57 protein-coding genes, 1 tRNA gene and 1 riboswitch (1 of these 59 running past the window's edge) are annotated in these 56,477 nt (G+C 57.2%); of the genes, 29 read left to right on the forward strand and 29 right to left on the reverse strand.

What is annotated here, in order from left to right; all coding sequences use genetic code 11:
* Nucleotides 1-233: 233 nt before the first annotated feature.
* The 10 genes from CKW31_RS21495 to CKW31_RS21540 form a co-directional block, all read right to left on the reverse strand.
* Nucleotides 234-2,678 (reverse strand): TonB-dependent siderophore receptor, encoded by a 2,445-nt coding sequence (locus CKW31_RS21495; protein ID WP_095099784.1) that lies wholly within the window; start codon nt 2,676-2,678, stop codon nt 234-236.
* 92 nt (nt 2,679-2,770) lie between these two features.
* Nucleotides 2,771-3,694 (reverse strand): FecR domain-containing protein, encoded by a 924-nt coding sequence (locus CKW31_RS21500; protein WP_176469942.1) that lies wholly within the window; start codon nt 3,692-3,694, stop codon nt 2,771-2,773.
* Nucleotides 3,691-4,203 carry an RNA polymerase sigma factor gene (locus CKW31_RS21505; protein WP_095099793.1) on the reverse strand — a complete coding sequence of 171 codons (513 nt, stop codon included), beginning with the start codon at nt 4,201-4,203 and terminating at the stop codon, nt 3,691-3,693. The genes CKW31_RS21500 and CKW31_RS21505 overlap by 4 nt, the downstream gene beginning before the upstream one ends.
* Nucleotides 4,204-4,356: 153 nt before the next feature.
* On the reverse strand, nt 4,357-5,061 hold the full coding sequence (locus CKW31_RS21510; protein WP_095099796.1) for an OmpA family protein: 705 nt from the start codon (nt 5,059-5,061) through the stop codon (nt 4,357-4,359).
* A 100-nt stretch (nt 5,062-5,161) separates the two neighbouring features.
* A complete protein-coding gene (locus CKW31_RS21515) occupies nt 5,162-5,806 on the reverse strand; it encodes an MBL fold metallo-hydrolase (protein WP_095099799.1) in 645 nt (214 codons plus the stop codon).
* 172 nt (nt 5,807-5,978) lie between these two features.
* Entirely contained in the window at nt 5,979-8,720 is a 2,742-nt protein-coding gene (locus CKW31_RS21520; RefSeq protein WP_095099801.1) for a LuxR C-terminal-related transcriptional regulator, read from the reverse strand.
* Between the two features lie 332 nt (nt 8,721-9,052).
* A complete protein-coding gene (locus tag CKW31_RS21525) occupies nt 9,053-10,417 on the reverse strand; it encodes a DUF1329 domain-containing protein (RefSeq protein WP_176469943.1) in 1,365 nt (454 codons plus the stop codon).
* 29 nt (nt 10,418-10,446) lie between these two features.
* Nucleotides 10,447-12,384, reverse strand: coding sequence for a DUF1302 domain-containing protein (locus CKW31_RS21530; protein WP_095099807.1), 1,938 nt, complete (start codon nt 12,382-12,384; stop codon nt 10,447-10,449).
* A 382-nt stretch (nt 12,385-12,766) separates the two neighbouring features.
* Nucleotides 12,767-14,443 (reverse strand): fatty acid--CoA ligase, encoded by a 1,677-nt coding sequence (locus CKW31_RS21535; protein WP_095099810.1) that lies wholly within the window; start codon nt 14,441-14,443, stop codon nt 12,767-12,769.
* Between the two features lie 270 nt (nt 14,444-14,713).
* Nucleotides 14,714-15,343, reverse strand: a complete 630-nt coding sequence (locus tag CKW31_RS21540; protein ID WP_095099813.1) for a LysE family transporter — start codon at nt 15,341-15,343, stop codon at nt 14,714-14,716.
* 119 nt (nt 15,344-15,462) lie between these two features.
* On the opposite strand from CKW31_RS21540, the gene CKW31_RS21545 reads away from it, so the two are divergent.
* From CKW31_RS21545 to CKW31_RS21555, 3 genes are all read left to right on the forward strand, one after another.
* A complete protein-coding gene (locus CKW31_RS21545) occupies nt 15,463-16,428 on the forward strand; it encodes a 2-hydroxyacid dehydrogenase (protein ID WP_095099815.1) in 966 nt (321 codons plus the stop codon).
* A gap of 223 nt (nt 16,429-16,651) precedes the next feature.
* Nucleotides 16,652-17,650 (forward strand): class I SAM-dependent methyltransferase, encoded by a 999-nt coding sequence (locus CKW31_RS21550; protein ID WP_095099817.1) that lies wholly within the window; start codon nt 16,652-16,654, stop codon nt 17,648-17,650.
* A gap of 40 nt (nt 17,651-17,690) precedes the next feature.
* Nucleotides 17,691-17,810, forward strand: a riboswitch (yybP-ykoY riboswitch).
* A gap of 87 nt (nt 17,811-17,897) precedes the next feature.
* Nucleotides 17,898-18,482, forward strand: coding sequence for a TMEM165/GDT1 family protein (locus tag CKW31_RS21555; RefSeq protein ID WP_095099820.1), 585 nt, complete (start codon nt 17,898-17,900; stop codon nt 18,480-18,482).
* Nucleotides 18,483-18,622: 140 nt separating this feature from the next.
* Here CKW31_RS21555 and CKW31_RS21560 read toward each other — a convergent pair whose 3' ends face one another.
* From CKW31_RS21560 to CKW31_RS21575, 4 genes are all read right to left on the reverse strand, one after another.
* On the reverse strand, nt 18,623-19,441 hold the full coding sequence (locus CKW31_RS21560) for a M48 family metallopeptidase (RefSeq protein WP_095099823.1): 819 nt from the start codon (nt 19,439-19,441) through the stop codon (nt 18,623-18,625).
* A gap of 233 nt (nt 19,442-19,674) precedes the next feature.
* On the reverse strand, nt 19,675-20,304 hold the full coding sequence (locus CKW31_RS21565) for an SOS response-associated peptidase (RefSeq protein WP_095099826.1): 630 nt from the start codon (nt 20,302-20,304) through the stop codon (nt 19,675-19,677).
* A 57-nt stretch (nt 20,305-20,361) separates the two neighbouring features.
* A complete protein-coding gene (locus CKW31_RS21570) occupies nt 20,362-20,634 on the reverse strand; it encodes a putative signal transducing protein (protein WP_095100294.1) in 273 nt (90 codons plus the stop codon).
* Entirely contained in the window at nt 20,634-20,816 is a 183-nt protein-coding gene (locus tag CKW31_RS21575; protein WP_027899532.1) for a CPXCG motif-containing cysteine-rich protein, read from the reverse strand. The genes CKW31_RS21570 and CKW31_RS21575 overlap by 1 nt, the downstream gene beginning before the upstream one ends.
* 118 nt (nt 20,817-20,934) lie before the next feature.
* Here CKW31_RS21575 and CKW31_RS21580 point away from each other — a divergent pair, with 118 nt between their 5' ends.
* Together CKW31_RS21580 and CKW31_RS21585 are read left to right on the forward strand one after the other, a co-directional pair.
* Nucleotides 20,935-22,098 (forward strand): 1-acyl-sn-glycerol-3-phosphate acyltransferase, encoded by a 1,164-nt coding sequence (locus CKW31_RS21580; protein WP_095099829.1) that lies wholly within the window; start codon nt 20,935-20,937, stop codon nt 22,096-22,098.
* Between the two features lie 152 nt (nt 22,099-22,250).
* A complete protein-coding gene (locus CKW31_RS21585) occupies nt 22,251-22,457 on the forward strand; it encodes a hypothetical protein (protein ID WP_095099832.1) in 207 nt (68 codons plus the stop codon).
* A 235-nt stretch (nt 22,458-22,692) separates the two neighbouring features.
* Here the strand turns inward: CKW31_RS21585 and CKW31_RS21590 are convergent, their stop codons facing one another.
* Nucleotides 22,693-23,274, reverse strand: a complete 582-nt coding sequence (locus tag CKW31_RS21590; protein ID WP_095100296.1) for a YajG family lipoprotein — start codon at nt 23,272-23,274, stop codon at nt 22,693-22,695.
* A gap of 177 nt (nt 23,275-23,451) precedes the next feature.
* Here CKW31_RS21590 and CKW31_RS21595 point away from each other — a divergent pair, with 177 nt between their 5' ends.
* Together CKW31_RS21595 and mqo are read left to right on the forward strand one after the other, a co-directional pair.
* The gene (locus tag CKW31_RS21595) at nt 23,452-23,685 is read left to right on the forward strand and encodes a hypothetical protein (protein ID WP_095099835.1); all 234 of its coding nucleotides are present in this window, start codon (nt 23,452-23,454) and stop codon (nt 23,683-23,685) included.
* 734 nt (nt 23,686-24,419) lie between these two features.
* Nucleotides 24,420-25,928, forward strand: coding sequence for a malate dehydrogenase (quinone) (gene mqo / locus CKW31_RS21600; RefSeq protein ID WP_095099838.1), 1,509 nt, complete (start codon nt 24,420-24,422; stop codon nt 25,926-25,928).
* Between the two features lie 105 nt (nt 25,929-26,033).
* Here mqo and CKW31_RS21605 read toward each other — a convergent pair whose 3' ends face one another.
* From CKW31_RS21605 to CKW31_RS21630, 6 genes are all read right to left on the reverse strand, one after another.
* Nucleotides 26,034-26,504: a hypothetical protein gene (locus CKW31_RS21605; RefSeq protein WP_141230173.1), complete on the reverse strand. Its 471-nt coding sequence runs from the start codon at nt 26,502-26,504 to the stop codon at nt 26,034-26,036.
* Nucleotides 26,505-26,540: 36 nt separating this feature from the next.
* Nucleotides 26,541-26,981: a hypothetical protein gene (locus tag CKW31_RS21610; RefSeq protein WP_095099844.1), complete on the reverse strand. Its 441-nt coding sequence runs from the start codon at nt 26,979-26,981 to the stop codon at nt 26,541-26,543.
* An 80-nt stretch (nt 26,982-27,061) separates the two neighbouring features.
* Nucleotides 27,062-27,508: a hypothetical protein gene (locus tag CKW31_RS21615; protein WP_095099847.1), complete on the reverse strand. Its 447-nt coding sequence runs from the start codon at nt 27,506-27,508 to the stop codon at nt 27,062-27,064.
* Nucleotides 27,509-27,705: 197 nt separating this feature from the next.
* The gene (locus tag CKW31_RS21620; protein WP_095099849.1) at nt 27,706-27,993 is read right to left on the reverse strand and encodes a PA4642 family protein; all 288 of its coding nucleotides are present in this window, start codon (nt 27,991-27,993) and stop codon (nt 27,706-27,708) included.
* A gap of 67 nt (nt 27,994-28,060) precedes the next feature.
* Nucleotides 28,061-28,549 (reverse strand): hypothetical protein, encoded by a 489-nt coding sequence (locus tag CKW31_RS21625; RefSeq protein ID WP_095099852.1) that lies wholly within the window; start codon nt 28,547-28,549, stop codon nt 28,061-28,063.
* Nucleotides 28,550-28,766: 217 nt separating this feature from the next.
* Nucleotides 28,767-29,324, reverse strand: a complete 558-nt coding sequence (locus tag CKW31_RS21630) for a hypoxanthine-guanine phosphoribosyltransferase (RefSeq protein WP_087272989.1) — start codon at nt 29,322-29,324, stop codon at nt 28,767-28,769.
* 182 nt (nt 29,325-29,506) lie between these two features.
* On the opposite strand from CKW31_RS21630, the gene upp reads away from it, so the two are divergent.
* Complete coding sequence (gene upp / locus CKW31_RS21635) at nt 29,507-30,145, forward strand: uracil phosphoribosyltransferase (RefSeq protein WP_095099854.1); 639 nt, start codon at nt 29,507-29,509, stop codon at nt 30,143-30,145.
* Nucleotides 30,145-31,422 carry a uracil-xanthine permease family protein gene (locus CKW31_RS21640; RefSeq protein WP_095099857.1) on the forward strand — a complete coding sequence of 426 codons (1,278 nt, stop codon included), beginning with the start codon at nt 30,145-30,147 and terminating at the stop codon, nt 31,420-31,422. Before upp ends, CKW31_RS21640 begins: the two co-directional genes overlap by 1 nt.
* Before the next feature lie 116 nt (nt 31,423-31,538).
* Here CKW31_RS21640 and hemH read toward each other — a convergent pair whose 3' ends face one another.
* Together hemH and CKW31_RS21650 are read right to left on the reverse strand one after the other, a co-directional pair.
* Nucleotides 31,539-32,564: a ferrochelatase gene (gene hemH / locus CKW31_RS21645; RefSeq protein WP_095099860.1), complete on the reverse strand. Its 1,026-nt coding sequence runs from the start codon at nt 32,562-32,564 to the stop codon at nt 31,539-31,541.
* A gap of 13 nt (nt 32,565-32,577) precedes the next feature.
* Nucleotides 32,578-33,480, reverse strand: a complete 903-nt coding sequence (locus tag CKW31_RS21650) for a TIGR01777 family oxidoreductase (RefSeq protein WP_095099863.1) — start codon at nt 33,478-33,480, stop codon at nt 32,578-32,580.
* Between the two features lie 281 nt (nt 33,481-33,761).
* On the opposite strand from CKW31_RS21650, the gene CKW31_RS21655 reads away from it, so the two are divergent.
* The 12 genes from CKW31_RS21655 to CKW31_RS21710 all read left to right on the forward strand — a co-directional run bounded on the left by CKW31_RS21655 (nt 33,762) and on the right by CKW31_RS21710 (nt 43,900).
* A complete protein-coding gene (locus tag CKW31_RS21655; RefSeq protein ID WP_095099866.1) occupies nt 33,762-34,748 on the forward strand; it encodes an NAD(P)/FAD-dependent oxidoreductase in 987 nt (328 codons plus the stop codon).
* Nucleotides 34,745-34,960 carry a TIGR02450 family Trp-rich protein gene (locus CKW31_RS21660; protein WP_095099869.1) on the forward strand — a complete coding sequence of 72 codons (216 nt, stop codon included), beginning with the start codon at nt 34,745-34,747 and terminating at the stop codon, nt 34,958-34,960. Before CKW31_RS21655 ends, CKW31_RS21660 begins: the two co-directional genes overlap by 4 nt.
* A 243-nt stretch (nt 34,961-35,203) precedes the next feature.
* Entirely contained in the window at nt 35,204-36,166 is a 963-nt protein-coding gene (locus tag CKW31_RS21665) for a DUF523 and DUF1722 domain-containing protein (protein WP_095099872.1), read from the forward strand.
* A gap of 2 nt (nt 36,167-36,168) precedes the next feature.
* Complete coding sequence (locus tag CKW31_RS21670) at nt 36,169-37,107, forward strand: MerR family transcriptional regulator (protein WP_095099875.1); 939 nt, start codon at nt 36,169-36,171, stop codon at nt 37,105-37,107.
* A gap of 9 nt (nt 37,108-37,116) precedes the next feature.
* A complete protein-coding gene (phrB, locus tag CKW31_RS21675; protein ID WP_095099878.1) occupies nt 37,117-38,562 on the forward strand; it encodes a deoxyribodipyrimidine photo-lyase in 1,446 nt (481 codons plus the stop codon).
* On the forward strand, nt 38,555-38,977 hold the full coding sequence (locus tag CKW31_RS21680; RefSeq protein WP_095099881.1) for a nuclear transport factor 2 family protein: 423 nt from the start codon (nt 38,555-38,557) through the stop codon (nt 38,975-38,977). Before phrB ends, CKW31_RS21680 begins: the two co-directional genes overlap by 8 nt.
* Nucleotides 38,974-39,762 (forward strand): SDR family oxidoreductase, encoded by a 789-nt coding sequence (locus CKW31_RS21685; protein WP_095099884.1) that lies wholly within the window; start codon nt 38,974-38,976, stop codon nt 39,760-39,762. The genes CKW31_RS21680 and CKW31_RS21685 overlap by 4 nt, the downstream gene beginning before the upstream one ends.
* Nucleotides 39,759-41,006 carry an NAD(P)/FAD-dependent oxidoreductase gene (locus tag CKW31_RS21690; protein WP_095099887.1) on the forward strand — a complete coding sequence of 416 codons (1,248 nt, stop codon included), beginning with the start codon at nt 39,759-39,761 and terminating at the stop codon, nt 41,004-41,006. The genes CKW31_RS21685 and CKW31_RS21690 overlap by 4 nt, the downstream gene beginning before the upstream one ends.
* A complete protein-coding gene (locus CKW31_RS21695) occupies nt 41,003-41,803 on the forward strand; it encodes a DUF1365 domain-containing protein (protein ID WP_095099890.1) in 801 nt (266 codons plus the stop codon). The genes CKW31_RS21690 and CKW31_RS21695 overlap by 4 nt, the downstream gene beginning before the upstream one ends.
* Nucleotides 41,790-43,055 carry a cyclopropane-fatty-acyl-phospholipid synthase family protein gene (locus tag CKW31_RS21700; protein ID WP_095099893.1) on the forward strand — a complete coding sequence of 422 codons (1,266 nt, stop codon included), beginning with the start codon at nt 41,790-41,792 and terminating at the stop codon, nt 43,053-43,055. The genes CKW31_RS21695 and CKW31_RS21700 overlap by 14 nt, the downstream gene beginning before the upstream one ends.
* A complete protein-coding gene (locus CKW31_RS21705) occupies nt 43,048-43,569 on the forward strand; it encodes a DUF2878 domain-containing protein (RefSeq protein WP_095099896.1) in 522 nt (173 codons plus the stop codon). The genes CKW31_RS21700 and CKW31_RS21705 overlap by 8 nt, the downstream gene beginning before the upstream one ends.
* Nucleotides 43,570-43,585: 16 nt before the next feature.
* Complete coding sequence (locus CKW31_RS21710) at nt 43,586-43,900, forward strand: YkgJ family cysteine cluster protein (protein WP_095099899.1); 315 nt, start codon at nt 43,586-43,588, stop codon at nt 43,898-43,900.
* A gap of 120 nt (nt 43,901-44,020) precedes the next feature.
* Here the strand turns inward: CKW31_RS21710 and CKW31_RS21715 are convergent, their stop codons facing one another.
* The 6 genes from CKW31_RS21715 to hemA all read right to left on the reverse strand — a co-directional run bounded on the left by CKW31_RS21715 (nt 44,021) and on the right by hemA (nt 49,389).
* Nucleotides 44,021-44,539: an acyloxyacyl hydrolase gene (locus tag CKW31_RS21715; RefSeq protein WP_027902876.1), complete on the reverse strand. Its 519-nt coding sequence runs from the start codon at nt 44,537-44,539 to the stop codon at nt 44,021-44,023.
* Between the two features lie 114 nt (nt 44,540-44,653).
* Complete coding sequence (murI, locus tag CKW31_RS21720; RefSeq protein ID WP_095099901.1) at nt 44,654-45,454, reverse strand: glutamate racemase; 801 nt, start codon at nt 45,452-45,454, stop codon at nt 44,654-44,656.
* Nucleotides 45,447-46,205, reverse strand: coding sequence for a molybdopterin-synthase adenylyltransferase MoeB (locus CKW31_RS21725; protein ID WP_095099904.1), 759 nt, complete (start codon nt 46,203-46,205; stop codon nt 45,447-45,449). Before CKW31_RS21725 ends, murI begins: the two co-directional genes overlap by 8 nt.
* Nucleotides 46,199-47,032 (reverse strand): peptide chain release factor N(5)-glutamine methyltransferase, encoded by an 834-nt coding sequence (gene prmC, locus CKW31_RS21730; protein WP_095099907.1) that lies wholly within the window; start codon nt 47,030-47,032, stop codon nt 46,199-46,201. Before prmC ends, CKW31_RS21725 begins: the two co-directional genes overlap by 7 nt.
* Entirely contained in the window at nt 47,033-48,115 is a 1,083-nt protein-coding gene (gene prfA, locus CKW31_RS21735) for a peptide chain release factor 1 (protein ID WP_095099911.1), read from the reverse strand.
* Entirely contained in the window at nt 48,112-49,389 is a 1,278-nt protein-coding gene (hemA, locus tag CKW31_RS21740) for a glutamyl-tRNA reductase (protein WP_095099914.1), read from the reverse strand. Before hemA ends, prfA begins: the two co-directional genes overlap by 4 nt.
* A 226-nt stretch (nt 49,390-49,615) precedes the next feature.
* On the opposite strand from hemA, the gene CKW31_RS21745 reads away from it, so the two are divergent.
* From CKW31_RS21745 to ychF, 8 genes are all read left to right on the forward strand, one after another.
* Entirely contained in the window at nt 49,616-51,343 is a 1,728-nt protein-coding gene (locus tag CKW31_RS21745; protein ID WP_095099917.1) for a tetratricopeptide repeat protein, read from the forward strand.
* Nucleotides 51,344-51,347: 4 nt separating this feature from the next.
* Nucleotides 51,348-51,965, forward strand: coding sequence for a lipoprotein insertase outer membrane protein LolB (gene lolB, locus CKW31_RS21750; protein ID WP_095099921.1), 618 nt, complete (start codon nt 51,348-51,350; stop codon nt 51,963-51,965).
* Between the two features lie 2 nt (nt 51,966-51,967).
* Nucleotides 51,968-52,819, forward strand: a complete 852-nt coding sequence (gene ispE, locus CKW31_RS21755) for a 4-(cytidine 5'-diphospho)-2-C-methyl-D-erythritol kinase (protein ID WP_095099924.1) — start codon at nt 51,968-51,970, stop codon at nt 52,817-52,819.
* A 38-nt stretch (nt 52,820-52,857) separates the two neighbouring features.
* Nucleotides 52,858-52,932, forward strand: a tRNA-Gln gene (locus CKW31_RS21760).
* 46 nt (nt 52,933-52,978) lie between these two features.
* On the forward strand, nt 52,979-53,920 hold the full coding sequence (locus CKW31_RS21765; RefSeq protein ID WP_002552145.1) for a ribose-phosphate pyrophosphokinase: 942 nt from the start codon (nt 52,979-52,981) through the stop codon (nt 53,918-53,920).
* 138 nt (nt 53,921-54,058) lie between these two features.
* Nucleotides 54,059-54,667, forward strand: coding sequence for a 50S ribosomal protein L25/general stress protein Ctc (locus CKW31_RS21770; RefSeq protein ID WP_095099927.1), 609 nt, complete (start codon nt 54,059-54,061; stop codon nt 54,665-54,667).
* 162 nt (nt 54,668-54,829) lie between these two features.
* Entirely contained in the window at nt 54,830-55,414 is a 585-nt protein-coding gene (gene pth, locus CKW31_RS21775; RefSeq protein ID WP_027902866.1) for an aminoacyl-tRNA hydrolase, read from the forward strand.
* Nucleotides 55,415-55,435: 21 nt separating this feature from the next.
* Nucleotides 55,436-56,477: the 5' portion of a redox-regulated ATPase YchF gene (gene ychF / locus CKW31_RS21780; protein WP_095099930.1), read on the forward strand. It continues 59 nt past the right edge of the window; 1,042 of the gene's 1,101 nt are visible here — the first part of the coding sequence; it begins with the start codon at nt 55,436-55,438; its stop codon lies off the right edge, out of view.

Consider the following 56,477-nt stretch of genomic DNA (forward strand, 5'->3'; position numbering starts at 1 on the left):
GGGCAGGAGCACTATCTACAATAGAGGCTCTTGGCCTTAGGAGCTCAACAGCTTCCTGCTCTCCCTCGATGATCAGTCGAGAACTATGGCGCGGTGAGGCGCTAGAGTCGAGATACAAGGAGCTCACGAGCACCGCGAGGCAGCGATGGCGGTCTGTCTGATTCGCCGCTATCGCGGCCTCGCGGTGCTCGTGCGCTCCTACAGTGTCCGGCGACGACTGGACGAAGGGGACCTCACCAAAACGTTCCGCGCAATGTCAGCATGTGGTTACGCGGTTCGCCGTACCAGTTGGTGGCGGACGTCGATCCAACTGTCGCGTAGTAGTTTTTGTCGAAGATGTTGTTGGCGTTGTACGTGACGGTCCAATGCTCATCAACCCGATACTCAGCCAGCGCATTCCAGACTGCATAACCTGCCTGACTGAAATCGTAGGCATTGGTTGCGCCATTGGATGTCACCTGTCCGCGGAAGTAGTTAGAGCTTTGCAGATTCACACCGCCGCCGACTTTGAAGTCTGACAATACCCCCGACAAACGGTAGGTCGAGAACATCTTGAACAAGTGTTTAGGGGTCTGCGTACTTAACGGCGCATCGGCATTCTTGTTGCGGTTCATGTTGAAGGTGTAGCCCGCCATCAACATCCAGTCAGGCATGATTTCACCCGACACTTCCATATCCACACCCTTGCTCACCACTTCGCCATTGCCAATCCAGCAGCAACTTCCTGAGAAGTCAAAATCCCTGACAGGATAGCTCGGATCTCGCACCCCCTGATTTTCTCGTGTGGAGTAGTAGAGCGCGATGTTGGTGTTAACCAGCCCTCCAAACAACTCGCCTTTGAGGCCTGTTTCGTAGGTTTTGCCTTCCAGTGCATCAAGCGAAGTACCAGCACCAGAGAGCAAATTGACCTGAGGTTTGTAGATTTCCGAGTAGCTACCGTAGACCGACCACTCATCATTGAGGTCGTAAACCAGGCCGCCATACGGGGTGACCTTAGTCGGCTCGCGCCGACTGATGTCTGACTGGATCGCCCATACCGTCCCCACGCGAGTCTGGTAGGTCTGCTCGAATTTGTAGCGTTGAACCCGGGCACCCAGTATCAAGTGCAATGGCTCGGCCAACTGCAAACGCAGGCTGCCATACAGGCCATATTGAGTCTGGTTATTGGGGTTGTAATCGCGCGTATAGTCGCGATTGTTGGCTGGCTCAGGAAAGGGTGTCGTGGCAGGATCGAAAGGGTTCACCACGCCGACCGCCGTCGGGAATCTGGTTGTACCCAGCCAGCGGCTTTCGATTTCCTGATAGTCGCCCCCCAGCACCAGGTCATGTTGCAGGCCGAACATCTCGAATGTACCAGACAGATTGGTGTCCCACATCCGCTGCTGGTTTTCCTGCTTCACCGAGCTGCCGAACCAGGTCAAGCCCAGTCCGGTCGCTTGATTGACCCCTACGCCGCTCACCGTAGAGGATTTGAAGTAACCCACGTCCCAGAGATCGGTGTAAGACACGTTGAGCTTCCAGTCATCGGACAGCTTATGGTCAATCTTGGCGAATACCTCGCGGCCGGTGGCATCGGTGTAGGACCAGTTCTGCCCCAGGCCTGTGCTGCGAGGCAGGCCAATATCTGAACCATCGAGATAGCGAGGTACTGAACTCTGAGTGCCGTTTTCATGAGACTTGTTGTAGCGGATACCGGCAGTCAGCATGGTGTCGTCAGTGACGTCTGCTTCCAGCACACCGTAGACAAAAGGCTTTTCAGTGCTGCGGTTATCGACGAAGTACTGTCGATCGGTGTTGGCGACCACCATGCGCCCACGCAACTTGCCGTCGAACGCGATAGGCCCGGTGACATCCAGCTCCTGACGGTAGTTGTCCCAACTGCCTGCTGATGCGGTGAACTTCAACTGAAACGTATCCATCGGGCGCTTGCGCACCATGTTGACAATGCCACCTGGATCGCCTGTTCCCCCGAACAGCGCTGCCGAACCACGCAGGACTTCAATATGGTCAAACTCCGCCAGATCGTAGACGTTTGAAGAATAGAAGCTGCCCAGCGAACTACCCTGCGCCATTGGCGCCGCACCATCGAGCTGAAAGTTCTGGATCGTGAAGCCACGCGACAGGATGTCGAAAGTCCGGTAGGTATTGTTTTGTACCGAAATGCCCGGCGTCGCCCGCATTGCATCGTTGATATCCGTCATCTGCTGATCGGCCATCAACTGCTGGCTGACAATCGAGATCGACTGCGGTGTTTGACGCAGGCTGGTTGGCGTCTTGGAGCCAACACTGGTCAGGCCGGTGGTGTATGAGCCTGAGTTCTCAGTGGCCTGGCCCATGCCCTGCCCCTGAATGCTGGTAGCTCCCAGTTCAACAATTGCATCGTTGCGCCGTGAAATTATCAGCGTCGAGCCTTGTTGCTGATAAATCAGGCCACTGCCATCAAGCAGGCGCTGAAGTGCATCCAGAGGTTCAAGGTTGCCCTTTATGGCAGGTGCATTGCGCTGGGCGACAATGCTGTCATCTACCGCAATCGTCAGGCTGGCGGTTTCGCCCAATTGCCGCAGTGAAGTGGCCAAGGGTTGCGAGGGCAAATCAAGGGCAACGGGCGCAGCCAAGGCATGACCCGTAAGGGCCAGAGACATGGCAACCACAAGATTCTTCAGCGGATGAAAGAGCATTGGGTCTTCTCGTTATAGGTAGCAGATACCTAATGACGCGCTAGCTGGAAAAAACCCTGATGTGCAAACAAGAATTATTTTCGTCGTGGCGCTCAACGTGCGCGTAGGTGAGTAACGCCTTTGCTCTGCTCGACTTCTACTGCGGCGATTTTTGGCAAAGCCGACAAGAAACTGTCGATGTCGGAAAGCTGCACCACCGCCGTGATCAGTGGCGATTTCTTTCCTGCAATGCTGCGGACCGGCTGCTCACGATGACGAGACAGACTGTCAGCTATCTCGGCCAGATCCGCTTGGGTAAAGATCAACCGGCCATGTTCGAACGCAAACGCATTGGTGGCAGGAATAGTCAGCCGTTGCAGAGGCTGGTCGCGACGAATCTCAGCCACCTGCTCCTGAATGAGTTGCAGGCTCGAAGCATCACTGTCAACCTGAACCTTGCCCCTCTCCACGCTGACCCGCAGCCGGTCATCAAGCCTGTTGACCACGAATCGCGTGCCTAACACCGTCACCCGCGCCAACCCGGCGTCCACCACAAACGGACGATCGGCAGCGTGTGCAACGTCAAAAATCACCTCCCCCTGCAACACAAAAACCTGACGCTGCAACCCTTCGTATCGCACCTGCACACGCGTATTGGCACCCAGAATAATCTCGCTGCCGTCGGGTAAGCGCTGCGTTTGTTTCTCGCCCCAGCGGGTATAAAACTGCTGCTCGTAAACCCCGGTTCGGCTCCAGTAGCGCCATGCGAGACCGCCGACCAGCAACCCTCCCAGACCCAGCAAGCTGTTACGCATAAAGGTGCGGCGACTGCTACGTATCTCCATTGATTGGGCAAGGGCCTGGGTTTTGCGGGTCGAGGTGAAGTCGCCCCATAGTTCGCAGAAGGCCTGGTACTCGACACGATGCTGGGCGTCGGCGCGAAGCCAGATATCAAACCGCGCTCGATCAGGGTGATCGTCAGGAACGTCGAGCAAACGAGTAAACCACCGTGCAGCTTGCTCTCTTGGCGAACTCACGAGCAAAGCGTCTCACGAGCCGCCCGCAGGTCGAGTAAGGCACGCATCAGATGACGCTCAACCATGCTCAGGCTGATATTAAGCATGCGGGCGATATGCACCTGGCGATGACCTTCAATTCTCGCCAGCCAAAACACCTCGCGGCAACGTGGCGGCAGGCAATCCAGAATACGTTGCAGGGCTTCAAGACGCTGCTGCAGATCAGCAAGATGCTCTGCTGAGGGCGCGAACTCTTCGTTCACGTTTTCATGCGTCAGGTATGCACCGTCATCATCGGTCAGGGGCTGGTAGCGGGAGGCGTCGCGGTAGTGGTCGATCAACACGGAATGAGCAACGCGCCGCAAATAGGCGTTGGGCTGTTCGATGGTGATTCGCTGGCTGGCCAGCATGTAGCGAATAAACGCGTCGTGGAGAATATCGTAAGCGCTGTGAACGCAACGCGTCTGCCGGCTCAGACTGAGCAACAGATCAGTGTAAGCCCACCGCAGGTTGATACCGTTCCAGTTCATCCGTTCTATCCATGCTGGCGGTTGGACTTACCTGTCAGCAACAGGCGTCAGCCACTCGGATCGCAAGGATAAAAGCTTTAATGAAATAGCGCAAATAGGAAGCATTACTATTTGCGCTATCAGGTTCAGACGGGTAGACGGTTCAGCACAGAATTACTGCTGATATTGCTCGTACTGTTGACCCGGAATCGGTTTGAGGTTGACCTCAACCCGACGGTTCTGAGCGCGGCCATTCACATCAGCGTTACTGGCAATCGGCTGATCAGGACCTGCACCACGCACGGACAGGCGGGCAGGATCAACGCCTTGGGACGTCAGATAGGTGCTCACGCTCTGTGCGCGTTGCTGAGACAGGTCCATATTGTGTTGACGCGAACCCGTACTGTCGGTGTAACCAACGATCTCGATGTTGTTCTGATTGAACTGTTTCAACGAACCGGCGAGATTGTTCAGCGGCGAGTAGAAGCTGCTGGCGATCGCCGAAGAATCGGTGGCGAAAGTGATGTTGCCCGGCATGATCAGCTTGATCTGATCGCCTTGGCGCTGAACTTCTACGCCCGTGTTGGCCATGCTTTCGCGCAGCGCTTTTTCCTGTTTGTCAGCGTAGTAACCGTAACCGGCAGAAGCCGCACCGACGACCGCAGCGCCAATCAAAGCCCCTTTGCCGCGATTATTGTGATCGATGGCTGCCCCGGCCAGAGCCCCTGCCAGCGCACCCAGTCCGCCGTATTTGGCCGTTTTGCTGACACCGCCAGAGTTCTGAGCCTGGCCCTGATTGTCATAAGGATTTTGCGACGCACACCCGGAAAGCATTGCCACGGCAGTAGCGACAATAATCAAACGACGCGAGGTAAACATGGAAATGCTCCTGAATTCTATGAACAGTAAGTCCTCGGACTTGTGACGAAATTAGAGCATGGCAGCCCTCATAAATTCCTTAACCCTGCCTGAACAGCGCTCAAGCCCGAACGAACGGATTCTCACGCATTTCATCGCCCAGCCGTGTGTCAGGACCATGCCCTGTAACAACCGTAGCCTCTTCATCAAGTGTGTACAAACGCTGCTTGATCGAACGCACGATGGTCGCCTGATCCCCGCCCCACAAATCCGTACGACCAATACCGCGACGGAATAAAGTATCCCCGGCAATCAACAACCCGGCATCGGCAAACCAGAAGCTCATCGAGCCGGGAGTATGGCCCGGTGTGTGCAACGCCACGCCACAGCCGCAGGCCAGCTCCTCATCATCGGCCAACCAACGATCCGGCGGCGGCACCGGCGTATACGGCACGCGAAATACCTGACATTGCGTCTCAAGGTTGTCCCACAGAAACTGATCCTCTTTATGCAGATGCAACGTCGCCCCGGTCTTCTCTTTCAGGAGCCCCGATGCCAGAAAATGATCCAGATGGGCATGGGTATGGATGATGCTCACGACCTTCAGCTCCAGCGCTGCCAGGCGAGCCAGAATCAACTCATGATTGCCGCCCGGATCAACCACGATGGCTTGTCGGGTAATCGGATCGCCAATGATCGTGCAGTTGCACTGCAATGGGCCGACGGGGAAGGTTTCTCTTATCAGCGTGGGCTTTGCGGGTTGCATGGGGGGCCTGCGAGGTTAATTGATCAACTAATGGCTGAACCTGATTCTCCATTATCCGGGCAATCCTCAGAAGCATGACAGCATCCTGAAAATCGAAGTCCCGGAGGATTGGGGGGTTACCAACATCAATGAGTGATGGCTGAGCTTCAGAATCGGAGCGGTCGGCTGAACATCAGCTCAACAAGCCCAGTTCCTGTGCCCGGGCCACGGCCTGGGTTCGGCGCTCGACTCGAAGCTTGCCATTGATATGGCTGGCGTGGGTTTTGACGGTGTGCAGTGAGATGAAGAGCTGGTCGCTGATCTCCTGATTCGAGCAACCCTGGGCGATCAACTGTAGAACGCTGAGCTCCCGTGCGCTGAGGGTGTCCATGACAGGCAATGCATCGGGGCTTTCCTTGAGCTGGGTGCAGGCCATCATCGGCAGTCTTTCCAGCAGGGCATCGCGCACCACACAAGGGGCGACTTGCAGCAGTTGCTCGCGCAGCCAGGCAGGATGATGCTCAATCAGCTCATGAAACGGCAGCAACGCCCCGCCCGTTGCCGCGAGCAGACTCTGACCAAATAGAGCGCGGGCCTTCGCTTCGTCGCCGGTGCCGATAAGCAACAGCATCTGCTGGATCAATGCAGTCAGGTTCAGAAGTTGACCATCGACGCTACGCGCATGACTCTCCAGCTGTTTGAGGCGTTGCGTGCACGCGTCAACCTTGCCCTGAATGCGCTCCAGTGCAGCGCACTGCAACTCGACATAGTGCGGCAGTTGCGGATGACACTCAGGTGAGGACGCTGGCGTATCGCCGCTGTAGGTCTGGGTCAGCCGCAGCAGCCAGGCTTCGGCCAGATCGAATCGGCCTTGCGCCAACCACAGCTCGCACTTGACCAGCGTGATCATCGCCAGATAGTAAATCGACGGCACATCCCAGATATGCATCAGCCGCTCGGCTTCGGAAAGCTCCGCAAATGCCTCGGCAAAGCGCCCTTCCCGCCCCAGCAGCCCCGCCATTACGCAGTGGCCGATCAGCACGCTGATGTCTCGACATGCCCGAGCTTCGGCAATACCGGCCAGTAGCTGCACGCGACCGGTCTCATCCTGCATGCGCAGGGTCAGCAAATAGCCTTCATAAAGCGTGAGTCGCGCACGGACGGCGTACAAGCGTTGCGCAGACAAGCCCTTCAGCCGGTGCAGCCCGTGGCGAACCTCATCAAGCGCGCGAAGGATTTCCCCCCGAGCCTGTAACGCACGGGCGCGATCATAATGCGCGAGGGCTTCGAACAAGGGATTGGCGACCCGCTGCGCCAGCTCCAGAGCGTCACGGTTCAAGGCACGCGCACGCCACAGGTCGCCTTCGGCAATCGCCAGATTGGCCAGGGTCGACAAACACATCAAGCGCTGGCCGTAACGTTTTCGCGGCAGGCTGAGCAACGCCTCACTGCAATAACGCTGAGTCTTTTCAGTGTCACCTCGCCCGCGGGCAATAATCCCGCTCAGGGCCAGCCACTGAGCGAGCATTGATTCTTGCGCAGTAGCGGAAGGTGCTGGCAGAAACCGGCTGAGGTGCTCAGCCAACTCTTCGGCGGCATCAAGCTGACATGCCAGCCCCAGCGCCCAGGCGTACAACACAATCAGCCTCGGCGTACTGATCAGCAGGCTGTCGGGCAAATCCATTTTCCAGCGTAACAACATGCCGACGTTCTGCTCAGCCAGCAGCTGCTCTTCGGACAGGTTCTGGACCAGATTGGCAGCCACGTCAAGGTGCCCGGCCCGCAGTGCCTGTTCAACCGCTTCGTCCAGCAAGCCCTGTTCGCTGAACCAGCGGCAAGCATTCAGGTGCAGAAGATTTTGCCGGGGGCCTTCCTGAGCCTTGGCGCGCAGCAGATCAGAAAACAGATGGTGATAGCGGTACCAACGGCCATGCTCATCGAGCGGTACCAGAAATACTTGATGCGCCTGTAGATAGCCCAGCAATCGCGCGCTGTCATGGCTGTCCCTGACCGCATCGCACAGTTCGAAGCAAAAACGCTCCAGGCATGCGGTGTCATACAGAAAAGCCTGCACATCGTCGGGCAAGCTATCGATGACTTCTTCGAGCAAGTAATCGCGTATCAGACCCTCACCGCCATGCAGTGCTTGCGGCAACTTGTTATCGGTCCCCTCTTCAGATGCTGCCAGCAACCAGAAGCGCAGCCCGGCCACCCATCCTTCGCTGCGCTCGATGAGGCTCTGCAGCGCATCGGCACCGAGCGAGTTGCTGCGCTCACCCAACAGGGATAGAGATTCGGCATGCGTCAGACGCAAGTCCTGTTCGTTGAGCTCCACTAATTGCCGCGAAAGTCGCAAACGCGCCAGATGCCACTCAGGACGCTGGCGACTGGTGACCATGATGATCAAACCGGCAGGAAGATGATTGAGGAAAAACTGCAGACAGCGATCCAGTACCGGGCCCTGGGCCAAATGGTAATCGTCCAGCACCAGCAGAACTGGCTTGCCCAGCATCAGATGCATCGACAACTCATCGAGCAGACCGTCGAGCCACTCTTCAAAGGCGAAGGGCTGATGCCGCTGACGCATCTTCAATAAACCCAGTGCCTGAGCGCCCAGCTGTGGGAAGAACTGCTGCAACGCTGCTAGCAAACGCTCCAGAAAACGCCCCGGATCGCTGTCGCGCGAGCTAAGACCCAGCCATGCACTTTGCCAATCCTCAGGCAGGTTCTGGCAAAACTCGATAGCCAGTGAACTCTTGCCGAAACCGGCGGGCGCGCTCACCAAGAGCAGCCGTCCGGATAACCCGGCAGCCAACCGCGTACATAAACGGTGACGAGGCACGTAGCCGTCAGGCAGAGGTGGTCGGAAGAATCGCCCCTCCAGTGCGGGGACCGCGTTGCCTGCGAACACTTGCAAACGGGACAGATCAGTCATGGCCGGCTCTTGATCGGCTTGGCGAATGCTCTGGAGACTAGACGGTAAGTCAGTCGTTTTGAAGGCTGCGCGGGAAAAGACTGTAACAATTTCCCTACAATCATCGACTCGAATACACAGCCATAAAAAAGCCCCGGTGAAGGGGCTTCATGCGCAAATGATCGGTAGGAGTGCCCCCGCCGTCATCCAGACGCCGCGCTGTGGCACAGCAAACACGATCCCTGTAGGAGCGCACGAGCACCGCGAGGCCGCGATGGCGGTGCATCAGGCAGATCGCTATCGCTGCCTCGCGGTGCTCGTGAGCTCCTACAAAATATCTATCGTGACTGGAATTAGCGCACCCCCTCCTGACGCAACGCATTCGGTGTGAACTCACTGGTAGTCGCAGTAAAGCCGAAATCGTACGCCCTCTTCTCTTCGTTCTTCATGCCCAACGCCAGATAGCGGCCCGATTGCAGGTCGTATATGGCTTCCAGGGCATACCACGGCACTTGCTTGTCGTAGTAGTTCTCGGCGTGAGCTTCAGCAACACGCCACAGCTGGCCACGACCGTCGTAGTGGTCAATGACCGCGGCTTGCCAGGTATCTTCATCAATGAAGAAATCACGCTTGGCATAGATGTGGCGCTGCCCTTCCTTGAGAGTTGCGGTGATGTGCCAGACGCGGCGCAACTCGTAGCGTGTCAGGTCCTGATTGATATGCCCTGCCTTGATGATGTCAGCGTACTTGAGCTTCGGATCGTCCAGCTTGTAGCTGTTGGCAGCGATGTACATTTCCTGCTTGCCGACCAGCTTCCAGTCATAGCGATCCGGCGCGCCGTTGAACATGTCCAGATTGTCGGATGTGCGCAAGCCATCAGCGGCAGTGCCCGGTCCGTCATAAGAAACCTGCGGAGCGCGGCGGACCCGACGTTGCCCTGCGTTATAGAGCCAGGCAGAACGCGGTTCGGCTACCTGATTGAGGGTTTCGTGCACCAGCAGCACGCTACCGGCCAGACGCGCTGGCGCGGTGACTTCCTGTTTGAAATAGAACAGGACATTGCCGGGGTTCTTCGGGTCGTAGTCCTTCATTTTGTCGCGGAATACAAACTGATCACTGAAATACACCAGGCTGTATGAACCGTTCGGCTGCGGCGTTGCCTGGGTCACCAGACGCTTCACGCTACCGCCACGATAACGCCCAATGTGGTTCCAGATGACTTCGGTAGCACTCTGAGGAATCGGGAACGGTACCGCTGTATCAAAGTTTTCCACACCATTGCCACCCCCTACGAGCTTGGCATTGGTGGCATTTCTCTTGATGGCAGCCGACACATCATCCGGAACCGCCGCGCCGCGATGGGACGGATAAACCGGCATTTTGAAGGTTTCCGGGTAACGCTTGAACATCGCGTACTGACCCGGCGCCAGATTGGCCTTGTACTGCTCAACGTTAGCGGCGGTAATCGTGAACAGCGGTTTCTCGCTGGCATACGGGTTGGCCAGGAAACCTTTGCTGTCCACTGCCCCGGCATTCTTCGGCATCGGGCTCCAGGCAGGAATAGTGTTGCCAGCATTCCCGGCCTTCTCCGCGCCCATTGGCGTCAGCGTAGTGCCCAGTTTTGCCGCTTCGGATTCAGACACAGCAGCCATCACGCCGGTTGCCAACAGCGACAACCCCAGCACACCGACCTGCAACAGATTTTTTGTTATTTTCATATTCATCGTCGTCCTGAAAAACCGGGCTCTTAGAAGTTCATGCCGAAGCTGAGCGACACAAAATCACGATCGTCAACGGTGGTGTACTTGCCATCGAAGAAGTTGGTGTACGCGAGAGCCGCCGTGTAAGTGTTCTGGTACTCGGCATCCAGCCCCAGACTCACCGCCTTGCGACCTTCCTCGAAGTTGCCGCCAGGACCTGGCGAATAACCTTTGACGTCATGAGACCAGGCGACGTTTGGACGCAGGTTCACCCCGGCAAATACGCTGTTGTAATCCCAGATGGCGCGCGCGCGATAACCCCAGGAATTGGCGGTGGTGAAGCCGTCGTCTTCGCAATAACGGGTGAGGTTGTTTTGCGCTGCGCCGGTGAGCGTGCCCGCGTTGAGCGTCGCACACTGACCATTAGGCAGGGGCCCAGGCCCGTAGCTCGGATCACGGCCATAACGAATTTTCGAAGTGCTATCTAGGCCGCCTACATGCGTCCAGCCCACTTCACCCACCACGGTCAGACGTTCAGCCCCCATGACTTGATCAAAGAACTGCGTGAAGCTGGTTTGCAGCTGGGTAATTTCTTTACGGCGATAGCCCTTTTGATCGGTATCCGGGCGACCTTGCAGCACCGACACGTTCGGGTTCAGAGGGGTGATGCCCGAATACAGGATATCGGTGGTGTTGATTTGCACCGGAGCATTAGGCCGGTAGCTGAGTTCGCCGCTCCAGGCGGTGCCGGTTGGCAACGTGGTGGAGAAGCTCAGACCGTACAGATGAATGTCTTCCGGGTACTCGACGTAGTAGCTGGAGTTACCCGCAACGACCAGAGGTAAAAGCGTCGGCGCCAATGCCCTGGCCGTAGCCAATGGAATACCACTGCCCACAAGTCCACCCACTAGCCCTGCGGCACTATAAGCACTGGCGGGAGCGCCTCTGCCGCTGAAAATCGGCGCGCGGCTGTGGTAATTCATGAAGTAAGCGCCAAACTCGGTGTCCAGCGGCTCGAAGTTATAGTGCATGGCAACGCCAAACTGGCCACTGTCACGCGCATCCCGGTCAGGGCCACGACGTACGACTGCACCTTCATCCGGGTTGCCGAACGACACACCGCGCTGGCCAAGGGTGTTGAAGATCGCGCCGCGAGCCCCAGCAGGTAACCCGGCAGCAGTCAGTGAGCTGTTCAGTCCACTCCGACTGCGCAACACCGCCAGATTGTTATCGCAACCGTCTGAAATCACGTCGGGTTGCGAAAAGAACGTACCGCAGTTATCGGTAACAGTCTGGTCCCACTCAAGCTGGTAGAAACCTTCTGCCGAAAGATTCTCAGTGATGCTTTGCGACAGGTAAAACATATTGACCGGAATCAGGCCTTCCTTGATTTCGGCCCCGGGACGACGGAACGCAGACACGTCGACCGGGTTGATGCTGTTGATGCCGCCCTGGATGAAAGTACTTTCACCCCAACTGACCACTTGTTTACCGAAACGCACCGAACCTGGCTCATCGCCGATGCTGTAGTTGTGGTAAACGAAAGCGTCGAGAATCTGCCCGCCGGAAGACTTGGCGCCTTCCTTGCGATTGGAGTCGCTGATGTCCTTGAACTCCCGGCCTTCGTCCTTGAGCTCAAAGTCGTACCAGTACTTGCCTCGCACAAACACACCCGTGTCGCCGTACTTCAACTCAAGATCGTGAATGCCCTTGAAGATTTTCGAAAACGTTTCACCGCGTTTGAAATTCAAGTGGCCGTCATCGGATGTTTGCGACAGGCCATGCCCGCCGTTGTTCGAACCGATGAGATTCTTGTTGGCGTTTTCGGTGGACCAACTGGCGCCCACGGAGAGCGACGAGTCGAACTTGCCTTCGATTTCGCCAATGTTGAAGCTGACGCCGAAAGCAGGACCGGCGAGCGTAGAAGCGAGGCTGACGGCCAAAGGCAATTTTGCCCGCCGCCAGAACTGGTTTGCTGATGTCATCGACGCTACTCCATGTGTTTTTTATTGTTTTGGCAGTGGTACTGCAAAAAACGGACAGCCGATCTTTCGACAGACAGTCCAGCGCTCATCGGGTAACCCGGAAGATTACAACGATTCGCCTTGTCATTGGTTTTTACGCAGCCCCTCCATCGACTATAGCCAGCCCGACGCACTGCTTGATCCCTCTAAAGTGTGATTTGAAGCGCCAAACGCTCTGGGAAGCACTTGTTGGGGGATTTCTGTTGATGTGCGACGTGGGACCGGCTCTAGCCCGGAAGGCGGTCGTTCGGCAACTAGAACTTTTGTGTCTGCCCCGGCCTCTTCCCGGCTAAAAGCCGGTCCCACGACATCGCGCGGATGCCTGCGCGTTTACAAAAAAGCCTCAAAGGGTCGACAAAAACGCGCTATTGGTGCTCTGCCATTCGGCGATGTCCAGGCGCATTCGCTTCTTGTCGAGTTTGCCGACGCTGGTCTTGGGAATTTCAGTAACAACCGCAATCTGATGCGGGATTGCCCACTTATTGATGTGGCCCAATTCGACGAAAGGCTTGAGGTGCTCTTTCAAATCCTTGGCCTCAACGCTGTGCCCGTCACGCAACACCAGCAATGCAAAGGGTCGCTCTCCCCACTGTGGATCAGCGATACCCACTACCGCGACTTCGCGAACTCCGGGATGGCGACTGCACAGGTCCTCCAGCGCAAGGGAGGAAATCCATTCGCCACCGGTCTTGATCACATCCTTTATCCGGTCGCGGATGTCGATCACGCCCATGCTGTCGAGCGTGGCCACATCGCCCGTGTGCATCCAGCCACCCGCCCACATCTCGGCGCCTTTCTGCGGCTCACGGCAATAACCTTCGCTCAGCCAGGGCGCGCGCAGTACCAGCTCACCCATGGTTTCACCGTCAGCCGGGAGGAAATTGCCGTCTTCGTCCACGATTGCCGCGTCCACCAATACCCCAGGCACACCCGCTTTGATGCGGTAGGTGATGCGCTCGTCTTCGCTCCCCGCACGCAATTCGTCGTTCAAATGAGCCACCGAAATCAGCGGGCCGGTTTCCGACATGCCATAAGCAGCCGTCAATTGAATACCCCGCGCTTTGGCCGTCTCATACAGCGTCCGGTTCAGCGAACTGCCACCAATGATGATTTTCCAGCCAGCAAAGTCGACGCCCTGCGCGCTTTTCGCGTTGAGCACCATCTGCATGATGGTCGGTACACAGTGGGAGAATGTCACTTTCTCCTTGCGCCACAACTCGACCAGAAACTCTGGGTCGTAACGGCCGGGGTAAACCTGCTTGACCCCCAGCATCGTCGCCGCGTAAGGCATCCCCCAGGCGTGAACATGAAACATGGGCGTGATGGGCATGTACACGTCACCGGTGTTCAGCAATCCTTCGACGCTGCCTAAACCGGTTGCCAGACCCAAGGTGTGCAGCACCAATTGACGATGGCTGAAGTACACACCTTTTGGGTTGCCCGTGGTGCCGGTGGTATAGAAAGTGGTGGCGACGGAGTTTTCGTCGAAGTCTTCGAATTCATATTGATCACTGGCCTGGGCCAGCAGCGTCTCGTACTCGCCCACCAGATTCGGCAGCTCGGCGGTCTTCTCCGGCAAGTCCGTCAGCAGCAGAGTTTTCTCGACCGTGGTCAGATGCCCGGCCATGGCTTGATACAGGCCGACGAACTCACTGTTGACCAGCACAAACTTATCGTCGGCGTGGTTCATGGTGTAAGCAATTTGATCTGGCGAGAGCCGCACATTGATGGTGTGGACCACCGCTCCTATCATCGGGATAGCGAACATGCACTCAAGATAACGGTGGCTGTCCCAGTCCATCACCGCCACGGTATCCCCGGCTTTCACGCCTGCGGCAGTGAGCACGTTTGCCAGCCGACAGACCCGCTCGATCAGCACTGGATAGGTGTAGCGGACTGTGTCGCGGTAGACGATTTCCCGGGTTTTTTCGTAACGACTGCCTGACATCAATAGCCGCTTGATCAACAGAGGATATTGATAGGCACCGTCGGCTGGCGGAATAACGCGGGTCTGTAGCATAAGAGTTCCTTTTCAAAGTACACAGGCGTGGCTTGAAATATGGACTCTAGAGCGGTACCTCGCCAGTCAAATCAGCCGAAGGGATGATTTGCGACCCGGATACTGCCTGCCCGATCTGTAAGAGGGACGGTATTTCTGACACCACGCTGTCTGGCAGCAAACATTGGATCTGTAGGAGCTGCCGGAGGCTGCGATGGCGGTGTGTCAGCATAAATGCCTCGCAGCCTTCGGCAGCTCCTACAGTTGCATCAAATAGGGCAAGAATTTGTATCAATGACTCTCAGTCAGCGCCAGCTTCAAGCCCAACGCCACCAACACCCCGCCCATGGCCCGATCAAACCAGTGGCCCATGCGTGCAAAGCCTGCGCGCACGCGCTCCTGGCTGAACAGCCGCGCCACCAGGCAGAACCAGAGGCCGGTCGCAACTGCCAGATAAACGCCATAACCCGCTTGTACCCACATTGGCGTATGCGGGTTGATCACTACGGTGAACAACGAAAGGAAAAACAGCGTCGCTTTGGGGTTCAAGCCATTGGTGATGAACCCGCTGGTGAATGCACCACGGGCCGTGCGCTCGCCTGTAACAACGTTGGCAGGCGCATCACCGGGGCTTGCAGGTTTTGCCCGCAGCGCTTTGATGCCGATGTACAGCAAATAAGCCGCTGCAGCCCACTTGAGCGCGTTGAACAATACGATGGACTGCGACACGATCAAGCCAATCCCAAGCAACGAATAGCCGACATGCAGGAAGATCGCCGTACCCACGCCCATGGCGGTATAGGTGCCCGCCTTGCGTCCGTGGGCGACGCTTTCACGTACAACCACCGCGAAATCAGGGCCGGGGCTTGCGACAGCCAGCAAGTGAATCAGCGCAACGGTAAGAAACTCAGCCAAGTACATGGGGCTACTCCAAAAAATAGCTGGCCAGAAGGCAAGCATTCCAAAAATGTAAGCAAGCGTTTCGCTCTGGTAGGCTAGCCACATTAAGGCTTCAATACGTCCATTAACAGGTACAGCTGATGAGCAATCACGGTAAGGCAGTTTTTCTCGACTACACGTCGTTGGATCTGGGCGATCTGGATTTCAGCGAGCTGCGTGAATGCTTCAGTGAACTGACGCTGCACACCAGCACCGGCGCGGATCAGGTGATCGAGCGCCTGCAAGGTGCGCAAGTGGCAATCAGTAACAAGATCGTGATCGATTCCAACACGTTCGCGGCATGTCCTGACCTGAAGCTGGTACTGGTGACAGCCACCGGCACCAACAACATCGATCTGGTAGCGGCTCGTCATCACGGGGTTACCGTATGCAATTGCCACGGTTACGGCACGCCGTCGGTGGCCCAGCACACCTTGATGTTGCTATTGGCCCTGGCGACCAGCCTGCCCGAATACCAGAAAGCGGTGCAGCAAGGTCAGTGGCAAAAGTCGAAACAATTCTGCCTGCTGGACTTTCCCATCGTCGAACTGGAAGGCAAAACCCTGGGTTTGCTGGGCCATGGCGAACTGGGTAGTGCGGTCGCGAAACTGGCCGAAGCGTTTGGTATGCGTGTACTGCTGGGGCAAATCCCCGGTCGCCCTGCTCGCCCGGATCGTTTACCGCTGGAAGAGCTGTTGCCGCAGGTCGACGCCCTCACGTTGCACTGCCCGCTCAATGACGATACCCGCGACATGCTGGGCGCTCACGAGCTGAGCTTGCTCAAGCCGCACGCCTACGTGATCAATACCGCTCGCGGCGGACTGATCAACGAGCAAGCACTGGCCGATGCCCTGCGTGAGGGTCACCTGGGCGGTGCCGCCACCGACGTGCTCACAGTCGAACCCCCTACTGCCGATAATCCGCTGCTGTCAGGTGACATTCCCCGCCTGATCATCACCCCTCACAGTGCCTGGGGCGCTCACGAGGCACGGCAGCGTATCGTCAGTCAGGTGACTGAAAATGCGCTGGCGTTCTTTGCGGGCAAGCCGGTTCGGGTGGTGAGTTAGGTAGTACCACTGCGTTCTGACACCGCTCTGTTGCGAATCAAACATCTAACCTGTAGGAGCGCACGAGCACCGCGAGGCCGCGATAGCGGTGTATCAGACAGACCGCCATCGCTGCCTCGCGGTGCTCGTGAGCTCCTACGGAAAAAGCATTTCAATTCAAAGGATCGCACCGCCGTTGCTGGCTCCAAACTGTTAGACTCCGCGCTTTTTCGAGGAGCCCACCATGGACCCGCGCAGTGAAGTGTTACTCCGTCAGGCCGAGTTGTTTCAGGGCTCCCTGCTGCTGGCGGGCCTGCCTGCTGACGATTTGCTGGGCCGCCTGCCGCAGGCCCATGGCTGGTGCTGGCATGCTGGCGATCAGGCTGCGCTGGACGCGCGCTTCGAAGGGCGCAGCCATTTCGGAGTAACAGCTCCTGAGCAGCCATTCGAAGCTGCTGTGGTGTTTTTGCCCAAGGCGCGGGAGTTGACCAACTACTTGCTCAATGCGCTTGCCTCGCGCCTCGCGGGACGTGAATTGTTTCTGGTAGGCGAAAAACGCAGCGGCATCGAAGCCGCAGCCAAGCAGCTGAGCCCGTTTGGTCGCGCCCGCAAGCTGGACAGCGCCCGCCATTGTCAGCTCTGGCAAGTCACCGTTGAAGACGCCCCTGACGCGGTAACGCTGGAAAGCCTCGCCCAGCAGTACGAAGTCGAAATGGAAGATGGTCCACTCAAGGTTGTCAGCCTGCCGGGCGTCTTCAGCCAGGGCCGACTCGATCGCGGCTCAGCGCTGCTCCTGCAACACATCGACAAGCTGCCGAGCGGCAATTTGCTCGACTTTGGCTGTGGCGCTGGGGTGTTGGGGGCTGCGGTAAAACGTCGCTATCCGCATAACAACGTGATCATGCTCGATGTGGATGCTTTTGCCACCGCCAGTACGCGTCTGACCCTTGCGGCAAACGGGCTTGAAGCCGAGGTACTGACGGGTGATGGTATCGATGCAGCGCCAATGGGATTGAGCACGATTTTGAGCAATCCGCCGTTCCATGTCGGGGTACATACCGACTATAAGGCGACAGAGAACCTGCTGAGAAAAGCCCGGCAACATCTGAAATCAGGCGGCGAACTCCGGCTGGTTGCCAATAGTTTCCTGAAGTATCAACCCATCATCGAAGAGCATTTTGGCGTGTGTGCGATCAAGGCTGAAGGCAACGGCTTCCGAATCTATCGCGCCAAGCGGGCTTGAAAATAAGCACTTGCCCAAAGCGAAAGCTGAAGGCAGAATCCGCTCCGTCCTAGGGGAGTAGTCTCCCACGAGCGCCATGCTCGTCTGGTACGCATCAACATACTTGGTCCTCAGACCATGGTGCGTACGACCCCGAATCCGCTCAGACGGATCGGTGGTTTGACAAGACCTATGACACGAACACCTTACCCGGGGCGGGGAGGCTGTACGTGTCATAGCCGTGTCGACCCGCCCCTAGGAAAACCTGATGCTGGAATCCTTGTTGGTCCCTACCGCTGTAGTCGCGCTTGCCGAAATCGGTGACAAGACCCAACTCCTTGCCCTCATTCTGGCTGCTCGCTTTCGCAAGCCATGGCCAATCATCGCGGGCATCGTCGCCGCAACCCTGGCTAACCACGCCGCCGCTGGCGCTGTTGGCGCATGGTTTGGCAGCTTCTTCTCCGACGCCACCCTGCACTGGATCCTCGCCGCGAGCTTCGCCGCGACGGCGCTGTGGACCCTGGTTCCGGACAAGATGGATGAAGACGAAGCCAACACTGCACGCAAGTTCGGCCCGTTCATGACCACGCTGATCGCGTTCTTCATCGCTGAAATCGGCGACAAGACGCAGATAGCCACGGTCATGCTCGCCGCGCAATATTCGTATCTGTGGCTGGTGATTCTGGGGACAACGCTGGGTATGTTGCTGGCCAACGTGCCGGTGGTATTGGCAGGCAATTTCGCCGCCGAAAAACTGCCCCTGACCCTGATCCGCCGCCTGGCGGCAGGCGCCTTCTTCGTGCTCGCGCTGGTTGCGGTCTACAAGGCGATGCAGGTGAGTGGCTGGGTTTAACGGCATCGATCTGCAAGAGCACGCCTGCCCGCGAGGAGCCTGGCTTGATTCACCGCGTCGCCGCTCTCGCGAACAAGTTCGCTCCTACCCACACCGCGCTACACGGTAGGAGCGCACGAGCAACATGGACCTGCGCTGTATCAGGATTTTTTGGCCGCGTTGTACAACGGCATCACCTTGGGAATCGCGGCTTGCAACGACGCGATGCGGCTTTCCGAAGCCGGGTGAGTGCTCATGAATTCAGGTTGTGAACCGCCTGAGTTCTGGGTCATTTTCTGCCAAAGGGTGATAGCGGCATTCGGGTTGTAACCGGCACGGGCTGCCAGCTCCAGGCCCAGCAGATCGGCCTCGTTTTCGTTACTGCGACTGTTAGGCAATGTCAGGCTGTAATTCACCACGGTATCGGCCAGTGCCATGCTGTCCTGCCCAAGACCCAGAATTGCACCCGCCCCTTGCTTGGCCATCGCAACACCGTAGGCCTTGGACATCGACTCTCGTCCATGCTCGCGCAGGGCGTGGGCGATTTCGTGACCCATCACCGCCGCGATCTCGTCGTCAGTCAGCTTCAATTTGTCGATCAGACCCGTGTAAAAAATGATCTTGCCGCCTGGTCCGCAGTTGGCATTCAGCTCATCACTTTTGATCAGGTTCACTTCCCACTGCCACTGCGCAGAATCCGGACGCAACTTAGGTGCCTGACCGATCAGGCGATCGGCAATTGCATGCACGCGCTTGGCGTTGTCGCTGGTCGTGTCCAGCACGCCTTTGGTCGACGCCTCGCCAACGGTTTCTTTATAGGACTGGGCATACATCTGATTGACCTCATCGGTCGAGAGCATGCTGAACATGTATTGCTTGCGTTCTACACCGACCGAATCGCCACTGGTGGTATTCACGGCCTGACACCCGCCAAGCAGCAAGGCGGCACTCAAGGCACATAGAGCAAATTTCTGACGCATGATGGATCTCCCTTTGAACATGGCGCTCATCCTAGGCGGTGAACGACGGATGCGCCAGATGCTGGCTGACAGCCAAGTTTGTCAGCCTGGTTACACGTTGGTTCCTGTATGCGTACAAGGTGATAGACGACGTGGGACCGGCTTTAGCCGGGAAGGCAGTAGTTCTGACGACACACTTTTAGTGACTGTAACGGCCTCTTCCCGGCTAAAGCCGGTCCCACTAGGTTGCGCGATCACAACGGCGTCAGACACTCCGGCGCGTTGAGCTTAGGGTCATTGACCAGATTCGCCAGCGGGCGCTCGCGCAGTGTGGTTTGGGGAGCAGCGAGCAAGGCTTGCAAGGTTGGCAGGGGGGTGTCGGCCGCCAGCCAGTCCTTTTGCCCTTGCGCGTCGAGGATCAATGGACGCCGCTGACTGGCGGCCAGTTGCGTGACCACTGCGACACTCAGGTACGTATGGCCCTGCACCGGATAAGCTTCCCAGATCGCTGCAAAAAACAGCGCGGAGCCTTCCCCCGGCGTCAGCCAGAATGGCCGCTTGCGCGTCGTGCCGCGCCATTCATAAAAACCATTGGCGGGCAGCAGGCAGCGGCGCAAGCGAAAAGCTTCGCGAAACATCGGTTGCTCGACCAGGGTTTCAGCACGGGCATGAGCCGGTGTCCGGGACAAGTCCGTCAGCCAGGGGGGCGTAAGACCCCAACGTGCCAGGGCCAGCTCCAGATCGCCGTCAGTTCCGGCGATAGCGCGCAACATGAGCACCGAATCCGCGGGTGATATATTCCATTGCGCCTGTTGGTCAGCCGGAAAACCGGGCAAGGCCGCAAAAGCGGGCGTCCAACGAAACAGCGCATAGCGTCCACACATGGGGCAAAAAAACTCACTTGGATGCGCCGGGTATTGAAGAAAAGGCCGTTACGCCGCTCAACACACCAGCACGTCAGGGAAATTGTCCGGCTCATCACCGGCCTCGCCTCCAGAGAAAGGCAGCGCCGCATTGTACTCAGTGATCAACTGTCGCGCCCGCTCGACCTGATCGTTGTCCACCAACAGGCCCAATAGCCCGAGGGCCGGCAACTCGCCAAGGGCGCCCAGCAAATGCCCACCGGTCAGATGCGCTTCAATCCCCTCACTGGCGAGCATGCCTTGTAACAGCTCGCCTTCCATGAGGTTTTCCGGCTCGTAGACTTTCTGCATCATTCGTTCTCGCTGCGAACATCCAGATTCCAGTCTTCACCATCGGTTTGCAGGTCGAATACGATGGGCCGACAGCATACCGGGCAATCCTCAATGTACTGCTGATCACCGCCGGACAGATCCAGCACGGCCTCAACAGGCTCCCCGCAGTAAGGACAGTCGTAACTCTGAATTTCCTGCATCGCGGTCTCCGGGATCAGTTGTGCGTATAATCGCGCTCTTTGAAGGCTCCGATAGAGTCTGGACGCAATTTTCAGACCCGGCCTCCCCTATTTTTGTCACCCTTAACAAGAGAGCATGATGGGCGAATTTGATGCCATCCGACCTTACAACGACGCTGAAGTCTCAGCGGTACTTGAGCGTTTGCTCAGCGACAAAGAATTTCTATCGATCCTGACCCGCTTCCGCTTCCCGAAACTGGCAGGCGCTTTGGGCTGGGCATTACAACCGATCATTGCGCGCAAGCTGCGCCGTCAGTTCGTCGGTATCAATTCGGTCGCCACCTTGCAGGACAAGGTCGAATACTACGTCGACCACACCATTGAGCGCGCTACCGACGGTGTGACCTACACCGGTGTCGAGCAGTTCAAATCCGGCAGCGCCTATCTGTTTCTGGCCAACCACCGCGACATCGTGATGGACCCGGCTTTCGTCAATTACGCCGTGTACCACGCTGGGCTGCCGACACCGCGCATCGCGATTGGCGACAATCTGCTACAAAAACCGTTTGTCAGCGACCTGATGCGCCTGAACAAAAGCTTCATCGTGCACCGGTCCATCACCGGGCGTCGGGAAAAGATGGCGGCGTATCAGCTGCTGTCGGCGTACATCAACCACTCGATTCGCAATGACTGCCAGTCGATCTGGATTGCACAGGCAGAAGGCCGCGCCAAGGACGGTGATGACCGCACCGAGTCGGCGATCCTCAAGATGTTCCACATGAGCCGCAAGGACGAGCCGTTCGCCGAAGTAATCCAGTCACTGAACCTGACGCCGGTGTCCATCAGCTACGAATATGACCCCTGCGATCACGCCAAGGCCAGGGAGCTCTATATTCGCGCCACTACCGGCACTTACACCAAAGTGCCAGGCGAAGACGATGTCAGCATTGCCTTGGGTATCACCGGCTATAAAGGCCGCGTCCACGTGAACTTTGCGCCGCCCATCACCGAGCTGTTCGAAGACACCAAGGCGCTGGCCACGGAGATGGACCGGCAGATTCTCGGTGGCTATCGCCTGTTCCCGGTGCATTACCTGGCGTACGCACAATGGGCCGATGCGGACACGACGCTCGATGTGCCGAAGGCCAACGATGTGTTTGCCGCACCGGAGCTGACCAAGGCTCAGGAAGAATGGCAACGCCGTCTCGACGAATGCCCGGCAGAGCACCGCCCTTACCTGATCCAGCAATACGCGACGCCGGTGCGCAATCAGTATCGGGTCAAGGCGGGCATACCGCTCTGATGCTGCTGACGATAAAAAAGGCGCTGATATTCAGCGCCTTTTTTTATGCCTGAAACTTGTCAGACAATTTTCATCACCGTCATGTGAACGTAACCTGATCCGGGCACTGTATGGCTCCTTCGAGGAAGAACTTCGACCCAATGGAGCTTCACATGCTGCACGCCAAAAACCAGGACCGCCTTTATCTGATCGCCCCAAGTGACGAACAGGAAGCCTTGATCGACGCCTGGTCCTTCAATGTTCAGGACCGTAACTGGCTGGTCTACTGCGCCCTTGGTGGTCACCAACACCATGACTTGCCAGACATGGATCTGCAGACGGGTTTCAGCTTTCTGGATTTTTATCAGCAGGCGGCGTGAGCCTGATCGGGATCATTGATAGGACGATTGGCGCGATGTCGTGGGACCGGCTTTAGCCGGGAAGAGGCCAGTACAAGCACCACATTTTTATCGCCAGACATGCCGCCTTCCCGGCTAAAGCCGGTCCCATGTCAGCTTGCGGGCAAACCTGGACTCTCCCACCGGTAAAAGTATTGGCACAAAAAAGCCCGGCATCTCGCAAAAGAGCCGGGCTTTTTTTACAGCAGCGCTGGTTTTACTGAGCCAGCGTGTTGCCAATGGTCTGATCCTGGAACAGACGCGTAAGGGCGTCGCTCAACACGTCGCTCACCAGACGAGTGTTGGTTTCCTGATTCGGTGCCATACCGAAGCGCTGATCCAGCGAAGCGGCATAACGACCGGCGTAGTTACGGCCATTGTTCTTCACTTCGGCGCGGAACGTGGTGCTGATGGTCGCTTCAGTCACGTACAGGCCTTCTTTCGGCGATTGATACTTCAGATCCGCCAGGGTAATGGTCAGCTGTGGACCGCCGCCGTTAGGCGATGGGGTAAAGCCCAGCAGACGCACAGCAGCTTCTGCCTGAGCCTGCAACTTGGGCAGTACATCAGCACTGGAAACGCTGACCGCGCTGGTTTCCGGATACATGCCACCACGGGTACCCAGCGTCGGGCTTGGGCGACCGTCGACGACACGCACCATGACCGGCTGACCACGGCCTACCGGCGCCAGCTGGGCATTCAGCTTGGGCTGCGGGCTAAGTTGTTGAGGGCTGTGGGCACAGCCAACCAGAGTCAGACTCGTTACAGCAAGCAAACCAAACAAAATGCGACGCAGCATGCTCATCTCTCTCCAATGGGCCAGGCACTAAATGTGCCGCAGTATAGCGGCCTCCCAGCACCGCCAACCAGTGAAAATCGGACCGCGCCAGAGATGCAATGGTTCAGCAACACCCACGTCACGATGATGTCATGTGCGGTGTGCAGAATTGCGCCTAAACCAATCGGGAGCCACCCCATGGACTTTATCTGGTCACTCTTTACTGCTCGTCCCAAGTACCGCCACTACGCGCGCATTGATAAAAGCGGTGTTTGCTGCGCGTTCAAACAGTGCACTCAGCCTCCCGTGGGTCAGGGTTGGGTTGAGGTTACCGAACAGAATCTGTCCTGGTTGAACCAGCCACTGCCCCTCAATGCCCGTATCACTCGCCGCGCCGGGCAACCTGCAGCGCGTCAGTTGCGCATGGCCTGACTGCGAACCGAATAAAAGTCACTTAATACGATCAATTCCTGTCGTTTCATCGCTATAATCTTCCCCCGATTATAAGGACGTCTCCTGATCGGGCCTCGCAGCATGGCTAATCTTCTGATTAGCGCCTTCGTAATGCCCACAGAGAGCCGCCCACACAGGTCACGATCACGCAGATTTGCGTGTTGATCGGTGCTGACGGGCTCGAATATTTTGAACCCGTATCGCTCGCCAACACGTCGGAATGCATGCCCTTGATCTGCCGGTGCTGCCATCGCGCAGCCCTTTTGAGGTTGAGGTTCGCGTCTCCAAAAGAACGCGAAAAAACGGGTTTCACTACTTCACAAGAGTGTGGCGAGCAAATGAACAGGTACGCGTTTGTAAATGCACCATTAGCATCTGACCCAACCATTTTGAACAGGATCGATTGCTGCTACGCAGCCTCCTCGACTGGAGTCTGAAGCCTGTCCGCTACGGATTTGGTTGCACAACGGATGCCTTGACGATGGTCGAATGGCTGACCGGGCTGAAAAATGCGTTCATGCTGCCTAGATGAATCAATCATTCAAGTCCGTTTGATGGCCTCCGTTGATGATGCGAAAAATTGCGAAGAATCGGACATGCAGATCCTGGCCAGGATTATCGGGACACAACTTTGAACAAAGTCCCGCTACCAGGCATCTGACCTCAGGATCGTATGCCGTCAATTTGGTGCTGCAGATTTTGGAGACGCGTTAATGGCGCATAACGAAGCAGTCGATGTGGTATTGGTTGGAGCGGGCATCATGAGTGCCACCCTCGCCGTACTGCTCAAGGAGCTCGACCCCGGCCTCAAGCTGGAAGTCGTTGAGCTGATGGACTCTGGCGCTGCGGAGAGTTCAAACCCGTGGAACAACGCCGGTACCGGCCATGCGGGTCTGTGCGAACTCAATTACACCCCGCCGGCAGCTGATGGCTCCATCGACATCAAGAAAGCCGTGCAAATCAATACCCAGTTCGAGGTTTCCAAACAGTTCTGGGCTTACCTGACGCAAAAAGGCACGTTCGGCTCGTCGAAGAGCTTCATCAGTGCAGTTCCGCACCTGAGCTTCGTGCAGGGCGAGAAAGGCATTGCCTTCCTCAAGACCCGCTTTGAAGCCATGCGCACGCACCATGCGTTCTCGTCCATGGAATACACCGAGGACAAGGCGACCCTTGCCGAGTGGATGCCGCTGATGATGCCCGGCCGCCCGGCCGATGAGCAGATCGCCGCGACGCGAGTCATGAACGGCACTGACGTCAATTTCGGCAACCTGACCAATCAACTGCTCAAACACCTGAGCAGCGGTCCGGATGCTCAGGTCAAGTACAGCAAGCGGGTCACAGGCCTGAGCCGCAAAGGCGCTGGCTGGAGCGTCAGCATCAAGGACGTGAACAGCGGCAGCACGCGTGAGATCGACGCGAAATTCGTGTTCCTCGGCGCAGGTGGTGCGGCGTTGCCATTGCTGCAGATGTCAGGCATCGAAGAAAGCAAAGGCTTTGGCGGCTTCCCGGTCAGCGGCCAGTGGCTACGCTGCGACAATCCTGAAGTGGTCAAACATCACCAGGCCAAGGTCTACAGTCAGGCAGCGGTCGGTTCGCCGCCAATGTCTGTGCCGCACCTGGACACCCGCGTCGTCGACGGCAAGAAGTCCCTGCTGTTCGGACCTTACGCCGGTTTCACCACCAAGTTCCTCAAACACGGCTCGTTCCTTGACCTGCCGCTGTCGGTACGTATCGCCAACATCAAACCGATGCTGGCCGTGGCCCGCGACAACATGGACCTGACTAAATACCTGGTCAGCGAAGTCATGCAGTCCATGGAGCAGCGTCTTGAGTCACTGCGCCGCTTCTATCCAGAAGCTAAAGCTGAAGACTGGCGCCTGGAAATTGCGGGCCAACGGGTGCAGATCATCAAGAAGGACCCCAAGAAAGGCGGCGTCCTGCAATTCGGTACCGAACTGGTCTCGGCCAAAGACGGCTCTCTCGCCGCCCTGCTGGGTGCATCGCCAGGTGCTTCGGTCACCGTTTCGATCATGCTGGACCTGATCGAGCGCTGCTTCCCCGAAAAAGCACGAGGTGAATGGGCAGCCAAGCTCAACGAGATCTTCCCGGCTCGGGAAAAAGAACTGGAAACCGACGCGCAGCTGTATGAGCGGGTCAGTACCCAGAACAACGAGCGCCTGGAACTGGTCGAGAACCACAGCGAAGCACACAGCCTCGCCTGATTCACGAGCGACACACGAGAACGCCCGGCGTCGAAAGAGCCGGGCGTTTTTTGTTTAACTTAACGCGTTGCGAACTCATCAGTAACGCAATAATGCAGGTCCGGGCTATTCGATACTGACTCGGACGCTATAGCTTTTATCGGGATCATGACTGACCAGTTGAGCCTTACAAATAGCTTTAGAGGCGCCATCTGATTGCGCATTAGTCCATTGATAAGGCTCTTCTGCAGGTCGGAACCAACCAAAGCTTGTCCTTATATCGTGACCCGCCTTGAACGTGCAGGATTTATCTCCGGCGGTATACGTGAAGCTGAGTGCCCCTCGTTTTTTCGAGGCGAACGTCAAGCTGATGTCTCCCGTGCGATGGCCAGGTATCGCGTAATTATCAACCCCTACCCCGCCCAATACCCAGTTGGCGGCGCTTAACACCAAGGGTGTCGCCGTCTCGTTAACAACCTTGACGTTCGCTTGAAAACTCCCGGCAGCACGGGCATAGGGGACAACACTTGCAGCCAGTAATACCAGGCACAGCAGCACCTGCGGACCTGCTTTATTTAACTTCCAATGAACATCCATTTCACGACTCCATAAATCCAGCGACAAGATCCTCATTCACTTCATACGATAGCGAACATCAAAACTTTCCTTGTAGACCCACTCATCCACTTTCAAATCGCAAGTAGCAGGCACACTGCCAAAACTTTTAGTCACCTTCCAGTGGCCAGGCCCAGTGAGTGTCATGGGGCCTTTAACCCGTTTGACAGGGCCGTACTTCACAACAAAGTTACAGCGTTTGCCTCCATCAGTACCCATCATGAAGTTGACCTCGCCAATGTCATTGGTAACCCGGATATTGAATCCGCCAGTATCGCCGGGCTTGATTCTGTAAGTTTTAGGATCCTGACCACCCAAGTCCCAGCTTTGATTGATGAGATAAATATCTTCAGCCGTCATGTTCCGTATTTCAGCGTGGTAATTGGTGAGCGTCTCGGCCTGAGCGAACCCCACCATGGATAAAGCACTCAAAACAGCAATTAATTTTAAACGGTACATAATATTGAAATCCCTTTCCAATGATGCACACAGGCACGACCGCCGCTGTAAAGCAGGCACCGTACCGATGAGTGCTGATATCACTTGATACTGACGCGAAGGATATAGCCATCACCCGATGGCTTTTCCACTACCGAGGCTTGGCAAAAGGCACCGAACTGCCCGACAGAAATACCCCGCACCTCAGCAACATCCCTGTAAGAAGGCCACAACCAACCGGCAACACGTTCCTGGCCGTATTTAGCCTGGTAGTTACAAGCGGTGGACCCTGCGGCATAAGTGAAGGACAGTGAACCACTCTTATTACCCGCTACCGAGATAGAAAACTCTCCTTTATAATGCTGAGGAATTTGATAATCCACCGCCTCATAGTTACCCAGATGCCATGTAGCCCGGTTCAAGGAGAGATCTGATCGAGCTTCGTTATCTACCGAAATATCAAATTTCTTGGCAGCCAGAGCAGGCGTGGTCATCACGAGAAAATGAGAGCCAAGTAAAACACTTAACAACGATATATATCTGTTCATCATCGAAATCCATTTCGAAAAATATTAATTCATTGCATCAAACACAATGCCGCCTAAGCAGTATGGCTTGATTTCTCACTCGCGCATGAAAAAACAACGATTATATCGGTAGGAAAAATCTAACAACTTTGTAGCTATTATCCACACAACAGATCAACACAGGACAGACTCCATTCGGATGCCTGTCCTGTCAGCCCTCACACGCGAGCTTTCTCGATCAGCTCGATGTATTCATCAGCGTTGCGCTGATCCTTGATCGTTGCAATGAAGTCATTGCCATACTCATCCTTGCCATCCAGGTCGTAACCGGCTTCGAGGAAGAACACCAGAAAGCGCTCGAAATCATTGACTCGCAAGCCACGGTAAGCCTTGATCAGCTTGTGCAGCGATGGCGATGTAGCGTCCACCGGCTCGAAAAGCAAGAACGCTTTAACCTGCTCATCGCCGATTTCGTCACCAATCAACTGCTTTTTATCTTTACGCATTGCGTGCTCCAACTGGATCGCTGACTTGTTAACCGGCGGGCAGTTTACCCTCGGCTCGGCAAAAGGCTCAACGAGTACGAACGGCCCCGGTGTGCAAATCGGCCCAGACATGGCCGTTGGCGTAACTGAGGAACTGGCAGTAAAGCTTTTCGTTGCGCAGCAGATCCATCAACGTTCGGTATTGCGCCACCGGGTAATACAGATTCAGCACTCGACTCTTGTCATCAAAGACCGGCTTTTTCAGGCTTTTGCTTTCGCTGTCGAAATGAATCAGCACCTCGTTAATCGTGGCGCCCTTGTTCATTGGCTTGCCTTTGAGGCGCAGCAGTACCGGCGCAGTCACGGGGATCGGTGCCTGATTGGACTGCCGCTGATTGCCCACCACGACCGAATACTCGGTGATCTGCAGCAATTGCTGCTGCTCGGGTTCGCCTTCGCGCAGATTCAGGTCATCTGGCGGCAGGTATTGGGCGTGCATGGGTTCGGCTGAGACGGGCATCACAACGGGCAAGCTGCACAGCAAGGCCATGGCAGCGCTACGGATCAAAAGCTTCATTTCGACTTCCCGCAAGGACAGGGCTGGCACTTTAGCATGCGGGGTGGCGCAGATTCCTTGGAGATATGCAGGATCTGTGGGAGCGGTGCTTGCCCGCGATAAGGCTGAATGCGATCTAAAGTGAACCGCGTCCAGCCTTATCGTCGGAATGCCGCCCAGACCAAGCACCGCTCCCACATTGACCTCATTCCTAGCAGGATCAGTCACAGGGTCCTGATTACATCCCTTTAACCGCATAAATCCCGGCAGCGTTGCGCCAGTAACCTTTGTAATCCATGCCATAACCGAAGATGTAACGGTCAACGCATGGCAGGCCTACAAAGTCGGCTTTCAGGTCCGGACGCGCTTTGCGGTCATGGTCTTTGTCGATTAATACCGCGGTGTGAACGGCACGAGCGCCCGCGTGTTTGCAGAAGTCGATGATCGCGCCCAGGGTGTGACCTTCGTCGAGGATGTCGTCGATGATCAGCACGTCACGGTCGATGAACGAGACTTCGGGCTTGGCTTTCCAGAACAGATCGCCGCCGCTGGTTTCGTTGCGGTAGCGGGTGGCGTGCAGGTAAGACGCTTCCAATGGGAAGTTCAGGTGCGTCAGCAGCTTGCCGGAGAAGATCAGACCGCCGTTCATCACGCAGAATACGACTGGATTGCGCTCAGCCAGCTCGGCATTGATATGCGCACCAACGCGAGCGATGGCCGCCTCGACTTCAGCTTCTGTGTACAGGCAGTCGGCTTCGCGCATGATTTGACGGATATGCTCGAGATCAGCGGACATGACGCTCTCCTGGGGGGCAGTGTAAGAAAAGCGGGCAAAGGTACGCATCCGCTCCAGTCAGGGCAAGCAATTCTGGACTAACGTGTCAGGAATTGTCTGAAAACACCGCAAGGCACGTAGGACAGTAACAGCTGAATAGATTAACCTAGGCCGTTTTTTTGCCCACGCCGGAGCTTTTTCCTATGCCTATTCGTGAGATCCGCCATCCGCTGATCCGCCACAAGCTCGGCCTGATGCGCCGCGCCGATATCAGCACCAAGAACTTCCGTGAGCTGGCTCAGGAAGTCGGTGCCCTGCTCACCTATGAAGCCACCTCCGATCTGCCGCTGGAGACCTACGATATCCAGGGTTGGGCCGGTACTGTCCCGGTCGAAAAGATCGCAGGCAAGAAAATCACCGTCGTACCGATTCTGCGCGCTGGTATCGGCATGCTCGACGGCGTTCTCAGCCTGATCCCGGGCGCCAAAGTAAGCGCCGTGGGTGTGGCCCGCAACGAGGAAACCCTAGAAGCCCATACGTATCTGGAGAAACTGGTTCCTGAGATTGATGAACGTCTGGCCATGATCATCGACCCGATGCTCGCCACCGGCGGTTCGATGGTTGCCACGATCAACCTGCTGAAAAAAGCCGGCTGCAAGGAAATCCGCGCCATGGTGCTGGTTGCTGCGCCGGAAGGTATCGCAGTGGTTGAAGCGGCTCACCCGGACGTCATGATCTACACCGCCTCCATCGATGAACGCCTCAATGAGCATGGCTATATCATCCCGGGCCTGGGCGATGCCGGTGACAAGATTTTCGGCACCAAGCAAAAGGACTCGTGATGAGGCAGGACGAGTTCAACGATCCACTGTGGCGTACCGTGCTGTCCGGGGCGCAGATGCTCTTCGTCGCATTCGGCGCGCTGGTATTGATGCCGCTGATTACAGGGCTGGATCCTAACGTCGCACTGTTTACCGCTGGCCTGGGTACTTTGCTGTTTCAAATCGTCACTGGCCGTCAGGTGCCGGTGTTCCTGGCGTCGAGCTTCGCGTTCATCACCCCCATTATTCTTGCCAAAGGCCAGTTCGGACTTGCGGCGACCATGGGTGGGGTCATGGCGGCGGGTTTCGTCTACACCTTCCTCGGCCTGGCCGTGAAGATCAAAGGCACTGGCTTCATTGACCGACTGCTGCCGCCGGTGGTTATCGGTCCGGTGATCATCTCCATCGGCCTGGCAATGGCACCGATTGCCGCGAACATGGCCATGGGCAAAAGTGGTGACGGCGCGGAACTGATTCCGTACAGCACCGCGATGCTGATCTCGATGCCTGCGCTGCTGACCACGTTGGTCGTGGCCGTATTCGGCAAAGGCATTTTCCGTCTGGTGCCGATTATCTCCGGCGTACTGGTGGGCTTTGCCCTGTCGTTTTACTTTGGCGTCGTCGACACCGCAAAAATCGCCGGGGCGCCCTGGCTGGCGCTGCCTGCGTTTACCGCGCCGGAGTTCAACTGGCAGGCGATTCTGTTCATCGTCCCTGTAGCACTGGCGCCCGCCATTGAGCACATCGGCGGCGTGATCGCAGTGGGCAGCGTGACGGGTCGTGATTACCTGAAGAAACCAGGCCTGCACCGCACACTGTTTGGTGATGGCATTGCCACTACCGCAGCGGGCCTCTTCGGCGGTCCACCCAACACCACCTACGCCGAAGTGACGGGCGCGGTGATGCTGACCAAGAACTACAACCCGAAGATCATGACCTGGGCGGCGCTGTTTGCGATCACCCTGGCATTCATCGGCAAGTTCGGCGCGCTGCTGCAAAGCATCCCGGTGCCGGTGATGGGCGGCATTCTCTGCCTGCTGTTCGGTTCGATTGCGGCGGTAGGCATGAACACCCTGATCCGCCACAAGGTCGACCTGGCCGAAGCCCGCAACCTGGTGATCGTCTCGGTGACACTGGTGTTTGGTATCGGCGGCGTGTTGATCGGCACCGGCAACGGCCCGGACGATTTCGGCCTGAAAGGTATTGCCCTGTGCGCCGTGACGGCTATCGCATTGAACCTGCTGTTACCGGGCAACGATGGGTGGAAGAACAAGCATCTGGATGATCAGTTGCCTTAGGACCAACCCCAAATCTGTAGGAGCGCACGAGCACCGCGAGGCCGCGATAGCGATCAGCCTGACAAACCGCTATCGCGGCCTCGCGGTGCTCGTGCGCTCCTACAGATAAAAGCGGCTCACAACATCAACGGCGCCCGCTCGCACAGCTTGTTCAATGCCGCTGCCCAGTTCGGGTCATCGTTCAGGCACGGTATCAAGGTCAACTCCTCTCCCCCGGCAGCCTTGAACTGCTCGGCACCGCGATCACCGATTTCCTCCAGCGTCTCGATGCAGTCGGCTACAAACGCCGGGCACATCACCAGCAACTTCTTCACGCCCTGAGCAGCCAGTTCTTCAAGCCGCGCTTCGGTGTAGGGTTCGATCCACTTGGCCCGCCCCAGCCGCGACTGGAACGACACCGACCATTTGCCATCTGCAATGCCCATCTGTTTCGCAAACACGGCCGCCGAACGCAGGCACTGTGCGCGATAGCAGGTCGCAAGCACTTCGGGCGACGCGTTCCTGCAACAGTCAGCATCCTTGAAGCAGTGATTGCCGGTGGGATCAAGCTTGGTCAGGTGTCGCTCCGGCAAACCGTGAAAGCTCAACAGCAAGTGATCGTGAGGCTGTTCAAGATGCGGCCGCACACTCTGGACCAACGCGTCGATGTATTCCGGTTGATCGTAGAACGCCTGCAACACGGAAAACTTCACGTTCAGTGATTTGTCCTTTACAACGCGTTTGGCCTCCTCGATCACCGTGGTCACCGTGCTGTCGGCAAACTGCGGGTATAGCGGAGCCAGGGTAATTTTGCTGATGCCCTGAGATGCCAATCGGGTCAACACGGTTTCAATGGACGGCTCACCGTAACGCATCGCCAGTTCAACCGGGCCCTGGGTCCATTCCTTAGTCATGGCTTGGTGCAAACGCTTGCTCAACACCACCAGCGGTGAGCCTTCGTCCCACCAGATAGAGGCATAGGCATGGGCGGACTGCTCGGGTCGCTTGATCAGGATCAGCGACACCAACAGCCGACGAACCGGCCACGGCAAATCGATGACGTAGGGGTCCATCAGGAACTGGTTGAGATAACGGCGAACATCAGCCACAGACGTGGAGGCTGGTGAACCCAGATTGACCAGCAACAGCGCGTGATCGGTCATGCAACATCCTATTTCAGTGGCGGCCGAGGAAATCGTCCAGGGCGGCGTGCAGTTCAGTAAATTTGAATGTGAAACCGGCCTCTTCCAGTCGGGCAGGTCGAGCGCGTTGACCACCCAATAGCAGAACAGACAATTCGCCCAACAGGATTTTCAAGGCCAGTGCAGGCAACGGCATGAATGCCGGGCGATGCAGAACACCGGCAAGTGTTTTGGCAAACTCGTGATTGCGGACCGGGTGGGGGGCGCAGAGATTATAGGGGCCTTGCGCGTCATGCTTGTGCAACAGAAAATCAATCGCGGCGATTTGGTCTTTGATGTGTATCCATGGCATCCACTGCCGACCATTGCCGATGGGGCCGCCCATGCCGAATTTGAAGGGCGGTAGCAGCCGCTGCAGCATGCCGCCGTCATCGGAGAGCACCAGACCGGTCCGAATGATGATTACCCGCACGCCTTGGGCCTCGGCTCGCTGTGCCGTTTCTTCCCAGGCGTCACACAGATGGCTGGCGAAATCTTCTTTGACTGGCTGGGAGGTTTCATCCAGCTCACGCTCGCCGCCATCGCCGTACCAACCCACGGCAGAACCACTGATCAGCACCTGTGGCTTCTGCGAACGTTGCTCCATCCAGGTCAACAGTTGCTCGGTCAAGCCAATGCGGCTGTCCCATAACTGAGTTCTGCGCTTGCGCGTCCAGGGCCGGTCCGCAATGGGCGCACCTGCGAGGTTGACCACCGCGTCCACCGGTTGATCATTCAGGTCACTGAGTTGGGCGATACCTCGCACGCCGCTGCCACACAGTCGCGGGACTTCATCGGGTTTGCGGCTCCAGACCGTGACCTGATGGCTTTGTTGAGTCCAGAAATGGCAGAGCTGTCGTCCTATCAAACCAGTACCGCCGGTCAGCAATATGTGCATGGCAGGTGTCCTTGCGTGGCGTTCGCGAGCATTCAGTAGTCTATTTTTTTATGCATCAACAGATGGCTTATGAACCATAGGCCAAAACATTGCCAGAAAGCGTTCGGACTATCCGTCCGGATAGTTGCCCGTCGCTTTCAGGTAGCAGATTTTAGATCTGGAGCCGTACCAGAAAGGCGACGCAGGCCCCAAGCCGTAATCGAAGCAAGTTATACCAAAAAACAATATTGTACAGGTTTTAACTACGGCGTAGTCTGTGCAGACAAGGTAACGAGGCCCCTATGACTGTACCTATCGCAATCATCGGTACCGGCATTGCCGGACTCTCCGCAGCCCAAGCGCTCCATGCTGCCGGGCACTCCGTTCATCTTTTCGACAAAAGCCGCGGCAGTGGCGGAAGGATGTCCAGCAAACGCAGTGACGCAGGCTCGCTCGATATGGGCGCGCAGTATTTCACTGCTCGCGATCGGCGCTTCATGGCCGCAGTACAGCAGTGGCAACTTCAGGGTTGCGCGGCTCAATGGACGCCATTGCTGTACAACTCCCACGCAGGCCAGCTCAGCCCGTCACCCGACGAGCAGGTTCGCTGGGTCGGCCAGCCCGGCATGAGTGCTATTACTCGCGCCATGCTGGGTGATTTGCCAGTCTCGTTTTCCTGCCGGATCACCGAGGTCTTTCGTGGCGAGCAGCACTGGAGCCTGCAAGACGCCGAGGGCCAGAGCCACGGCCCCTTCAGCCATGTGATCATCGCCACGCCCGCTCCACAGGCAACGGCACTACTGGCCAGCGCGCCAAAACTTGCAGGCGCTGCCGCCGGTGTGAAGATGGACCCGACCTGGGCGGTGGCGCTGGGATTCAGCAGTGCATTGCAGACGCCTTTGGAAGGCTGCTTTGTCCAGGACAGTTCCATCGACTGGCTTGCCCGAAATCGCAGCAAACCCGGGCGCGATACCACGCTGGACACCTGGGTGCTGCACGCCACCAGCGCCTGGAGCCGACAGCATCTGGACATGCCCAAGGAAGAAGTCATTGAGCAGTTGCACGGCGCATTTGCCGAACTGATCGGCTGCGCCGTACCTGCGCCGACGTTCAGTCTGGCCCACCGCTGGCTTTACGCCCGCCCCGCTACCGCTCATGAATGGGGCGCGCTTTCCGATCCCGATCAGGGCATTTATGTGTGTGGCGACTGGTGCCTGTCAGGCCGCGTCGAAGGTGCCTGGCTCAGCGGTCAGGAGGCAGCACGTCGCTTGCTGGAACACCTCAATTGAACCGCCTCAATCCCCGCAAGCTGCTGCTGTCGAAATGGACAGCCGCTCAGCCGGTCAATCGAGAGAAGCATTTTCTGGTCACTGAATTGTTTCGCGACGAAGAAGGCACCGTGCTGGAAATCGAATTGCAGGCAGTGCTGACACAGCGCAGTGAACGCTTGCCTTGGCAAACGTTGCAGGACGCTGAGGCGTGGAAGATGGGTTGGAAATAACCCAAGGCCTGACTGGCGCCCTCCGTAGGACCGGCTTCAGCCGGGAGGACGTCGGATAATTCTCTAAATTTCCTTCGGTAGAAATACTGCCCTCCCGGCTAAAGCCGGTCCTACAAGGGCGGGGAGCGCTGACCCACCCCATACAAACCCTATACAAACCATTTGACTTGTACAGCGTTGAACCTATGATGAACCCAAGTTGTACAGAAAATTAACTCTGTACAATTATGTTCAGAGGTTTGCATGCTTTCTCCAGCAGTCCATAAACCGAAACTCGGCATCAGTGCCTGCCTCATGGGCGACGAGGTGCGGTTCAATGGTGGTCATAAAGAATCCCATTTATGCACCCGCGAGCTGACTCAATACTTCGAGTTCGTCACCGCCTGCCCGGAAGTGGCCATCGGCATGGGCATACCCCGCGAACCCATCCGTTTGGTGGGCGACGCACAAAACCCTCAAGCCGTCGGGACGGTGAATAAAGCGCTGAACGTTACCCAGCCCCTCGCCGACTACGGGGTAAAGATGGCTGAAGAACTGGGGGATATCTGCGGCTATATCTTCATGCAGAAATCTCCGTCCTGTGGACTTGAGCGAGTCAAGGTCTACACGGAGAACGGCGCTCCCGTTGAGGGAGGCGGACGCGGGATCTATGCCCAGGCGTTTTGCGAGCGTCATCCCAATCTCCCGGTTGAAGAAGATGGTCGCCTCAACGACGCAGTCTTGCGCGAGAATTTCATCACCCGAGTGTTTGCCTATGCCGCGTGGCAAGACCTGTTTAAAGCAGGTATCACCCGCCGCAGCCTGACCGAATTCCACTCGCGTTATAAATACCAGCTCATGGCCAACGACCCGGTGCAGTACAAAGTATTGGGCAATTTATTGGGCAGCATGGGCCGCAGCGATCCCAACGAGGTCGCACCGCGCTATTTCAGTGACTTGATGACGGCCCTGAAAAAGCCCGCCACTCGCCGCACCCACACCAACGTTCTGCAGCACATCAGCGGCTATCTGAAACAGACCCTGAGCGCGGCCGACAAGCAGGAAATCCAGCAAATCATCGGTCAGTACCATCAAGGCATCGTGCCGTTGATCGTGCCCCTGACGCTGCTCAAACACCACTTCCGCCAACATCCTGATCCTTACGTGGCCTTGCAGGTTTACATGCAGCCGCACCCGGAAAATCTCAGCCTGCGGAATGCGATCTGAACATGAATAACACACTGCATCTGATCCCCGCGCCCGAGCCAACCGCTGCAGATTCGGGGTTTGAAGGCGGCTGGTTACCGATACGTGAAGTCGCCCGTCAAACCGGGGTCAACGCGGTCACGTTGCGTGCGTGGGAACGCCGTTATGGGCTGATCGTCCCGCACCGTACGCCCAAGGGGCACCGACTGTACTCGGACGAGCATGTCCAACGGGTGATGAAGATTCTCACCTGGCTCAATCGCGGCGTATCGGTCAGTCAGGTGAAAAGCCTCATCGACAGCCGCCAACCGGATACCAGCGTCGCCGGGAATGACTGGGACGATTTGCGGCAAAACCTGATCAAGGCGATCAGTGAACTGGCGGAGCGCAGGGTTGACGACCTGTTCAACCAGGCCATGTCGCTCTACCCGCCGCGAACAGTCTGCGAACAGCTGTTGATGCCGTTGCTGTCGGAACTCGAGTTCCGCTGGCAGGGGCATTTCGGCGGGCAAATGGAGCAGGTGTTCTTCTACTCCTGGCTGCGCAGCAAATTTGGTGCCCGGATTTACCACAATAATCGTCAGCTCAGCGGCAAGCCAGTGTTGCTGGTCAATCACTCGGACTCACCGCTGGAGCCGCACCTGTGGCTCAGCGCCTGGCTGATCAGCAGCGCCGATTGCCCGGTTGAGGTTTTCGACTGGCCGTTGCCCAACGGTGAACTGTCGCTGGCGGCCGACCTGCTTAAACCGCGAGCGGTATTGCTGTACTCCAGCAAAGCATTGAACCCCGGCCAGCTTCCCAAATTGCTCAGCAATGTTCAGTCCCCGACCGTGCTTGCCGGTGCCTGCGTACGTATTCATTGCGACGACCTCGCCATGACGATCAACAAGATAGAAGGCCTGCACCTGGCCGAAGACCCGCTGGGCGCCCTCGCCGCCTTGCAGCTATTGGATCTTATCTAAGGAATAAACATGCAACTGCTATGGCTGCGCAGCGATTTGCGCATTCACGACAATACCGCCCTGACCGCTGCCATGGAGCAGGGTCCGGTGGCGGCTGTTTACCTGATCAGCCCCACTCAGTGGCGCAGCCATGACGACGCTCCCTGCAAAGTAGATTTCTGGCTGCGCAATCTGGCCGAGTTGCAGAAAGCTCTGGGTGAATTGAACGTGCCATTGCTGATCCGCGAGGCCGACAGCTGGGATCAAGCACCGAAGGTGCTGCTGGAACTGTGTCGCGAACACAATTTCCGGTCGGTACATGCCAACGAAGAATACGGGATCAACGAAACCCGCCGGGACGCCGCCGTCGCCGACGCACTTCAGCACGCCGACATCCAGTGGCGCAGCTATCTGGATCAGTTGTTTTTCAAACCTGGCACTGTGCTGACCAAAACCGGCACCTATTTCCAGGTCTTCAGCCAGTTCCGCAAGGTCTGCTACGCCCGTATGCACCAAGCCATGCCGCCGCTGGTTCACTTGCCCAAACCTCAAGCCGCGCTGGATGTAGAAAGTGATCGCGTCCCCGAACAGGTAGAGGGATTCATGACGCCTCCCCAGGCACTACAAGCCTTGTGGCCTGCGGGTGAGGACGAAGCGCGTCGGCGGCTGGCCGCCTTCAGCGATGAACAGATTGATTACTACCGCTCAGAGCGTGACTTCCCGGCCAAGCCCGGCACCAGTCAGTTGTCGGCGTATCTGGCTGCCGGAGTGATATCCCCGCGCCAATGCCTTCACGCGGCGTTGAGCAGCAATCAGGGTGAGTTCGAGACGGGCAGTGTCGGCGCTGTCACCTGGATCAACGAGCTGCTCTGGCGCGAATTCTATAAACACATCCTCGTGGGTTTTCCTCGAGTATCGCGGTATCGCGCGTTTCGCCCCGAGACCGAAGCCCTGAAATGGCGTGACGCCCCCGAGGAACTGGCTGCCTGGAAAGAGGCACGTACCGGCCTGCCGATCATTGACGCCGCCATGCGCCAACTCCTGGAAACCGGCTGGATGCATAACCGCCTGCGCATGGTCGTGGCGATGTTCCTGACCAAGAACCTGCTGATTGACTGGCGCGAAGGCGAACGTTTTTTCATGCAGCACCTGATCGACGGCGATCTGGCCGCCAATAATGGTGGCTGGCAGTGGAGCTCCTCCACGGGCACCGATTCATCGCCCTATTTCCGGATTTTCAATCCGCTGTCGCAATCCGAGAAATTCGACCCCGAAGGTCTGTTCCTGAAGAAGTGGTTGCCCGAACTGGCCGACCTGAACAAAAAAGAAGTGCATAACCCGGCGGCTGGCGGCCTGTTTGGTGTGGCCAATTATCCCAAACCTATTGTCGACCTGAGCAGCAGCCGCGCCCGTGCGCTGGCTGCATTCAAGGCTCTGCCTCATCGCCAGCCCGCGGCCGAGGTTACTGATGACTGATTTCCTGCGGCGCTTTGCTCATGAGTTTGCGGCTCTGGACAAGAACAACCTGGACCGCCTTGGCAACCTGTACAGCGACGATGTGCAATTCACCGACCCGCTGCACCAGATTCACGGGCTGCCGCAAATGCGTCGCTATTTTGCCGAGTTGTACGCCAATGTCAGCGATCTGCGTTTTGACTTTCATGGGTTTGACCAGGTCAGCGAGGGCAACGGTTATCTGCGCTGGACAATGAGCTACTCCCATCCGCGCCTTGTCAGAGGTAAGACGATCCAGGTCGAGGGCTGCTCGCATCTGCTCTGGCGCGACAAGGTTTATCAACATCGAGACTATTTCGATGCAGGCGCTTTGTTGTACGAGCACTTGCCGATCATGGGCCAGCTGATTGCCTGGCTGAAAAGGAGATTGGGATGAGTGATCCGAACGTGCGACGTATCTGGTTGACCGGTGCCAGCAGCGGCATTGGCCTGGCGCTCGCCGAAGAGCTGCTCATCGCGGGTCACAAGCTGGCGCTGACGGCCCGAACGCTAGGCCCACTGGAGGAGCTGGAGCGACGTTTCCCCGGGCAAGTCTTGCTCGCGCCGGGGGATTTGACCGATGGCGAGCAAATCACCGCCATCGGCGATCGCATCGGCCAGACCTGGGGCGCCCTGGACAGCGCGATCATCAACGCTGGCACCTGCGAATATATCGACACCAACCATTTCGATGCCGCGCTGCTTGAGCGTGTAGTGCGTACCAACCTGCTGGCAAGTTCCTATTGCGTCCAAGAAGCATTGTTGCTGCTGCGCAAAGGCAACAAGCCGCATCTGGTGGGCGTTTGCAGTTCGGTGACCTACCTGCCACTTACCCGCAGCGAGGCTTACGGGGCATCCAAGGCCGGAATGCGATATCTGTTCGAATCCCTGCGTATTGATCTGGCCCACGAAAATATCGACGTCACCGTCGTCAGCCCAGGTTTTGTCGATACCCCGCTGACCGCCAAAAACGACTTCGCCATGCCCATGCGCTGGCCTGTCGAAAAAGCTGCGAAATACATCGCCGAGCGGTTGCAGCGGACGCGTCGTCCGATGGAAATCGCCTTCCCCGGGCTGTTCATCCTGACCCTGCGGTTATTGGCGCTGCTCCCCACCCGGGTGCAACTCGCGTTAGGAAAACGCATGGCTCGCTCGGCGGCTCAACACAAGGACGCCCAATGAAAATCGCCATCATCGGCAGTGGTATCGCGGGCCTGACCAGCGCCTATCTGCTCAACCGCTCTCACGACATCACGGTGTTCGAGGCGGCAGACTGGATTGGCGGGCATACCCATACCGTTGATGTAAAGGTGAATGGCCGGGATTACGCCATTGATACCGGCTTTATCGTGTTCAACGACTGGACCTATCCAAACTTCATCCGTTTGCTCGGGCAGCTAGGCGTTAACTTCAAGCCCACCGAAATGAGCTTCTCCGTCAGCGATCCGAAGACCCGAACCGAATACAACGGCAATAACCTCAACAGCCTGTTCGCCCAGCGCAGCAACCTGTTGTCCCTGAGTTTCTGGGGCATGTTGCGCGACATTCTACGTTTCAATCGCGAGGCGCTGGCCGACCTGGAAAGCCAGCGCATCGCTCACGACACAACTCTGGGTGATTACCTGCACAGTCGCGGTTACGGCGAACGCTTCATTGAGCACTACATCGTGCCCATGGGTGCAGCGATCTGGTCCATGTCACTGGCAGACATGCTCGCGTTCCCTTTGCAGTTCTTTGTGCGCTTCTTCAAGAATCATGGTTTGTTATCAGTCAGCAATCGGCCGCAGTGGTGCGTCATCGAAGGCGGTTCCAGCCGTTACATCGAGCCGCTGACAGCGTCATTTGCCGAGCGGATTCGCCTGTCATGCCCGGTTAATCGGGTTGAGCGGGATGCAGAAGGCGTAACCATCCACAGCGCAGCGGGCAGCGAACGCTTTGATAAAGTCGTGTTCGCCTGCCACAGCGATCAGGCTCTGAAAATGCTCGCGCAACCGAGCGCAGCCGAGCAGGAAATTCTGGGTGCCCTGCCCTACGCCGAAAATGACGTGGTGCTGCATACCGACATCCGGCTGTTGCCCAAGCGACCGCTGGCCTGGGCCAGCTGGAACTATCGACTCGGCGGCGGCAAGCAACAACTGGCCGCTGTGACCTACGACATGAACATCCTGCAAGGCATCGACAGCGACACGACCTTTTGTGTCAGCCTCAACCAGACCGATGCCATCGACCCGAACAAAATCCTTGCCCGCTACACCTACGCCCATCCGCAGTACAGCCTGGCGGGCGTAGATGCTCAGGCGCGCTGGCCCGAACTGGCCGGCATCAACCACACCTGGTTCTGCGGTGCTTACTGGGCCAACGGTTTTCATGAAGACGGCGTGGTCAGCGGCCTGCGGGTTGCCTCGGCATTGGGCGAATCATTGTGAACAGCGCCCTGTACAGCGGCTGGATCGCCCACCGACGCTTTGCGCCGCGGGCCCATGACTTTCGTTATCGGATCGGCCTGCTGTATCTGGACCTGGATGAACAGCGCGAGGTATTGAATACATCTCCCCTCGCGGGAAAAAGTCGCTGGTCACCGTTTTCATTCCGGGAAACGGATTACCTGCGTGAACTGACGCGCAATGGCATACCACTGACTGAGGCGGTTCGCGAGCGCGTCGGTCAAGCCATCGGCCATGTTCCGCAGGGCAAGATCTGTCTGCTGACTCAAGCACGCAGTTGGGGTCTGGCCTTCAATCCGGTGAGCTTTTTTTATTGCTTTGAAGAGGATGGCGCTCTGGCGGCGATTCTCTGTGAAGTCAGCAATACACCGTGGCGCGAGCGTTACCACTACGTATTACCTGCCGACGGTGAGGGGCACCAGCACTTTGCCGTAGCCAAGGCCTTCCACGTTTCGCCGTTCCTGCCCCGCGATCTTGAATACCGGATGAGTTTCAGCCCACCCGGCGAGCGCCTGGGCGTACACATGGCTGACTGGCAAGGCGAGCTGAAAATGTTCGACGCCACGCTCAACCTGCAACGCCAGGACCTGACGCGAAGCAATCTGCACCGGCACTTGCTGGCGTTCCCGTGGATGACCGCCAAGACCTGCCTGGCGATTTACTGGCAAGCATTGCGGCTATTCCTGAAACGCATTCCACTTTTTTCTCATCAGGCCGCTGACGGCGACTACCGTACCGCCTCCACGCAATTGAAGGGTCAACGCCATGAAAAGCAGTAGCAGTTTTTCGGCCAATCTGGGCACCAACAGCCTGACTGCCAATATCCTGCGGCGCGGCGTGCTACGCCAGCTTGCCCGGTTGCGCAACGGCCAACTGGTCGTCAATGAAGGCGATGAGCGCCACGTGTTCGGCGTGGCTGGGGCCGTTATCCAGGGCGAGATTCAGATTCTCGACTCAGCCACCTGGGGCATGGTCGCCAGTAATGGCTCCATTGGCGCAGGCGAAGCCTATATCCATGGCTACTGGACGTCGCCGGACCTGACCGCTGTCATCAGGGTTTTCGTCAGCAACCTGGACGTACTGGACTCGATGGAAGGCGGCATGGCCCGGCTAGGTCGTCCGTTCATTCAAGCGCTGCACTGGCTGAACCGTAATACCCGGGAAGGCTCGCAAAAAAATATCGCCGCCCATTACGATCTGGGCAACGAGCTGTTCAAGCAGTTTCTTGATCCCACCATGATGTATTCGGCGGCGCAGTTCCTGACGCCTGAAGACACGCTGGAACAGGCGCAACTGAACAAGCTGGAGCGCATCTGCCAGAAGCTGGCGTTGAAACCCGACGATCACTTGCTGGAAATCGGTACCGGCTGGGGCAGCATGGCGATTTACGCGGCGCAGCATTATGGCTGCAAAGTCACGACCACAACGCTGTCCAAAGAACAGTTCGCCTACACCGAGGAGCGAATTGCGACGCTGGGTCTGCAGGACCGGATCACTCTGCTGCTCAAGGACTACCGGGACCTTACCGGGCAGTTCGACAAGCTGGTGTCGATCGAGATGATTGAAGCAGTCGGTCACCGGTTTCTGCCGACGTACTTCAAGCAATGCGCCCACCTGCTCAAGGACAACGGCCTGATGTTGCTGCAAGCGATCACCATCCGCGAGCAGCGTTACGAGCAGGCCAAAAGCAGTGTCGATTTCATTCAACGCTATATTTTCCCCGGTGGTGCGCTGCCGTCGGTGCAAAAAATGCTGGAAATTGTCGGTCGCGATACCGACATGAACTTGCTGCACATGGAAGATTTCGGCCTGCATTACGCCCGCACGCTGCGCATCTGGCACGACAACTTCCGCCACGCCCATGGCTACCTTGCCGAGCTGGGCTACGACGATTACTTCCTGCGCCTGTGGGAGTTTTACCTGTGTTACTGCGAGGGTGGTTTCCTGGAACGTACCATCGGCACGGCGCAATTGCTGTTGGCCAAGCCCTGCGCATCGCCACAGCCGCTGCTGGGTCGTTTCAATGCTTAAGCAGATCGCCAATACCGTGCTGTTCCAGGCCGGCTGGTTTGCCTGTGTGCTGGGTGGTAACAGCTATTGGCTGTTGATCCCGATTGGCGTTCTGCTCATTCATCTGCTGTGGATAAGTTCGTGGGCGGCCGAGGGTAGATTACTGCTGTGGATAACAGCCTTGGGCACTGTGCTGGACAGCGCATTGATGATGCTCGGCGTGTTCGACTTTGGCACTCAGGGTGTGCTGATCCCGCTGTGGCTGATTCTGCTTTGGGCAGTGTTGGGCACCACGCTCAGGCATTGTCTGGCCTGGACCGCAAAACCGTGGTGGCGCGCCAGTGTGCTGGGAGCAATTGGCGGGCCGATGTCGTATTACGCAGGCTCGCAACTGGCTGACGTGCATTTGCCGCTGGGTCTGTGGCCGAGTATGGCGCTGCTGGCGGTGCTATGGGCGGTGATGTTTGCGCTGCTGCAATGGCTCTCCATTCGATTGCTCGCCGTTCAATCAGTCAACATGCCCGCCTCGCGCTGACATACACTGCGCGCCTATGACTTCCACCCTGATCCCGACCCGCCCGATTGCCACCGAAACCGCCATCACCTGCTCAACCTGCGCGGCCTGCTGCTGCCAGCTTGAAGTGATGCTGATTACGGATACCGGCGTACCTGAACGCTTTATCGATACCGACGACTGGGGCGGCGAAGTCATGCTGCGTCTCGACGACGGCTGGTGCGCCGCGCTGGATCGCAACACGATGATGTGCACCATCTATGAGAAACGTCCGCTGATCTGCCGAGAGTTCGAGACCGGGTCAGAGGAATGCATGAATGAAAGGCTGGGGATTGAAGGGGCTTATTTGTAGGTTGTAGCCAGAGCCGGATTTTGCGTCGATCTTATCGCGGGCAAGCACCGCTCCCACAGGAGAAACTCGATCTCCTGTGGGAGCGGTGCTTGCCCGCGATAGGGTCACCACAAATATTCTTTAGAGCGGCATCGTGTAATGCAGCGCGTAGCTCTCGATACCGTCGTTTGGCTCTTTGATGCCAGCGTTCGAGTAGTGGGTCGCACGGATGCCAATTTCATGACCGCCGTTGAACCGCACGCCGAAACCGATACGGTCTTCAAAGTTGAAAGCCGAACCCAGCTTGTTGTCTTCGATTTGCGTATTGGAGAATACAGCGACACCGATACCGGCTTCGATGTACGGCTTCACGTTCTGGCCAGCGAATTCGTAAACGAATACCGGGGAGAACGAAAGGCTGTTGTTGCTGGAACGCTTGTCGCCATCCCAGTAAGTGTAAGCGCCATCCCAGTAGCCGGTCAGGCGACCTACGTCGCTCTGCAGCCAGCTTTTATCCCAATCAAACTTCATGCCCAGGCGGTAAGTCTGGGTCGTCTGGCCCGTCTGACCGACCGAAAACTCAACGCCAGCGGCTTGAGTAAGTGAAGTTTGCCCCATCAACGCAGCCGCAAGCGCAGCCAAGCACAACAGACGCTTCATCAGAAACTTCCTATTTCGTATGCAATTATTAGGTATTTGCAGATAACCGGCTTGCTATAGAAATCCGACGTGGAACGTTAGTTCCAATGCCAAGCAAAGCTTTTCACGATTTTTTTACAAATCGAAGAATCGCACATTGTCAGATTTTTTCCATAGTGTAGGTAGGATGTTTCCGAAATTATACGAATCAGCGCTGGTCCAGAACTGCGTTTCCTGGGCATGGCCGTCGTGCAGAAGGCCGTGCTGAGCCAATAATCGCTGGAGCTGGCGAGCCACGGCATGACCGGTGTCGATCAGAATGACCGATTCCGGGATCATTTCGCGCAGCAGAGGTTTGAGGAAGGGATAGTGGGTACAGCCGAGGATAATCGTGTCACAGCCCTCGGCCAGAAGCGGTTCGACATACCCCCGCAGCAGGGCCCGAATGGTCGGGCTGAACAGGTCGCCTGACTCGATCAGCTCCACAAGGCCGGGGCACGGCTGCGTCACCACGCGGACATCGCCCGCGAAACGATCGAGCAAAGCGGCGAACTTCGCGCTTTGCAAAGTACCGGTCGTAGCGAGCACGCCCACCACACCACTGCGGGTCGCAGCCGCTGCCGGTTTGACCGCAGGTTCCATACCGATAATTGGCCAGTCAGGGTAATGCTCACGCAACTGAGCGGCGGCAGCGGCAGTCGCGGTGTTGCAGGCCAGTACCAGCGCCTTGGCCCCTTGCTCGCGAAAGAATCGCGCGATGATCATGCAGCGCTCGCGGATGAACTCGGGAGTTTTCTCTCCGTAAGGGATATGTCCGCAGTCTGCGACGTACAACAGCGACTCATTGGGTAACAGGTTGTGAATCTCGCCCAGCACCGACAAGCCACCCACGCCGGAATCGAACACGCCCACCGGCGCATCGCTGGCTTTATTCATGCTGCCCTGCACCGCAGACGCTACAGCCCGGATCGCGCTTGACCTTCAATTCACGAAAGCGAGTGCTCAGTGCGTCAATCAGCAACAAGCGTCCCACCAGCGGCTCACCAAAACCCACCAGAACCTTGAGCGCTTCAAGGGCCTGCAGACTGCCGACCAACCCCACAACAGGCCCGATGACACCGGCTTCGCTACAGGTCAGTTCGGCTTCGCTGCCGTGACCGTATAAACAGTGGTAGCAAGGGCTTTCAGGCCGACGCGGATCGAATACCGATAATTGCCCTTCGAGGCGAATCGCCGCACCACTGACCAAAGGTTTGCTGCCAGCCACACAGGCGGCGTTGACCGCACCACGAGTCGCGAAATTGTCTGAGCAATCGAGCACCAGATCGACGCCCTCAACAGCCGACGCCAGGGAATCGGTATCCAGCGCGGCGCGATGAGGAACAAGACTGATCTCGGGATTGATCGCGGTCAGACGGGCCATGGCCGAATCCACCTTGCTCTGCCCGACTGTCTGGCTGTCGTGAATGATCTGGCGTTGCAGGTTGGTCACGTCAACGGTGTCGAAGTCAGCAAGATGCAACTCGCCCACACCTGCGGCGGCCAGATACAAGGCGACGGGAGAACCGAGGCCGCCCAGGCCGACGATCAGCACCCGACTTTTTTTGAGTTTTAACTGGCCTTCGATATCGACGTGCTGCAACAGAATCTGTCGGCTATAGCGCAACAGTTCCTGATCACTCAGCACGGCAGGCGCCCAAAGGTAATGCGCTCATGGTCGCCCAGGTCGCGGCGAGTCTGAATCTTCTCGAAACCGTGGCGGCTCAACAGATCGCGGACCGCTGCACCCTGGTCATAGCCGTGCTCCAGCAACAACCAGCCATCGTCGTTCAAATAGTTCGGTGCTTGCTCGATGATCATGCGCAGATCATCCAGACCATCCGACCCGGCCACCAGTGCGCTGCTGGGCTCGAAACGCACATCGCCCGCCGCCAGATGCGGATCTTCGGCAGCGATGTAAGGCGGATTGCTGATGATCAGATCAAAGCGCTGACCTTCAAGGGCGCTGAACCAATGGCTGCTCAGCACCTTGGCGTTATCCAGATGCAAACGTTGACGATTGCGTTCGGCCAATGCGACGGCTTCAAGCACCCGATCCACCGCCGTCACCTGCCACACCGGACGCTCGCTGGCTAACGCCAACGCAATAGCGCCCGTGCCGGTGCCCAGATCGAGCACGCGAGTTGGCGCAAATGCAGGCACCAGCTCCAGCGCAGCTTCAACCAGCATTTCGGTTTCAGGACGTGGAATCAATGTATGAGGCGCGACGTCAAGATCGAGCTTCCAGAACCCCTGCTGCCCCAGAATATAGGCTACGGGTTCACCGGTACGTCGGCGCTGCAAATGGGAGGCAAAGGTCAGTGCGGCTTCGCTGCTGACGATTCGCTCTGGCCAGGTATGCAGGAAACTGCGCGGTTTACCCAGCGCAGCCGCCAGAAGCAGTTCAGCATCAAGACGGGCAGTTGGTGAATCAGGAAGCTCGGCGCTTCTTAACAGGCTGGCGATGATGGTCATTTACTCACCCAGTGCCGCTAGTTGGTCTGCCTGATATTCGGCAAGTAGCGGCTCTATCACTGCATCGACACCACCGGCTAAAACTTCATCCAGCGAATACAAGGTCAAATTCACGCGGTGATCCGTTACTCGCCCCTGAGGGAAGTTATAAGTCCGGATACGCTCGGATCGATCACCCGAGCCCACCAGCAGTTTACGCTCACTGGCAATTGCATTGGCAGCGGCGCTGGTTTGCTGGTCGTTCAGTTTGGCAGATAGCCAGGACATCGCACGGGCACGGTTCTTGTGCTGCGAGCGCTCTTCCTGACACTCGACGACAATACCCGACGGAAGGTGGGTAATGCGAATCGCCGAGTCAGTCTTGTTAACGTGCTGACCACCCGCGCCCGATGAACGATAGGTGTCAACACGCAGGTCCGCAGGATTGATTTCGATTGCCTGTTGCTCGTCCGGCTCAGGCAAAACGGCTACTGTGCAGGCGGAAGTATGGATACGGCCCTGGGATTCTGTTTCCGGAACCCGCTGCACGCGGTGCGCGCCGGACTCGAATTTGAGCTTGCCGTAAACGTTCTCGCCTTCAACCCGGGCGATCACTTCTTTATAGCCGCCATGCTCGCCTTCGTTCTCGGACAGAATCTCTATCCGCCAACCACGGCGTTCGGCATAACGCGAATACATGCGGAACAGATCGCCGGAGAAAATCGCCGCCTCATCGCCGCCGGTCCCGGCGCGAATTTCGAGGAACACGTTACGCCCGTCATTAGGGTCCTTGGGCAGCAACATGCGTTGCAGCTGGCTTTCCAGCTCGACCAGCAACTGCTTGGTCTCGCGGACTTCCTCGACCGCCATTTCACGCATGTCCGGATCGCTGTCCTTGAGCAGCGCCTGAGCGCCGTCCAGATCAGCCAACGCCTTGAGCAGCTGTTTATAAGCAGCAACGATCGGCTCTACTTCAGCGTACTCCCTGGAATACGCACGAAACTTTGTCTGATCCGAAATAATCTCGGCATCGCCAAGCAACGCGGTCAGTTCCTCGAAGCGATCGCTGAGGATATCGAGTTTGTTGAGCAGTGAGGCTTTCATTGCGGGGGTTTATCCGTCGAGCCCTCACCGAGGGCAAAAAGTTCCTGGGCCATGGCCAGCGCGTCGAGGCGGCCTTCGGCAGAGAGTTTTTTCAACTGCACACTCGGCGCGTGCAATAACTTGTTGGTCAACCCGCGCGCCAGCTGCACCAGCACGTCTTCGGCGTTGCCGCCGTTAGCCAGCATACGCTGGGCCTTGAGTAATTCTTCGTCGCGCAACCGCTCGCTTTGCTGGCGATAAGCCCTGAGTACATCCACCGCGGCCAGTTCACGCAGGCGGAACATGAAGTCATTGGCACCCACCGAGACCAGCTCTTCGGCTGCCATGGCTGCGCCCTGGCGACTCTTGAGGTTCTCGGCGACGACTTCATGCAGGTCGTCAACGGTGTAGAGATACACGTCGTCCAGCTCGCCGACTTCGGGCTCGATGTCCCGTGGCACGGCGATATCGACCATGAAGATCGGCTTATGTTTGCGCAGCTTCAGGGCACTTTCAACTGCACCCTTGCCAAGAATCGGCAATTGGCTGGCTGTCGAGCTGATTACAATGTCGCTGTTGACCAGTTCGGCCGGGATGTCCGAGAGCAGTACCGCATGAGCGCCGAACTCGGCAGCCAGAATACTCGCCCGCTCAAGGGTCCGGTTGGCAACCACGATGCGCTTGACGCCAAGGTCATGCAAATGACGCGCAACCAACGTGATGGTTTCACCGGCACCGATCAGCAAAGCCTGGCTGCGTTGCAAATCACTGAAAATCTGTTTCGCCAGGCTGACAGCGGCGAAGGCCACGGAAACCGGGTTTTCGCCGATAGCCGTATCAGTGCGTACCTGCTTGGCAGCGCTGAATGTGGCCTGAAACAGTCGGCCCAGCAACGGACCAATGGTTCCGGCTTCCCGGGCCACGGCGTAGGCAGACTTCATCTGACCAAGAATCTGCGGTTCACCCAGTACAAGCGAGTCGAGCCCGGAGGCGACCCGCATCATGTGACGAACAGCCGCATCGTCAGCATGCACATAAGCGCTCGCGCGCAGCTCATCCAGGCTCAAATGGTGATATTCGGCCAGCCAGGCGAGCACCGTCTCAGAACCGATCTGGTCCTGTTCGATATATAACTCGCTACGGTTGCACGTAGAAAGGATCGCAGCTTCGCGGCTATTGGTAAGGCGGCAAAGCTGCTGCAAGGCCTCAACCAGCTGCTCTGGCGTAAATGCCACGCGCTCGCGGACGTCTACTGAGGCAGTCTTATGGTTGATACCAAGTGCAAGGAAGGCCATTCAAGGTCGCTGATGGTGACGTGAAGCCGGCAATTGTCCTACTTCAATAGACTCAGAACAACCACCGTTGACTATTGTCCTAATAGACTCGCGCTGCAAATGCCCCGAAATGGCGCTTACGGCATAAACAAATATGCGTTCCGGCAGTTTTCCAACCGGCTGTGGGTTTGCTCCCAGCCTTGTGTCATGATGCTCAAAACCGCAGGTAAGTCGTCCCTTCTTATATATGAATAGATCCTCCGCGCTGTTTCTCGCCCTCGTCTTTCTCAGCGGTTGCCAATCCATGGCTCCGGTTCAGCCGCAGACTACTCCTGCGCAGAAAGACACTGCTCCCGCACCTGAAGCCAAGCCTCAGGTCTACGGCTCGTTCACCCAGGAAACCCTCGTCAGCCTGCTGAGTGCGGAACTGGCTGGCCAGCGCAATCGTTTCGATATTGCCCTGGACAACTACGTGACCCAGGCGATCAACACCCAGGACCCGGGTGTTTCGGAGCGTGCGTTCCGGATTGCCGAGTACCTGGGTGCCGATCAGGCTGCGCTGGACACTTCGCTGATCTGGGCCAGAAACGACAGGGACAACCTTGAAGCACAGCGCGCGGCCGCGATTCAGCTGGCTCGGGCGGGCCGCTATGACGACTCCATGGTGTACATGGAAAAGGTCCTGCAAGGTCAAGGCGACACGCATTTTGACTTCCTGGCGCTGTCGGCGGCGGAAACCAATCCGGAAACCCGCAACGCGCTGCTCACCAGTTTTGACCGGCTTCTCGTCAAGTACCCGAATAACGGCCAACTGATTTTCGGCAAGGCACTGCTGCTGCAACAGAACGGTGACGCGCAGACCTCACTGAAGCTGCTGGAAGACAATCCGCCTAAAGACGGTGAAGTTGCTCCGATTCTGCTCCGCGCTCGCCTGCTGCAAGGCATGAACCGGGGTAAGGAAGCGCTGCCGATCCTTGAAAAAAGCATCAAGAAATACCCGGACGACAAGCGTTTGCGCCTGACTTACGCCCGCATGCTGGTCGAACAGAACCGCATGGAAGACGCCAAAGCGCAGTTCTCCAGCCTTGTGCAGCAGTATCCCGATGATGACGAACTGCGTTTCTCCCTGGCATTGGTCTGCCTTGAAGCCAAGGCGTGGGATGAAGCCGCGGGTTATCTGGAAGAGCTGATAGCCCGTGGCGCCCATGAGGATTCCGCGCACCTGAACCTGGGTCGCATCCATGAAGAGCGCAACGATCAACCAAGCGCACTTGCCGAATACGCCCAGGTTGGCCCTGGCCCGGACTACCTGTCCGCACAGTTACGCCAGGCCGATATCCTGATGAGCAATGGCAACGCAGCCGAAGCCTCCAAGCGCTTGTCCGAGGCTCGCGAGGCACAACCGGACTACGCGATCCAGCTTTACCTGATCGAAGCCGAAACCCTGTCCAACAACAATCAGGTTGATCGCGCCTGGCAGTTGCTGAATCAGGCACTCAAACAGTACCCGGATGACCTGAACCTGCTGTACACCCGCTCGATGATGGCGGAAAAACGCGGTGATCTGGTCCAGATGGAAAAGGACCTGCGCTCGATTCTCAAGCGCGAGCCGGAAAACGCCATGGCGCTGAATGCGCTGGGCTACACCCTTTCCGACCGCACCACGCGCTACGCAGAAGCCAAGGAACTGATCGAAAGAGCCCACAAACTCAATCCGGAAGATCCTGCAGTGCTCGACAGCCTGGGATGGGTAAACTACCGCCTGGGCAACCTGGACGAAGCCGAACGCTTGTTGCGTCTGGCACTTGAGCGCTTCCCCGATCATGAAGTGGCCGCCCACCTGGGTGAGGTGCTGTGGGCCAAAGGCGAGCAGCGCGAAGCCCGTAAAGTCTGGGGCAAAGCCCTCGAAGAACAACCTGACAGCCCTATTCTGCGCAGCACTCTGTTGCGCCTGACCGGATCCGAGACTCTTTAATTTTATGTTTTTGCGCCACGTAGTCGTATTCAGCCTCATCGCCCTGCTCGCCGGTTGCGCCGGACTCACTTCCCGGGAAGCCGTAGAAGGCAAAGGTGACCCGGCGCAATGGCGTCAGCACAAAGAACAACTGACCAACCTCGACGGCTGGCAGATCAACGGCAAGGTCGGCATTCGCGCCCCCAAGGACTCCGGAAGTGGCACGCTGTTCTGGCTGCAGCGCCAGGACTACTACGACATTCGCTTGTCGGGTCCATTGGGACGCGGTGCCGCACGCCTGACCGGTCGTCCCGGCGGCGTCGCGCTGGAAGTCGCCAACCAGGGTCGATACGAAGCTCCGACGCCGGAAACACTGCTTGAAGAGCAACTCGGCTGGAAGTTGCCAGTGTCGCATCTGGTCTGGTGGGTCCGTGGCCTGCCCGCTCCGCACAGCAAGAGTCGCCTGACACTTGATGGTGACAGCCGTCTTGCCAGCCTTGAGCAGGATGGCTGGCAGGTTGAATACCTGAGTTATGTCGAACAGAACGGTTATTGGCTGCCCGAGCGCGTCAAGCTGCATGGCCAGGACCTTGATGTCACGCTGGTGATCAAGGACTGGCAGCCACGCAAACTGGGTCAATAAGCATGAGCGAAGCACGTCTGACCCTGCCCGCTCCTGCCAAACTGAATCTGATGCTGCACATTCTTGGCCGTCGCCCCGATGGCTATCACGAATTGCAAACCCTGTTTCAGTTCGTCGATTACGGCGATGACCTCAGCTTCGCCGTTCGCCAGGACGGTGAAATCCGCCTGCAGACCGACGTTCCCGGCGTTCCTCATGACAGTAACCTGATCGTCAAGGCGGCTCGCGCGCTGCAAGAACAATCCGGTTGCAGCCTTGGGATGGACATCTGGCTGGAAAAGCGCCTGCCCATGGGCGGCGGAATCGGCGGCGGCAGTTCTGATGCAGCCACGACATTGCTGGGCTTGAACCATCTGTGGAATCTTGGCTGGGACGAAGATCGTCTGGCAGCCCTGGGCCTGACTCTCGGCGCAGACGTCCCGGTTTTCATACGCGGACATGCCGCATTTGCTGAGGGTGTAGGTGAAAAACTCACCCCTGTAGACCCGGAAGAACCGTGGTATCTGGTACTCGTGCCGCAAGTATCTGTAAGTACAGCAGAAATTTTTTCAGATCCACTGTTGACACGTAACACTCCTCCCATTAAAGTGCGCCCCGTTCCCAAGGGAAACAGTCGAAATGACTGCTTACCGGTTGTAGCAAGGCGTTATCCAGAAGTACGTAACGCTTTGAATTTGTTAGGTAAATTTACCGAAGCAAAATTAACCGGAACTGGAAGTTGTGTGTTTGGGGCCTTCCCAAACAAAGCTGAAGCTGATAAAGTCTCGGCCCTTCTTACAGAGACCTTTACGGGGTTTGTAGCAAAAGGAAGCAACGTTTCGATGTTGCATCGCAAGCTGCAAAGTCTGCTCTAAAAAGGAACCGGGTACTGGGTACTCGTTGCAACAAATACAGGGGCGTCGCCAAGCGGTAAGGCAGCAGGTTTTGATCCTGCCATGCGTTGGTTCGAATCCAGCCGCCCCTGCCATTTTCCTATACTCATCCAGGTTACCCTCAGCCTTCAGGTACTGCGCGTGTCCAAGATGATGGTCTTTACGGGGAACGCTAACCCCGATCTGGCTCGACGTGTCGTACGTCAGCTGCATATCCCACTAGGTGATGTTTCTGTCGGCAAGTTCTCCGACGGCGAAATTTCTACTGAGATCAATGAAAACGTCCGCGGTAAAGACGTATTTATCATTCAGCCGACTTGCGCACCGACCAACGATAACCTGATGGAACTGGTAGTGATGGCTGACGCCTTCCGCCGCTCCTCAGCGTCCCGAATCACTGCTGTGATTCCTTACTTTGGTTATGCCCGTCAGGATCGCCGTCCGCGTTCCGCACGTGTGGCTATCAGCGCGAAAGTTGTTGCTGACATGCTTACCGTGGTCGGGATCGATCGTGTTCTCACGGTTGATCTGCATGCTGACCAAATTCAGGGTTTCTTCGATATTCCGGTAGATAACATCTACGGCTCCCCGGTTCTGGTGGATGACATTGAAGATCAACGCTTCGAAAACCTGATGATCGTTTCCCCGGATATCGGCGGCGTCGTGCGTGCACGTGCTGTTGCCAAATCCCTGGGTGTCGATCTCGGTATCATCGACAAGCGCCGTGAGAAAGCCAATCACTCTGAAGTGATGCATATCATCGGTGATGTCGAAGGGCGTACCTGTATTCTGGTCGATGACATGGTCGATACCGCCGGCACCCTGTGCCATGCGGCCAAGGCCTTGAAAGAGCATGGCGCTGCCAAGGTCTTTGCCTACTGCACACACCCTGTGCTGTCGGGTCGGGCGATCGAAAACATTGAAAATTCCGTGCTGGATGAACTGGTGGTGACCAACACCATCCCGTTGTCCGCTGCAGCACAAGCCTGTAGCCGTATCCGTCAACTGGATATCGCTCCGGTAGTCGCTGAGGCGGTTCGCCGCATCAGCAACGAAGAATCGATCAGCGCGATGTTCCGCTAAGGGTTTTCCCTGAGCTGACACCCTGTTGACGAAAAGCGCCCCGCCCTGACATTCGGTCAGGGCGGGGCTTTTTTGCCCATATCGTCCTGACGTCGGTCGCAAACGTCAGTTCGAATGTGGCTAATTTGGAGATACAAAATGAACGATTTTACTTTGAATGCTGAACTGCGTTCCGACCTGGGGAAAGGTGCGAGCCGCCGCCTGCGTCGTCTCGCAAGCCTGGTTCCAGCTGTAGTTTACGGTGGCGACAAAGCCCCTGAATCCATTAGCCTGCTGGCCAAAGAAGTTGCCAAACTGCTGGAAAACGAAGCTTCCTACAGCCACATCATCGAGCTGACCGTTGCTGGCAAAAAGCAAAACGTGATCATCAAAGCTCTGCAACGTCACCCGGCCAAAGGCCACGTGATGCATGCTGACTTCATTCGCGTTGTAGCTGGCCAGAAACTGACTGCTATCGTGCCTGTACACTTCATCGGTGAAGAAGCTCCAGTCAAGAAAGGCGGCGAAGTTTCGCACGTTACTTCCGAGCTGGAAGTAAGCTGCCTGCCGAAAGATCTGCCTGAGTTCATCGAAGTAGACGTGTCTGCTCTGGAAATCGGTTCGATCGTTCACCTGTCCGACGTCAAAGCACCTAAAGGTGTTGAGTTCGTTGCTCTGGCGCACGGTAACGACCTGGCTATCGCCAACGTCCACGCTCCACGCATTGCACCGACCGAAGACGAAGCAGAAGAAGGTACTGCCGAGTAATTCATTACTTGGTCATACCGGAGTTGCTCGGGAAACCGCTGTAAAAGTCAGGCAAAACGGGCAGGATCGCGGAGTTTACATCATGGTAAATGAGCAGTTTTCTTCCAGTTTTGCCGCTGCCTGCAGCGGCTTCAACCACAACTCCATAAAAGGGCCCCTGTCGTGACTGCCATACAACTGATCGTTGGCCTGGGAAATCCAGGCGCTGAATACGAACAGACCCGGCACAACGCAGGGGCTCTTTTTGTTGAGCGTATCGCTGACGCGCAACGAGTCAATCTCGTCGCCGAGCGCAAATTCTTTGGCCTGACCGCACGCTTCACTCATCAGGGTCAGGATGTTCGTCTGCTGATTCCCACCACCTACATGAACCGCAGCGGCCAGTCCGTAGCGGCGCTCGCTGGTTTCTACCGGATTCCGGTCGATGCCATCCTGGTGGCGCATGACGAACTCGATCTGCCACCGGGCGTTGCCAAGTTCAAACAGGGCGGCGGCCATGGCGGTCACAACGGGTTGCGGGACATCATCGCGCAGCTCGGTAATCAGAATACTTTTCACCGCTTGCGGCTTGGCATTGGCCACCCGGGCGACGCCAACAAGGTCTCTGGTTTTGTTCTGGGTCGAGCGCCACGCGCCGAACAGGAGAAACTGGACGCCAGCATCGACTTTGCCCTCGGCGTGCTGCCGGATATCTTCGCCGGTGAATGGAACCGGGCGATGAAAAACCTGCACAGCCAGAAGGCCTGACATCACTCGAGGGGAAACACCATGGGCTTCAATTGCGGCATCGTCGGCCTGCCCAACGTCGGCAAATCCACTCTGTTCAACGCCTTGACCAAGTCCGGTATTGCAGCGGAGAACTTCCCCTTCTGCACCATCGAACCGAACAGCGGCATCGTGGCCATGCCGGACCCGCGCCTTGCGGCATTGGCGGCCATCGTCAATCCCAAGCGCATCCTGCCGACCACCATGGAGTTCGTCGACATCGCGGGCCTGGTAGCCGGTGCGTCCAAAGGTGAAGGCCTGGGCAACAAGTTCCTCGCCAACATCCGCGAGACCGATGCCATCGCTCACGTGGTCCGCTGCTTCGAAGACGACAACGTGATTCACGTTTCCAACAGCGTCGACCCGAAACGCGACATCGAAATCATCGACCTGGAATTGATCTTTGCCGACCTCGACAGCTGTGAAAAACAGCTGCAGAAAGTCACGCGCAACGCCAAGGGCGGCGACAAGGATGCCGTGGTTCAGAAAGGCCTGCTGGAGCAATTGATCACCCACTTCACCGAAGGCAAGCCTGCTCGCAGCCTGATGAAGAACATGAACGCTGACGAAAAAGCAGTGATTCGTGGCTTCCACCTGCTGACCACCAAGCCGGTCATGTACATCGCCAACGTTGCTGAAGACGGTTTCGAGAATAATCCGCTGCTGGACGTGGTTCGCGCCATCGCCGAAGAAGAAGGCGCGATGCTGGTGCCGGTCTGCAACAAGATCGAAGCGGAAATCGCTGAACTCGATGACGGCGAAGAAAAGGACATGTTCCTCGAAGCCCTGGGCTTTGAAGAGCCAGGCCTGAATCGCGTGATCCGCGCTGGCTACGAAATGCTGCACCTGCAGACTTACTTCACCGCCGGTGTAGAAGAAGTCCGCGCCTGGACCGTACGCGTCGGTGCCACCGCACCACAGGCCGCTGGCGTGATCCACACAGACTTCGAAAAAGGCTTCATCCGCGCCGAGTGCATCGCCTACAACGACTTCATCCAGTACAAGGGTGAAGCCGGTGCCAAGGAAGCCGGAAAATGGCGTCTGG

The sequence above is a fragment of the Pseudomonas sp. Irchel 3A5 genome, from assembly GCF_900187575.1.
In the GTDB taxonomy this organism is placed as follows: Bacteria; Pseudomonadota; Gammaproteobacteria; order Pseudomonadales; family Pseudomonadaceae; genus Aquipseudomonas; species Aquipseudomonas folii.

Bases quoted from the DNA above. Each gene is read 5' to 3' on its own strand.
- prmC (WP_095099907.1), bottom strand. From the start codon at position 47,032: ATGACCATCATCGCCAGCCTGTTAAGAAGCGCCGAGCTTCCTGATTCA.
- CKW31_RS21595 (WP_095099835.1), top strand. From the start codon at position 23,452: ATGGACTTTATCTGGTCACTCTTTACTGCTCGTCCCAAGTACCGCCAC.
- CKW31_RS21715 (WP_027902876.1), bottom strand. From the start codon at position 44,539: ATGAAGCGTCTGTTGTGCTTGGCTGCGCTTGCGGCTGCGTTGATGGGG.
- CKW31_RS21640 (WP_095099857.1), top strand. From the start codon at position 30,145: ATGAGGCAGGACGAGTTCAACGATCCACTGTGGCGTACCGTGCTGTCC.
- upp (WP_095099854.1), top strand. From the start codon at position 29,507: ATGCCTATTCGTGAGATCCGCCATCCGCTGATCCGCCACAAGCTCGGC.
- CKW31_RS21630 (WP_087272989.1), bottom strand. From the start codon at position 29,324: ATGTCCGCTGATCTCGAGCATATCCGTCAAATCATGCGCGAAGCCGAC.
- CKW31_RS21530 (WP_095099807.1), bottom strand. From the start codon at position 12,384: ATGACATCAGCAAACCAGTTCTGGCGGCGGGCAAAATTGCCTTTGGCC.
- CKW31_RS21690 (WP_095099887.1), top strand. From the start codon at position 39,759: ATGAAAATCGCCATCATCGGCAGTGGTATCGCGGGCCTGACCAGCGCC.
- CKW31_RS21505 (WP_095099793.1), bottom strand. From the start codon at position 4,203: ATGAACTGGAACGGTATCAACCTGCGGTGGGCTTACACTGATCTGTTG.
- CKW31_RS21495 (WP_095099784.1), bottom strand. From the start codon at position 2,678: ATGCTCTTTCATCCGCTGAAGAATCTTGTGGTTGCCATGTCTCTGGCC.
- CKW31_RS21560 (WP_095099823.1), bottom strand. From the start codon at position 19,441: ATGCGTCAGAAATTTGCTCTATGTGCCTTGAGTGCCGCCTTGCTGCTT.
- prfA (WP_095099911.1), bottom strand. From the start codon at position 48,115: ATGAAAGCCTCACTGCTCAACAAACTCGATATCCTCAGCGATCGCTTC.
- CKW31_RS21620 (WP_095099849.1), bottom strand. From the start codon at position 27,993: ATGCGTAAAGATAAAAAGCAGTTGATTGGTGACGAAATCGGCGATGAG.
- CKW31_RS21525 (WP_176469943.1), bottom strand. From the start codon at position 10,417: ATGAAAATAACAAAAAATCTGTTGCAGGTCGGTGTGCTGGGGTTGTCG.
- CKW31_RS21565 (WP_095099826.1), bottom strand. From the start codon at position 20,304: ATGTGTGGACGCTATGCGCTGTTTCGTTGGACGCCCGCTTTTGCGGCC.
- CKW31_RS21700 (WP_095099893.1), top strand. From the start codon at position 41,790: ATGAAAAGCAGTAGCAGTTTTTCGGCCAATCTGGGCACCAACAGCCTG.
- CKW31_RS21580 (WP_095099829.1), top strand. From the start codon at position 20,935: ATGGGCGAATTTGATGCCATCCGACCTTACAACGACGCTGAAGTCTCA.
- CKW31_RS21515 (WP_095099799.1), bottom strand. From the start codon at position 5,806: ATGCAACCCGCAAAGCCCACGCTGATAAGAGAAACCTTCCCCGTCGGC.
- phrB (WP_095099878.1), top strand. From the start codon at position 37,117: ATGCAACTGCTATGGCTGCGCAGCGATTTGCGCATTCACGACAATACC.
- CKW31_RS21510 (WP_095099796.1), bottom strand. From the start codon at position 5,061: ATGTTTACCTCGCGTCGTTTGATTATTGTCGCTACTGCCGTGGCAATG.
- CKW31_RS21665 (WP_095099872.1), top strand. From the start codon at position 35,204: ATGCTTTCTCCAGCAGTCCATAAACCGAAACTCGGCATCAGTGCCTGC.
- lolB (WP_095099921.1), top strand. From the start codon at position 51,348: ATGTTTTTGCGCCACGTAGTCGTATTCAGCCTCATCGCCCTGCTCGCC.
- CKW31_RS21585 (WP_095099832.1), top strand. From the start codon at position 22,251: ATGCTGCACGCCAAAAACCAGGACCGCCTTTATCTGATCGCCCCAAGT.
- mqo (WP_095099838.1), top strand. From the start codon at position 24,420: ATGGCGCATAACGAAGCAGTCGATGTGGTATTGGTTGGAGCGGGCATC.
- CKW31_RS21625 (WP_095099852.1), bottom strand. From the start codon at position 28,549: ATGAAGCTTTTGATCCGTAGCGCTGCCATGGCCTTGCTGTGCAGCTTG.
- hemH (WP_095099860.1), bottom strand. From the start codon at position 32,564: ATGACCGATCACGCGCTGTTGCTGGTCAATCTGGGTTCACCAGCCTCC.
- CKW31_RS21545 (WP_095099815.1), top strand. From the start codon at position 15,463: ATGAGCAATCACGGTAAGGCAGTTTTTCTCGACTACACGTCGTTGGAT.
- CKW31_RS21655 (WP_095099866.1), top strand. From the start codon at position 33,762: ATGACTGTACCTATCGCAATCATCGGTACCGGCATTGCCGGACTCTCC.
- CKW31_RS21575 (WP_027899532.1), bottom strand. From the start codon at position 20,816: ATGCAGGAAATTCAGAGTTACGACTGTCCTTACTGCGGGGAGCCTGTT.
- CKW31_RS21770 (WP_095099927.1), top strand. From the start codon at position 54,059: ATGAACGATTTTACTTTGAATGCTGAACTGCGTTCCGACCTGGGGAAA.
- CKW31_RS21605 (WP_141230173.1), bottom strand. From the start codon at position 26,504: ATGGATGTTCATTGGAAGTTAAATAAAGCAGGTCCGCAGGTGCTGCTG.
- CKW31_RS21570 (WP_095100294.1), bottom strand. From the start codon at position 20,634: ATGCAGAAAGTCTACGAGCCGGAAAACCTCATGGAAGGCGAGCTGTTA.
- CKW31_RS21550 (WP_095099817.1), top strand. From the start codon at position 16,652: ATGGACCCGCGCAGTGAAGTGTTACTCCGTCAGGCCGAGTTGTTTCAG.
- CKW31_RS21745 (WP_095099917.1), top strand. From the start codon at position 49,616: ATGAATAGATCCTCCGCGCTGTTTCTCGCCCTCGTCTTTCTCAGCGGT.
- CKW31_RS21680 (WP_095099881.1), top strand. From the start codon at position 38,555: ATGACTGATTTCCTGCGGCGCTTTGCTCATGAGTTTGCGGCTCTGGAC.
- CKW31_RS21615 (WP_095099847.1), bottom strand. From the start codon at position 27,508: ATGAACAGATATATATCGTTGTTAAGTGTTTTACTTGGCTCTCATTTT.
- CKW31_RS21685 (WP_095099884.1), top strand. From the start codon at position 38,974: ATGAGTGATCCGAACGTGCGACGTATCTGGTTGACCGGTGCCAGCAGC.
- CKW31_RS21710 (WP_095099899.1), top strand. From the start codon at position 43,586: ATGACTTCCACCCTGATCCCGACCCGCCCGATTGCCACCGAAACCGCC.
- CKW31_RS21650 (WP_095099863.1), bottom strand. From the start codon at position 33,480: ATGCACATATTGCTGACCGGCGGTACTGGTTTGATAGGACGACAGCTC.
- murI (WP_095099901.1), bottom strand. From the start codon at position 45,454: ATGAATAAAGCCAGCGATGCGCCGGTGGGCGTGTTCGATTCCGGCGTG.
- hemA (WP_095099914.1), bottom strand. From the start codon at position 49,389: ATGGCCTTCCTTGCACTTGGTATCAACCATAAGACTGCCTCAGTAGAC.
- CKW31_RS21705 (WP_095099896.1), top strand. From the start codon at position 43,048: ATGCTTAAGCAGATCGCCAATACCGTGCTGTTCCAGGCCGGCTGGTTT.
- ispE (WP_095099924.1), top strand. From the start codon at position 51,968: ATGAGCGAAGCACGTCTGACCCTGCCCGCTCCTGCCAAACTGAATCTG.
- CKW31_RS21590 (WP_095100296.1), bottom strand. From the start codon at position 23,274: ATGCTGCGTCGCATTTTGTTTGGTTTGCTTGCTGTAACGAGTCTGACT.
- CKW31_RS21535 (WP_095099810.1), bottom strand. From the start codon at position 14,443: ATGCTACAGACCCGCGTTATTCCGCCAGCCGACGGTGCCTATCAATAT.
- CKW31_RS21670 (WP_095099875.1), top strand. From the start codon at position 36,169: ATGAATAACACACTGCATCTGATCCCCGCGCCCGAGCCAACCGCTGCA.
- CKW31_RS21540 (WP_095099813.1), bottom strand. From the start codon at position 15,343: ATGTACTTGGCTGAGTTTCTTACCGTTGCGCTGATTCACTTGCTGGCT.
- CKW31_RS21555 (WP_095099820.1), top strand. From the start codon at position 17,898: ATGCTGGAATCCTTGTTGGTCCCTACCGCTGTAGTCGCGCTTGCCGAA.
- CKW31_RS21610 (WP_095099844.1), bottom strand. From the start codon at position 26,981: ATGTACCGTTTAAAATTAATTGCTGTTTTGAGTGCTTTATCCATGGTG.
- CKW31_RS21520 (WP_095099801.1), bottom strand. From the start codon at position 8,720: ATGACTGATCTGTCCCGTTTGCAAGTGTTCGCAGGCAACGCGGTCCCC.